General features: G+C 73.2%; 47 protein-coding genes, 3 pseudogenes and 1 riboswitch (2 of these 51 running past the window's edge). Of the genes and pseudogenes, 19 read left to right on the top strand and 31 right to left on the bottom strand.

Going from position 1 to position 57,671, the window contains the following annotated elements; translation table 11 throughout:
- From ACU616_RS18880 to uvrB, 9 genes are all read right to left on the bottom strand, one after another.
- Positions 1 to 495 carry the 5' portion of a hypothetical protein gene (locus tag ACU616_RS18880; RefSeq protein WP_446759952.1) on the bottom strand. It extends 318 nt beyond the left edge of the window, so 495 of the gene's 813 nt are visible here — the first part of the coding sequence; its start codon is at positions 493 to 495; its stop codon lies beyond the left edge, outside the window.
- The gene (locus tag ACU616_RS18875) at positions 492 to 1,616 is read right to left on the bottom strand and encodes a cysteine protease StiP family protein (protein ID WP_446759951.1); all 1,125 of its coding nucleotides are present in this window, start codon (positions 1,614 to 1,616) and stop codon (positions 492 to 494) included. The genes ACU616_RS18880 and ACU616_RS18875 overlap by 4 nt, the downstream gene beginning before the upstream one ends.
- Positions 1,613 to 2,890, bottom strand: a complete 1,278-nt coding sequence (locus tag ACU616_RS18870) for a phosphoribosyltransferase domain-containing protein (RefSeq protein WP_446759950.1) — start codon at positions 2,888 to 2,890, stop codon at positions 1,613 to 1,615. The genes ACU616_RS18875 and ACU616_RS18870 overlap by 4 nt, the downstream gene beginning before the upstream one ends.
- Complete coding sequence (locus tag ACU616_RS18865) at positions 2,887 to 4,086, bottom strand: HpcH/HpaI aldolase/citrate lyase family protein (protein ID WP_446759949.1); 1,200 nt, start codon at positions 4,084 to 4,086, stop codon at positions 2,887 to 2,889. Before ACU616_RS18865 ends, ACU616_RS18870 begins: the two co-directional genes overlap by 4 nt.
- A gap of 60 nt (positions 4,087 to 4,146) precedes the next feature.
- Entirely contained in the window at positions 4,147 to 5,493 is a 1,347-nt protein-coding gene (locus ACU616_RS18860; protein ID WP_446759948.1) for a VWA domain-containing protein, read from the bottom strand.
- Positions 5,494 to 5,523: 30 nt separating this feature from the next.
- Positions 5,524 to 6,138, bottom strand: coding sequence for a TerD family protein (locus ACU616_RS18855; RefSeq protein WP_446759947.1), 615 nt, complete (start codon positions 6,136 to 6,138; stop codon positions 5,524 to 5,526).
- 155 nt (positions 6,139 to 6,293) lie between these two features.
- The gene (locus ACU616_RS18850; protein WP_446759946.1) at positions 6,294 to 6,875 is read right to left on the bottom strand and encodes a TerD family protein; all 582 of its coding nucleotides are present in this window, start codon (positions 6,873 to 6,875) and stop codon (positions 6,294 to 6,296) included.
- Positions 6,876 to 7,136: 261 nt separating this feature from the next.
- Positions 7,137 to 8,267 (bottom strand): TerC family protein, encoded by a 1,131-nt coding sequence (locus ACU616_RS18845; RefSeq protein ID WP_446759945.1) that lies wholly within the window; start codon positions 8,265 to 8,267, stop codon positions 7,137 to 7,139.
- 319 nt (positions 8,268 to 8,586) lie between these two features.
- Positions 8,587 to 10,713: an excinuclease ABC subunit UvrB gene (uvrB, locus tag ACU616_RS18840; RefSeq protein WP_446759944.1), complete on the bottom strand. Its 2,127-nt coding sequence runs from the start codon at positions 10,711 to 10,713 to the stop codon at positions 8,587 to 8,589.
- A gap of 533 nt (positions 10,714 to 11,246) precedes the next feature.
- On the opposite strand from uvrB, the gene glgX reads away from it, so the two are divergent.
- From glgX to ACU616_RS18815, 5 genes are all read left to right on the top strand, one after another.
- A complete protein-coding gene (gene glgX, locus ACU616_RS18835) occupies positions 11,247 to 13,352 on the top strand; it encodes a glycogen debranching protein GlgX (RefSeq protein ID WP_446759943.1) in 2,106 nt (701 codons plus the stop codon).
- Positions 13,349 to 15,703: a malto-oligosyltrehalose synthase gene (gene treY, locus ACU616_RS18830; RefSeq protein ID WP_446759942.1), complete on the top strand. Its 2,355-nt coding sequence runs from the start codon at positions 13,349 to 13,351 to the stop codon at positions 15,701 to 15,703. Before glgX ends, treY begins: the two co-directional genes overlap by 4 nt.
- Positions 15,704 to 15,969: 266 nt before the next feature.
- Positions 15,970 to 16,135: riboswitch (cyclic di-AMP (ydaO/yuaA leader) on the top strand.
- A 5-nt stretch (positions 16,136 to 16,140) separates the two neighbouring features.
- Positions 16,141 to 16,743, top strand: a complete 603-nt coding sequence (locus tag ACU616_RS18825; protein WP_446759941.1) for a LysM peptidoglycan-binding domain-containing protein — start codon at positions 16,141 to 16,143, stop codon at positions 16,741 to 16,743.
- 112 nt (positions 16,744 to 16,855) lie between these two features.
- Positions 16,856 to 18,610 carry a malto-oligosyltrehalose trehalohydrolase gene (gene treZ, locus ACU616_RS18820; RefSeq protein WP_446759940.1) on the top strand — a complete coding sequence of 585 codons (1,755 nt, stop codon included), beginning with the start codon at positions 16,856 to 16,858 and terminating at the stop codon, positions 18,608 to 18,610.
- A 1-nt stretch (position 18,611) separates the two neighbouring features.
- Positions 18,612 to 19,334, top strand: a complete 723-nt coding sequence (locus ACU616_RS18815) for a dihydrofolate reductase family protein (protein ID WP_446759939.1) — start codon at positions 18,612 to 18,614, stop codon at positions 19,332 to 19,334.
- Positions 19,335 to 19,343: 9 nt separating this feature from the next.
- Here the strand turns inward: ACU616_RS18815 and ACU616_RS18810 are convergent, their stop codons facing one another.
- Together ACU616_RS18810 and ACU616_RS18805 are read right to left on the bottom strand one after the other, a co-directional pair.
- Positions 19,344 to 19,730 (bottom strand): type II toxin-antitoxin system VapC family toxin, encoded by a 387-nt coding sequence (locus tag ACU616_RS18810; RefSeq protein ID WP_446759938.1) that lies wholly within the window; start codon positions 19,728 to 19,730, stop codon positions 19,344 to 19,346.
- Complete coding sequence (locus ACU616_RS18805) at positions 19,727 to 19,960, bottom strand: type II toxin-antitoxin system Phd/YefM family antitoxin (RefSeq protein WP_446759937.1); 234 nt, start codon at positions 19,958 to 19,960, stop codon at positions 19,727 to 19,729. Before ACU616_RS18805 ends, ACU616_RS18810 begins: the two co-directional genes overlap by 4 nt.
- 137 nt (positions 19,961 to 20,097) lie before the next feature.
- Between ACU616_RS18805 and ACU616_RS18800 the strand changes: the two genes are divergently transcribed.
- The 3 genes from ACU616_RS18800 to ACU616_RS18790 all read left to right on the top strand — a co-directional run bounded on the left by ACU616_RS18800 (position 20,098) and on the right by ACU616_RS18790 (position 23,885).
- Positions 20,098 to 21,165: an ATP-dependent DNA ligase gene (locus ACU616_RS18800; RefSeq protein ID WP_446759936.1), complete on the top strand. Its 1,068-nt coding sequence runs from the start codon at positions 20,098 to 20,100 to the stop codon at positions 21,163 to 21,165.
- A gap of 67 nt (positions 21,166 to 21,232) precedes the next feature.
- On the top strand, positions 21,233 to 22,792 hold the full coding sequence (locus ACU616_RS18795; protein ID WP_446759935.1) for an alpha/beta hydrolase: 1,560 nt from the start codon (positions 21,233 to 21,235) through the stop codon (positions 22,790 to 22,792).
- 25 nt (positions 22,793 to 22,817) lie between these two features.
- The gene (locus tag ACU616_RS18790; protein ID WP_446759934.1) at positions 22,818 to 23,885 is read left to right on the top strand and encodes a DNA polymerase domain-containing protein; all 1,068 of its coding nucleotides are present in this window, start codon (positions 22,818 to 22,820) and stop codon (positions 23,883 to 23,885) included.
- Between the two features lie 325 nt (positions 23,886 to 24,210).
- On the opposite strand, the gene ACU616_RS18785 is transcribed toward ACU616_RS18790, so the two are convergent.
- The 3 genes from ACU616_RS18785 to ACU616_RS18775 are packed head-to-tail and all read right to left on the bottom strand — an operon-like array spanning position 24,211 to position 28,230.
- On the bottom strand, positions 24,211 to 27,048 hold the full coding sequence (locus ACU616_RS18785) for a CHAT domain-containing protein (protein ID WP_446759933.1): 2,838 nt from the start codon (positions 27,046 to 27,048) through the stop codon (positions 24,211 to 24,213).
- 44 nt (positions 27,049 to 27,092) lie between these two features.
- Positions 27,093 to 27,917: a hypothetical protein gene (locus ACU616_RS18780; RefSeq protein WP_446759932.1), complete on the bottom strand. Its 825-nt coding sequence runs from the start codon at positions 27,915 to 27,917 to the stop codon at positions 27,093 to 27,095.
- Positions 27,918 to 27,921: 4 nt separating this feature from the next.
- Positions 27,922 to 28,230 carry a hypothetical protein gene (locus ACU616_RS18775; protein ID WP_446759931.1) on the bottom strand — a complete coding sequence of 103 codons (309 nt, stop codon included), beginning with the start codon at positions 28,228 to 28,230 and terminating at the stop codon, positions 27,922 to 27,924.
- 265 nt (positions 28,231 to 28,495) lie between these two features.
- On the opposite strand from ACU616_RS18775, the pseudogene ACU616_RS18770 reads away from it, so the two are divergent.
- Positions 28,496 to 29,118, top strand: a pseudogene (locus ACU616_RS18770) (IS5 family transposase); the annotation flags it as partial.
- A gap of 277 nt (positions 29,119 to 29,395) precedes the next feature.
- On the opposite strand, the pseudogene ACU616_RS18765 reads toward ACU616_RS18770, so the two are convergent.
- Positions 29,396 to 29,680, bottom strand: a pseudogene (locus ACU616_RS18765) (DDE-type integrase/transposase/recombinase); the annotation flags it as partial.
- A gap of 1,283 nt (positions 29,681 to 30,963) precedes the next feature.
- Positions 30,964 to 31,350: an STAS domain-containing protein gene (locus ACU616_RS18760; RefSeq protein WP_446759930.1), complete on the bottom strand. Its 387-nt coding sequence runs from the start codon at positions 31,348 to 31,350 to the stop codon at positions 30,964 to 30,966.
- 721 nt (positions 31,351 to 32,071) lie between these two features.
- On the opposite strand from ACU616_RS18760, the gene ACU616_RS18755 reads away from it, so the two are divergent.
- The 8 genes from ACU616_RS18755 (at position 32,072) to ACU616_RS18720 (ending at position 37,504) form a co-directional block, all read left to right on the top strand.
- Positions 32,072 to 32,563 carry an ATP-binding protein gene (locus ACU616_RS18755; RefSeq protein ID WP_446759929.1) on the top strand — a complete coding sequence of 164 codons (492 nt, stop codon included), beginning with the start codon at positions 32,072 to 32,074 and terminating at the stop codon, positions 32,561 to 32,563.
- 263 nt (positions 32,564 to 32,826) lie between these two features.
- Positions 32,827 to 33,018 carry a hypothetical protein gene (locus tag ACU616_RS18750; protein ID WP_446759928.1) on the top strand — a complete coding sequence of 64 codons (192 nt, stop codon included), beginning with the start codon at positions 32,827 to 32,829 and terminating at the stop codon, positions 33,016 to 33,018.
- A 351-nt stretch (positions 33,019 to 33,369) separates the two neighbouring features.
- A complete protein-coding gene (locus ACU616_RS18745) occupies positions 33,370 to 34,134 on the top strand; it encodes a hypothetical protein (RefSeq protein ID WP_446759927.1) in 765 nt (254 codons plus the stop codon).
- Positions 34,135 to 34,302: 168 nt separating this feature from the next.
- Positions 34,303 to 34,578, top strand: a complete 276-nt coding sequence (locus ACU616_RS18740; protein ID WP_446759926.1) for a type II toxin-antitoxin system Phd/YefM family antitoxin — start codon at positions 34,303 to 34,305, stop codon at positions 34,576 to 34,578.
- Positions 34,575 to 34,850, top strand: coding sequence for a type II toxin-antitoxin system RelE family toxin (locus ACU616_RS18735; RefSeq protein WP_446759925.1), 276 nt, complete (start codon positions 34,575 to 34,577; stop codon positions 34,848 to 34,850). Before ACU616_RS18740 ends, ACU616_RS18735 begins: the two co-directional genes overlap by 4 nt.
- Positions 34,851 to 35,262: 412 nt before the next feature.
- Positions 35,263 to 35,751 carry a Gmad2 immunoglobulin-like domain-containing protein gene (locus ACU616_RS18730; RefSeq protein WP_446759924.1) on the top strand — a complete coding sequence of 163 codons (489 nt, stop codon included), beginning with the start codon at positions 35,263 to 35,265 and terminating at the stop codon, positions 35,749 to 35,751.
- Positions 35,752 to 36,179: 428 nt separating this feature from the next.
- On the top strand, positions 36,180 to 36,755 hold the full coding sequence (locus tag ACU616_RS18725) for a hypothetical protein (RefSeq protein ID WP_446759923.1): 576 nt from the start codon (positions 36,180 to 36,182) through the stop codon (positions 36,753 to 36,755).
- Positions 36,752 to 37,504 (top strand): methyltransferase domain-containing protein, encoded by a 753-nt coding sequence (locus tag ACU616_RS18720; RefSeq protein WP_446759922.1) that lies wholly within the window; start codon positions 36,752 to 36,754, stop codon positions 37,502 to 37,504. Before ACU616_RS18725 ends, ACU616_RS18720 begins: the two co-directional genes overlap by 4 nt.
- An 87-nt stretch (positions 37,505 to 37,591) precedes the next feature.
- Here the strand turns inward: ACU616_RS18720 and ACU616_RS18715 are convergent, their stop codons facing one another.
- From ACU616_RS18715 to ACU616_RS18700, 4 genes are all read right to left on the bottom strand, one after another.
- Positions 37,592 to 38,638: a S66 family peptidase gene (locus tag ACU616_RS18715; protein ID WP_446759921.1), complete on the bottom strand. Its 1,047-nt coding sequence runs from the start codon at positions 38,636 to 38,638 to the stop codon at positions 37,592 to 37,594.
- A gap of 82 nt (positions 38,639 to 38,720) precedes the next feature.
- Positions 38,721 to 39,422 carry a DUF4383 domain-containing protein gene (locus ACU616_RS18710; RefSeq protein WP_446759920.1) on the bottom strand — a complete coding sequence of 234 codons (702 nt, stop codon included), beginning with the start codon at positions 39,420 to 39,422 and terminating at the stop codon, positions 38,721 to 38,723.
- Positions 39,423 to 39,548: 126 nt separating this feature from the next.
- Positions 39,549 to 41,288, bottom strand: coding sequence for a S8 family peptidase (locus ACU616_RS18705; RefSeq protein ID WP_446759919.1), 1,740 nt, complete (start codon positions 41,286 to 41,288; stop codon positions 39,549 to 39,551).
- Positions 41,289 to 41,415: 127 nt separating this feature from the next.
- Entirely contained in the window at positions 41,416 to 41,829 is a 414-nt protein-coding gene (locus ACU616_RS18700) for a GlcG/HbpS family heme-binding protein (protein WP_446759918.1), read from the bottom strand.
- A gap of 150 nt (positions 41,830 to 41,979) precedes the next feature.
- Between ACU616_RS18700 and ACU616_RS18695 the strand changes: the two genes are divergently transcribed.
- Positions 41,980 to 42,456 (top strand): heavy metal-responsive transcriptional regulator, encoded by a 477-nt coding sequence (locus ACU616_RS18695; protein ID WP_446759917.1) that lies wholly within the window; start codon positions 41,980 to 41,982, stop codon positions 42,454 to 42,456.
- Between the two features lie 171 nt (positions 42,457 to 42,627).
- Here the strand turns inward: ACU616_RS18695 and ACU616_RS18690 are convergent.
- The 8 genes and pseudogenes from ACU616_RS18690 to ACU616_RS18655 form a co-directional block, all read right to left on the bottom strand.
- A pseudogene (locus ACU616_RS18690) lies at positions 42,628 to 42,903 on the bottom strand (hypothetical protein); the annotation flags it as partial.
- 218 nt (positions 42,904 to 43,121) lie between these two features.
- Entirely contained in the window at positions 43,122 to 43,448 is a 327-nt protein-coding gene (locus tag ACU616_RS18685; protein ID WP_446759916.1) for a DMT family transporter, read from the bottom strand.
- Positions 43,449 to 43,595: 147 nt separating this feature from the next.
- Positions 43,596 to 44,585, bottom strand: a complete 990-nt coding sequence (locus tag ACU616_RS18680; protein ID WP_446759915.1) for an ABC transporter substrate-binding protein — start codon at positions 44,583 to 44,585, stop codon at positions 43,596 to 43,598.
- Positions 44,586 to 44,590: 5 nt separating this feature from the next.
- Complete coding sequence (locus tag ACU616_RS18675; RefSeq protein WP_446759914.1) at positions 44,591 to 46,684, bottom strand: ABC transporter permease subunit; 2,094 nt, start codon at positions 46,682 to 46,684, stop codon at positions 44,591 to 44,593.
- Between the two features lie 11 nt (positions 46,685 to 46,695).
- Complete coding sequence (locus tag ACU616_RS18670; protein WP_446759913.1) at positions 46,696 to 47,787, bottom strand: quaternary amine ABC transporter ATP-binding protein; 1,092 nt, start codon at positions 47,785 to 47,787, stop codon at positions 46,696 to 46,698.
- Positions 47,788 to 48,408: 621 nt separating this feature from the next.
- The gene (locus ACU616_RS18665) at positions 48,409 to 49,878 is read right to left on the bottom strand and encodes an aldehyde dehydrogenase family protein (protein WP_446759912.1); all 1,470 of its coding nucleotides are present in this window, start codon (positions 49,876 to 49,878) and stop codon (positions 48,409 to 48,411) included.
- A gap of 168 nt (positions 49,879 to 50,046) precedes the next feature.
- Positions 50,047 to 50,895, bottom strand: coding sequence for a formyltetrahydrofolate deformylase (gene purU / locus ACU616_RS18660; protein WP_446759911.1), 849 nt, complete (start codon positions 50,893 to 50,895; stop codon positions 50,047 to 50,049).
- A 10-nt stretch (positions 50,896 to 50,905) separates the two neighbouring features.
- Complete coding sequence (locus ACU616_RS18655) at positions 50,906 to 52,279, bottom strand: L-serine ammonia-lyase (protein ID WP_446759910.1); 1,374 nt, start codon at positions 52,277 to 52,279, stop codon at positions 50,906 to 50,908.
- A 120-nt stretch (positions 52,280 to 52,399) separates the two neighbouring features.
- Between ACU616_RS18655 and ACU616_RS18650 the strand changes: the two genes are divergently transcribed.
- On the top strand, positions 52,400 to 53,065 hold the full coding sequence (locus tag ACU616_RS18650; protein ID WP_446759909.1) for a GntR family transcriptional regulator: 666 nt from the start codon (positions 52,400 to 52,402) through the stop codon (positions 53,063 to 53,065).
- A 144-nt stretch (positions 53,066 to 53,209) separates the two neighbouring features.
- Here the strand turns inward: ACU616_RS18650 and ACU616_RS18645 are convergent, their stop codons facing one another.
- The 3 genes in view from ACU616_RS18645 to ACU616_RS18635 are tightly spaced (at most 11 nt apart) and all read right to left on the bottom strand, a layout consistent with a single transcriptional unit that may run on beyond the window.
- Positions 53,210 to 55,672: a GcvT family protein gene (locus ACU616_RS18645; RefSeq protein ID WP_446759908.1), complete on the bottom strand. Its 2,463-nt coding sequence runs from the start codon at positions 55,670 to 55,672 to the stop codon at positions 53,210 to 53,212.
- A gap of 11 nt (positions 55,673 to 55,683) precedes the next feature.
- Entirely contained in the window at positions 55,684 to 56,268 is a 585-nt protein-coding gene (locus tag ACU616_RS18640; protein ID WP_446759907.1) for a sarcosine oxidase subunit gamma, read from the bottom strand.
- On the bottom strand, positions 56,258 to 57,671 hold the end of the coding sequence (locus ACU616_RS18635; RefSeq protein ID WP_446759906.1) for a glycine cleavage T C-terminal barrel domain-containing protein. The gene runs 1,448 nt beyond the window's last position; 1,414 of the gene's 2,862 nt are visible here — the last part of the coding sequence; its start codon lies beyond the right edge, outside the window; its stop codon occupies positions 56,258 to 56,260. The genes ACU616_RS18640 and ACU616_RS18635 overlap by 11 nt, the downstream gene beginning before the upstream one ends.

Genomic DNA, 57,671 nt, shown 5'->3' with positions numbered 1-57,671 from the left:
GGCGGTGTCGGCCAGCCAGCCGGCCGGGATCGCGTCGCGGGCGTGCGCCACCAGGTAGCAGAACAGGTCCTCGGCGGCCCGGACGGTCCGCACCCAGGGCTCCCCCGCCGCGGGCGCCAGCAGCGCGAGCAGCTCGGGCAGCGGCGCGGCGTCCGCGGCCACCCCGGCGGCCCAGGCGTCCCAGCCGGGGTCGCGGACGCCGTCGGCCAGCAGCACGCCGCCGTTGCCGCACAGCGCGTAGCGCGGCACCACCGGCAGCCGGACCCGGCCGTACTGCGCGGCGGTCCGGGTGGTGACCGGCACCAGCCGGGCGCGCCCGGCCAGCTCCGTCAGCAGCGCCCACGAGGCCGGCGTGGCGTAGGACAGCGGCGCGCCGTCGAGGTGCTCGACGACGCGCAGCCCGCCGGTGCCGCCGGCGGCGGCCGCGGAGTAGATGAGCGTGCGGTCGAGGTCGACGGCGGCCAGCGTCGTCGTCGCCGGGAGGACGGCGGTCACCGCCGCACCGGCGCGATCAGCCCGAGGCAGGAGTACGGCAGGTCGGGCACCTCCACCAGCGGCACCCCCCGGGCGGTGGCGAGTGCGGTGACGTGGCGCAGGTCCCCGGCCCGGTCGGGGCGGACGAGCACCCGCCACGGCACGCGGCGCAGCAGCACCCGGGTGGTCTCCCCCACCCCGGGCTTGACCAGGTTGACGTCGGCGATGCCGTGCGCGGCGGCGATGCGCTCGACCGCGGCCCACCCGGCCCAGGTCGGCCGGCGCTCGGCGGCGGGGACGTCGTCGGCCGGGGCCCGCGCGGGGAACGCGGCGGCGACGGTGTCGACGAAGCGCGCCGACACGTCGGACGGCGCGAGCTCGGCGTAGTACTTCGCGCCGTGGAACATGCCGGGGCCGATGAGGTCCTCGCGCAGCACGGTGCGCGACACCAGCCCGGAGACCGTGCTGTTGAGGCAGGCGCTGGGGATGAGGAAGTCGTCGCGGGTGCCGTACAGCTCCGTGCAGCCGCCGGGGTCGGCGAGGACGGCGAGCCGGTCGTCGAGGGCGGCGTCCTCCGGGTGGGCGGCTCGCCAGCTCGCGACGGCCTCGGTGAGCTGCCGCTGGATGGCGCCCTTGCCGGTCCAGCCGTCGACGAAGCGCACCGCCGCGGCCGGGTGCCGGGCCAGCACGGAGGCCAGCGCCACCTCGTCGATGCCGCGGCCGCGGATGATCGAGATCGTGTAGTGCGGCACGTCGACGCCGCGGGATCCGCGGTACCAGCGGCGCAGCAGCACCCCGATCGGCGTCCCGGCGCGGGCCAGCGACACCAGCACCGGCGTCCGGCCCCGCGCGGCCGCGGCGTCCCACACCAGCTCCCCGACCCGGGCGACGGCGTCGGCCAGCCGCCCGGCCGACTGCTCGAGCGCCGCGGTGAACAGCGCCAGGTAGGCCGCGTCGGGCTGGTACTCGACCGGCAGCATCTCCGAGTAGTGGGTGCCCGACTGGATGGCCTCCTCGCGGTCCTCGGTGCCGCGCTCGAGCGCCACCGACGACAGGTCGGTGAGCAGCCAGGTCACGTCCTCGACCGGGTAGGAGCCGAACCGGCCCGGGACGGCGGGGGCAAGGGCCTGCAGCGCGGTCACGGCGCGGGCTCGGCGAGCGGCACGGGGACCAGGTGCACCGCGCGGGCGGCGAAGGGCCGCAGCGCCTCGGCCATCGGCGCGCAGTCGGCGGCCGGCGCGTCGGCGAGCACGACGACGTCGTCGGCCCGCAGGTCCGACCACGGCCCGGCCGTCGCGACGGCCGCGGGGTCGGTGAGGTTGTGCACGCGCGAGACACGGGACGGGTCGTCGGGCGCGGGGAAGGTCAGGCTGCGGCGGACGGCGTAGCCGGGGTCGTCGGCGGCGTGCACCGGGCTGCGGGTGGTCGACTGCGTGGTGACGGGGACGCCCGGCAGCCGGCCGGCCAGGCGCGCGGCGACCAGGGTCGGCGCGTACATGAGCTCCTCGGTGCCGAGCACCAGCACGCCGCGGCTGCCGGCCAGGAGGGGCGCGAGGGCGGCGGCGACCGCGTCGGCCGCCTCGGCCAGGCCGGCGGTGCCGGCGGCGGTCAGCCCGTGCCGGGCGGTGGTGGGCACCCCGGCCGGCCAGAGGCCCGCGTGCGTCCGGACCGCGCCGGGCGGGCCGGCAGGGGCCGGCGCGGGCCCGGGCAGCGCGGCGCGGGCGGCCGCGGCGCGGTCGAGGACGTCGGCCGGCAGCGTCAGCCCGGTGGTCAGGACGGCGGCGACGTCGACCCGCACGCCCAGCGCGGCCGCGCGCTCGGCGAAGGCCCGCCGGGCGGCGCCGGTGCGGGCGTCGAGCAGCGCGGCGACGACGTAGCGCTGCCGCGGCCAGCGGGCGTGCAGCTCGGCGACGGTGTTGAGCGCCGTCCGGCCGCTGGTCAGCTCGTCGTCGACTAGCACCAGCGGGCCGGGTGCGGCGAGGTCGACGTCCCCGGCCGGCTGCAGGGCGTGCGCGACGGCGTGCGAGTGCTCCTCCTCGAACGCGGCGGCCACCGGCACGCCTGGGTGCACGCGGCGCGTGGTGTGCAGGTAGGCGGCGCCCAGGCGGGCCGCCGCGGCGTGGCCGAGGCCGGTGGCCGTCTCGCAGTAGCCGACGACCAGGCCGGGGACCTCCGGCCCGAGGACGGCGGCCACGGCGTCCCCCACCGCGGCTCCGGCGTCCAGCACCGCGGCCGGCGGGGCCGGCACGTGCTTGCCGAGCACCCGGGAGACGACGAGGTGCGCGCGGCGCGGGTTGTCCCGCAGCGCCAGGCCGCACAGGGTGGCGAACCCGGCGGGGTCGCCGGGGACGCCGACGCCGAGCAGGCGGGAGACGGTGCCGCCGAGGTCGAGGGCACCGGGCAGGGTCGTCGTCACGGGCGCCGGGCCTCCCCCGCGGTGAACACCTCAGCGAGCCGGCGCCGACCGGCCGCGAGCAGGTCGACGAGCGCGGCCTCGTCGGCGACGACGCCGTAGACCGCGGCGCGGCGGCTGACCAGCTCGGCCCAGAGCGCGTGCGGCCCGATCTCGTTCATCCGCCCGTTGCCGGAGACCGCGATGCCGCCGCGGCCGCGGGCCATGAGGACCTCGAGGGCGTCGTCGTACTCCGAGCGGGACACGGTGAGCAGGGCGTTGACCACCGAGACGTGCGCCGGGTGGATGACCGTCTTGCCCAGCACGCCGTTGGCCTTGTCGAGGGCGACCTCGCGCACCAGGCCGTCGAGGTCGTCGTCGATCATGCGCTGGCGCAGGCCGGTCTCGTGCTGCGCGGTGAACGGCGAGAGGCGCAGCTGCGGCTTGAACAGCCGGGGCCCGCCGGGGATGTGCTCCCACACCGCGCCGGTGACCACGTGCTCGCCGCCGCGGGTGAAGCGGTTGACGACGTCGGCCAGGCAGTCGCGGACGACGGCGACGTCCCAGATCGTGGTGTGCCGGTCGCGGCGCAGGCCGAACAGCCCCGACAGGTCGGTGCCGCCCACGCGCAGGCACAGCACCTGCTCGCGGTGCGCGGCCACGACCTCGGCCAGCGCGGCGAGCGCCTCGGCGCGGGTCTCCCGCCACGCCAGGTCCGGCGTCTCGAGGATCGGCATGCCGTACAGCGGGTGCCCGGCCACCGCGCCCACCTCGGCGATCGCCTCGAGCATCGGGCCGAGCGTGGTCCCGGTGGCCTTGGGCAGGCTGAAGCCGGTGAGCCGCGCCAGGGCGGGGCCGGCGGCCAGCGCGAGCGAGCGGATCTGCTCGGGCGTGCGCACCCGCACGAACAGCAGCGGCAGGTCCTCGCCGGTGGCGGCGCGGTGGTCCAGCCGCCGCAGCGCGGCGACCACGTTGGCCTCGGCGTCGGGGACGGCGGCGTGCGGGACGGCGTCCTCCAGGCACCACACCACGCTGGTGGCCCCGGCGGCGGCGGCCCGCTCGGCGTCGGCGTCGAGCGCCGTCCGGGTGCCGGGGCTGTAGAGCGTGGCCCCGAGGGCGAGGGCGAGGCTGCCGCGCGGGCTGGCCGGGCCGACCTCCCCCGGGGGGACGGCGAAGAGCCGCTCCCGCTCGTCGTCGGTCAGGTACGCGAAGTGGCGCACGGTCGATCCCTTCCACCCGCTGTTGGATGTGGGTTGGCGTCGGTACGAGAGGCGTCTGGGCTACGGCCGGAGCAGACCCTGGGCGCGCGCCCGGCGCAGCCAGTCGGGGTACTCGGTCATGAGCCGGTCGAACAGCGCGTCGTCGCTGATCGGCCGGCGGCCCAGCAGGTCGTCCTGCGAGACGGCGAAGAAGTCGGCGTTGTCGGTGTAGCGGCCCTCGAGGTCGTCGAGCCGCCGCAGGAAGGAGAACTCGCGCTCCGGGCCGATGCCCATGAACTGCCAGAACACCGGCTCGTACGACGCCGCCCGGATCTGCCTCGTCGCCACGGACTTGTCGCTGGGCGCGCCGTCGGTGAGGAACATGACGTACACGGGCACCTGCGCCGGCTGCGGCTCGACCCGCTCGCGGCTGTCGCCGAAGTAGGCCTGCCGGACGGCGGCCATCGCCGCGCCGTAGCGGGTGTCGTACTCCAGCGGGTACTGCCGGGACAGGTCGGCGATGTACTGCTGGTGCCCCTCCAGCCGCAGCCCCGGCTCGGGCCGGTGCACGCCCTTGCCGAAGAGGAAGACGTCGACCACGCCGTCGTCGTCGAAGCGCAACCCCAGCGCCAGCACCCGTTCGGCCAGCCGCTGGACGGCGCCGGCCCGGTAGAGGCCGGCCATCGACCCGGAGATGTCGAGCACCAGCGCGACCCGGGCGGTGTGCTCGCCCAGGCCGCGCTTCTCCAGGCTGACGCCGGCGGTCTTGACCAGGCTGAGCAGCTGCGGCGCCGACGTCGACAGCTTCTTCTCGAGGTCGACGAGCCGCTTCTTCTCCGTGCTGACCGGCGCGGCGGCCGGGGCGGGAGGCGCCGGCTGGGGCGCGGGCTCGTCGTCGACGCTGACGCCGACGTCGGTGGCCATCCCGGCCAGGCCGGTGGTGAAGCCCTGACCGACGGCGCGGACCTTCCACTCCGCCCCGCGGCGGTACACCTCGGCGAAGACCAGGGCGGTCTCCGGGCCGGCGGCGAGCTCGCAGCGGACGGCGGGCGGGCCGCCCTCGGCGGACACCTCGACGGCCAGCCCGGACAGCCCGCCGAAGGTGCCCGCGCCGTCGAGCGAGGCGCCGATGACGACCTTCTCGACGTCGGGCGGCAGCGCGGCCGGGTCGACGCGGACCTGGTCGACGGTGGCGGGGCCGCGGGTGGACTTGCCGAGGTGGCGCACCGCGCCGCCGGCGCCTGCGGGCTGGTTGTAGAAGACGAAGTCCTCGTCGCCGCGCACCCGGCCGGCGCCGGTAGTGAGGAAGGCCGAGAGGTCGGCGTCGACGCCGGGGGCGGGCGTCCAGGTGAGGGTGACGACGACGGGACCGGTCAGCCCGGCCTGCGCGAGGCCGACGTTGCCGCCGCGGGTGAGGACGTGGACCACGGGGCGCTCAGCCGCGGGGAGCCGGGCGGGTCACTTGCGCCCGCTCGTCCAGTCGAGGCCCCAGCCGTAGGCGCCGTCGAGGTCGCGCTGCACGGTGAGCGCGCCACCGGAGTTGGTCAGCAGCGCGATCGCGCAGGAGCGGGCGCCCTCGGCGTGCTCGTCGAGGCGCACCTCGATGGGCGCGGCGCCCTGCGGGTACAGCGTGACGACGCCGTTGGCCGCGGCCCAGTCGGGGGCACCCTCGTAGATGTAGGCGAACACCAGGACGCGGCGGATCGCGTCGAGGTGGTCGAGGTTCACGACGAGGTTCTCCCCGCCGCTCCTCGCGCCGGAGCGGTCGTCGCCGTCGAGCAGCACGTAGGGCGGCCGGTCGAGCGAGCCGAAGGCGTTGCCGAGGGCCTGGACGACGCCCTTGCGGCCGTCGCTGGTCTCCCACAGGCAGCCGAGGTCGAGGCCGACGGCCCGGCCCTTGGAGAACAGGCCGCGGCGGCCGGACTCCCAGTCGAGGTTGACCCGCATCTGCCCGCCGGCGCCGCGGCCCTTGGTGAGCGAGACCGAGGGGGCGCCCTTGGTGAGCGTCACCTTCGACAGGCTGACGCCGGGGGCCGCGGGCGGGGCGGACGGTCGGCGGGTGTAGTCGACCACGACGGGGGACCTCCGGGGCTCGGGGTGCGCCGGGCGCCGGGATGGCGTCGGGCAGGGGTGCCGGGCCCGGACGCGGTGCGGTCCGGGCCCGGCGACGGTCGGCCGATCGTGGTCGGCCGACCGTCGCTCAGGCGATCGTGGTCAACCGATCGCGGTCAGCCGACGTTGACGCCGAAGTCCTGCGCGATGCCGCGCAGGCCGGAGGCGTAGCCCTGACCCACGGCGCGGAACTTCCAGTCGGGGCCGTTGCGGTAGAGCTCACCGAAGACCATGGCGGTCTCCACCGAGGCGTCCTCGGTGAGGTCGTAGCGGGCGATCTCCTGGCCGTTGGCCTGGTTGACCACGCGGATGAAGGCGTTGCGGACGGCGCCGAAGTTCTGCTTGCGGCTGTCGGCGTCGTAGATCGAGACCGGGAAGACGATCTTCTGGCAGTTCGGGGGGACGGCGGAGAGGTCGACCTGGATGACCTCGTCGTCGCCCTCGCCCTGGCCGGTGAGGTTGTCACCGACGTGCACCACCGAGCCGTCGGGGCTGCGCAGGTTGTTGAAGAAGACGAAGCCCGAGTCGTCGGGGGTGACCTTGCCCTCGGCGCCGACCATGATCGCTGACGCGTCGAGGTCGAAGTCGCCGCCGGAGAACGTGTTGACGTCCCAGCCGAGACCCACGTTGACCGCGGTCAGACCCGGCGCCTCCTTGGTCAGCGAGACGTTCCCGCCCTTGGAGAGGCTGACACCCATCTTGTTGGACTCCCATGCGCTCTAGGAGCGGACCGGCGGTCGCCGTTCCGCGAGGCGCCGGCCGGGCCGGCGCCGCCGGACGGCGGCGCGGGCGCGGGCGCCCGCACGCCTCCGGCACCGCTCCGCCGGGCACCGCACCGGCACCCGGCGGAGCGGACGTGTCTCGGATACTGCCCCACGACCAGGGGCGGCAACAGGTTCCCGGACCCGACCGTCAGGGGGCGGCGGCCGGCGGTCGGCAGGGTCCCCGACGGCTCCGGGTCAGGACGTCCCGCGGCCGGCGCCGCCGGCCGGGACGCCGTCCTGACCCGCCGCGTCCGGCCCCGGGGTGCCCGGTGCGGTGGTGCCGGGTGCGGTGGTGCCGGGTGCGGTGTCGGCGGGTGCCGGCCGGTCCGTCGTCGCGGCGCGGGCCGCAGCCTCGCGCTCGTCGCGGCGGCTGCGGGCGAGGCTGGCGACCGTCGTGACCAGCAGCGTGACGACGATGACGGCCAGGGACAGCCAGGTCGGCACCTCGGGGACCACGGTGACGTGCTCGCCGCCGTTGATGAACGGCAGCTCGTTCTCGTGCAGGGCGTGGATGAGCAGCTTGATGCCGATGAAGCCGAGGATGACCGCCAGGCCGTAGTGCAGGTAGACCAGCCGGTCGAGCAGGCCGTCGATGAGGAAGAACAGCTGGCGCAGGCCGAGCAGCGAGAAGGCGTTGGCGGTGAAGACGAGGAAGGTCTCCTCGGTGAGGCCGAAGATCGCCGGGATGGAGTCGACGGCGAAGAGGATGTCGGCGCTGCCGATGGCCACCAGCGCGATGGCCAGCGGGGTGATGTACCGCTTGCCGTCGAGCTTCGTGGTCATGCGGTCGGAGTGGTACTCCTCCGTCGTCGGGACGACGCGGCGGACCAGCCGGAGGAAGCCGTTCTCCTGGAACTCCTCGTCCTCGTCGCTGTTGGCGCGGGCCTGCACGACCGCGGTGTAGATGAGGAACGCACCGAAGAGGTAGAAGACCCAGCTGAAGTTCTCGATGGCCGCGGCGCCGAGGAAGATGAAGATCGTCCGCAGCGCGAGAGCGAAGGCGATGCCGAACAGCAGCACCTTCTGCTGCAGCTCCCGGGGCACCGCGAAGCTCGCCATGATCAGGACGAAGACGAACAGGTTGTCCACCGAGAGGCTCTTCTCGGTGATGTAGCCGGCGAAGTACTCACCGCCGTACTGGCCGCCGGCGAAGATCCAGACGCCGACGCCGAACAGGATCGCGAGGGCCACGTAGACGGCGGACCAAGTCGCCGCCTCGCGCAGCGACGGTGCGTGCGGTGTGCGCACGTGACCGACGAAGTCGAAGACGATCATTCCCACGATCGCGGCGATGGTGATCGCCCACACCCAGAAGGGGACGTCCACGAGACCTCCGGTTACTCAGCGGTGCGCGGTGCACCGCAGCGGGCCGGAGGTCTCTCCCGTCGCCCGGCCAGCGGGCGACCGACGGTGCCGGGGGTCCACCGGGACCCCGTACTGACGACACCGCCGCGCGGGGATACTCCCCTCCACGGATGACCGCCGACGCCGGCCTCCGTCTCGGGCCGCGTCGGTCGCTCCCTACCCACGACGCCGGGCGGACGCACGGTGTTCCGCGGATGAGAGGACTCTCATCGGCGGGGCGGGGCGGGGCGGGGCCGGGCCGGACCGCGGGTGACCGGCGGCGGGCCGGCGCCGACGGGGCTCAGGCGTGAGCGGCGTCGAGCTGGCGCAGCTCCTTCTTCAGCTCGGTCAGCTCGTCGCGCAGCCGGGCGGCCACCTCGAACTGCAGCTCGCGGGCCGCGGCCAGCATCTGGTCGTTCATCTGGGTGATGAGGTCGGCCAGCTCCGCGCGCGGCAGGCCCTCGACGTCGATCGCGCCGGCCTTGCCCCGTCCCTTGGCCGTGGCCTTGGACGACAGCCCCGGCACCGGCGCCTTGCCGCGGGACTGTTGCCGGCCCGAGCCGCCGACCAGCTCGACGCTCTCGGTGTCCTCGGCCGCGCGGTAGATGCCGTCGAGGATGTCGACGATCTTCTTGCGCAGCGGCTGCGGGTCGATGCCGCGCTCGGTGTTGTAGGCGATCTGCTTCTCGCGGCGCCGGTTGGTCTCCTCGATCGCCTGAGCCATCGACGGGGTGATCGTGTCGGCGTACATGTGCACCTGGCCGGACACGTTGCGCGCCGCCCGCCCGATCGTCTGGATCAGCGACTTGCCCGAGCGCAGGAACCCCTCCTTGTCCGCGTCGAGGATGGCGACCAGCGACACCTCGGGCAGGTCGAGGCCCTCGCGCAGCAGGTTGATGCCGACCAGCACGTCGTACTCGCCCTGTCGCAGCTCGCGCAGCAGCTCGACGCGGCGCAGCGTGTCGACCTCGGAGTGCAGGTAGCGGACCTTGATGCCGAGCTCGAGCAGGTAGTCGGTGAGGTCCTCGGCCATCTTCTTGGTCAGCGTGGTGACCAGGACCCGCTCGTCCTTCTCCACCCGCAGCCGGATCTCGTGCACCAGGTCGTCGATCTGGCCCTTGGTCGGCTTGACCAGGACCTCCGGGTCGACCAGGCCGGTGGGGCGGATGACCTGCTCGACCACCTCACCGCCGGTGCGGCCCAGCTCGTAGTCGCCCGGCGTGGCGGACAGGTAGACGGTCTGGCCGATCCGGTCGGTGAACTCCTCCCACTTCAGCGGGCGGTTGTCCATGGCCGAGGGCAGCCGGAAGCCGTGCTCGACCAGGGTCCGCTTGCGGCTCATGTCGCCCTCGTACATGCCGCCGATCTGCGGGACGGTCACGTGCGACTCGTCGATGACCAGCAGGAAGTCGTCGGGGAAGTAGTCGATGAGGCAGGCGCCGGCGCTGCCCGGCGCCCGGCCGTCGATGTGCCGCGAGTAGTTCTCGATGCCGGAGCAGAAGCCGACCTGGCGCATCATCTCGATGTCGTAGGTGGTGCGCATGCGCAGCCGCTGGGCCTCCAGCAGCTTGCCCTGCCGCTCCAGCTCAGCCAGCCGCTGCTCGAGCTCGACCTCGATGGTGGCGATCGCCCGCTCCATGCGCTCGGGGCCGGCGACGTAGTGGGTGGCCGGGAAGACGAACAGCTCCTGGACCTCGCGGACCACCTCGCCGGTGAGCGGGTGCAGGTAGTACAACCGCTCCACCTCGTCGCCGAACATCTCGATCCGGACGGCGAGCTCCTCGTACACCGGGAAGACCTCGATCGTGTCGCCGCGCACGCGGAAGGTGCCGCGGCTGAAGGAGAGGTCGTTGCGGGTGTACTGCTCGGTGACCAGCGTGCGCAGCAGGTCGTCGCGGTCGCGCTCCTCCCCCACCGAGATCTTCAGTGCGCGGTCGACGTACTCCTGCGGCGTCCCCAGGCCGTAGATGCAGGAGACGGTGGCGACCACGACGACGTCGCGGCGGGTCAGCAGCGCCTGGGTGGCCGAGTGCCGCAGCCGCTCGACCTCGTCGTTGACCGAGGAGTCCTTCTCGATGTAGGTGTCGGTCTGCGGGACGTAGGCCTCGGGCTGGTAGTAGTCGTAGTACGAGACGAAGTACTCGACGGCGTTGTCCGGCAGCAGCTCGCGGAACTCGTTGGCCAGCTGCGCGGCGAGCGTCTTGTTCGGCGCCATCACCAGGGTGGGCCGCTGCACCCGCTCGATGAGCCAGGCGGTGGTGGCCGACTTCCCGGTGCCGGTGGCGCCCAGCAGCACGGTGTCCTTCTCGCCCGCGTGGACCTTCTCCGCCAGGGCCTCGATGGCGGCCGGCTGGTCGCCCGAGGGCTGGAACTCGCTGACGACGCGGAAGCGCCCCTGGGTGGGCCGGATGTCGGTGGTCGCGCGCACGAGGACGACGGTACGACCGGTGTGCGACGAAAACCGGGGGTGCGGCGGGACGGCGTCGGCGCGACGGGTGGGACGCCTGCCACCGGCGCAGCCGGTCACCCCGGGGGCGCCTGTGACGGGGGCGCACGACCGGGGCGCCCGGGACCCCGCGCGCCGACCGGCCGGGGCGGTCCTGTTCACCCCGCCGTGGGCCGCCCGCTAGCGTGCACTCCCGCAGGAGCGCCCCGGCGGGGACCAGTGCCACCCGGGACACTCCCGGGCGAGGTCGGACCCCGCCGCCCGCGCTCCCCGGCCTCCGCCGGACCTGCGCACGACGCCTCCCGCGGCCCTGCCGTGGGGGGCGTCGTCGTCTCCGGCGCAGCCGGCGCCGCCGCCCGCGGCCGGCCGGCGTGACCTCCGCCGCGTCAGGTGTGGGCCGGGCCGGATGGGGCACTGGGACCGCGGGCAGTCATGCCCCGACCCCCTGACGACGGCCGCGGCAGGGGGCCAACGCGCCCCGACGTCGGGGGCGCCCGTGCAGGAGGAAACACTCGATGACCCAGGTGTGGCCCGGAGCCGCTTATCCCCTCGGAGCCACGTACGACGGCACCGGGACGAACTTCGCCCTCTTCAGCGAGGTCGCCGAGAAGGTCGAGCTCTGCCTGTTCGACGAGCAGGGCAACGAGGAGCGCATCCGGCTGCCCGAGATGGACGGCTACGTCTGGCACGCGTTCCTGCCCGGCATCCAGCCCGGCCAGCGCTACGGGTACCGCGTGCACGGCCCGAACGACCCCGGGCAGGGGCACCGCTGCAACCCGAACAAGCTGCTGCTCGACCCCTACGCCAAGGCGATCCACGGCGCGATCGACTGGGACGAGGCCTGCTTCGGCTACCGGTTCGGCAGCGACGAGCGCAACGACGACGACTCGGCGCCGCACATGCCGAGGTCCGTCGTCGTCAACCCGTACTTCGACTGGGGCGTCGACCGCCCGCCGAGGACGCCGTACAACAAGACGGTCATCTACGAGGCACACGTCAAGGGCCTGACGATGACCCACCCGCGCATCCCCGAGGAGCTGCGCGGCACCTACGCCGGCATCGCGCACCCCGCGGTCGTCGAGCACCTGCAGTCGCTCGGCATCACCGCGATCGAGCTCATGCCGGTGCACCAGTTCGTGCAGGACGACACCCTGCTGCAGAAGGGACTGCGCAACTACTGGGGCTACAACACGATCGGCTTCTTCGCCCCGCACAACGAGTACGCCCTCCAGACCGACGGGCAGCAGGTGCAGGAGTTCAAGGGCATGGTCCGGACCCTGCACGAGGCGGGCATCGAGGTGATCCTCGACGTCGTCTACAACCACACCGCCGAGGGCAACCACATGGGCCCGACGCTGTCGTTCAAGGGCATCGACAACCGGGCCTACTACCGGCTGGTCGAGGGCGACGAGCAGTACTACATGGACACCACCGGCACCGGGAACTCGCTCAACGTCCGCAACCCGCAGTCGCTGCAGCTGATCATGGACTCGCTGCGCTACTGGGTCACCGAGATGCACGTCGACGGCTTCCGCTTCGACCTGGCCTCCACCCTGGCCCGCCAGTTCCACGAGGTCGACCGGCTCTCGGCGTTCTTCGACCTCGTGCACCAGGACCCGATCGTCAGCCAGGTGAAGCTCATCGCCGAGCCGTGGGACGTCGGCGACGGCGGCTACCAGGTGGGCAACTTCCCGGCCCTGTGGACCGAGTGGAACGGCAAGTACCGCGACACCGTCCGCGACTTCTGGCGCGGCGAGGACGCGACCATCGGCGAGTTCGCCAGCCGGATCTCCGGCTCGGCCGACCTCTACAAGCACTCCGGGCGCCGGCCGGTGGCGAGCATCAACTTCGTCACCGCCCACGACGGGTTCACCCTCACCGACCTCGTCTCCTACAACGAGAAGCACAACGAGGCCAACGGCGAGGGCAACAACGACGGCGAGAGCCACAACCGCAGCTGGAACTGCGGTGTGGAGGGACCGACCGACGACCCCGAGGTGCTCGCGCTGCGGGCGCGGCAGCGGCGCAACTTCATCGCCTCGCTGATGCTCTCCCAGGGCGTGCCGATGCTGCTGCACGGCGACGAGCTGGGCCGCACGCAGAACGGCAACAACAACGGCTACTGCCAGGACTCCGAGCTCACCTGGATCGACTGGAGCGACGTCGACGAGGGGCTGCTGGAGTTCACCAAGCTGGTGACCCGGCTGCGCACCGAGCACCCGACGTTCCGCCGTCGCCGGTTCTTCCACGGCCGGCCGGTGCGCCGGGAGGAGGGCGACCCGGTGCAGGACGTCGCCTGGTTCACCCCTGGCGGCGAGCTGATGAGCGACGAGGACTGGGACGCCGGCTACGCCAAGTCGCTGGCCATGTACCTCAACGGCCACGGCATCCGGGAGACCGACGAGCGCGGCGAGGACGTCGTCGACGACTGCTTCTACCTGGCCTTCAACGCCTCCCACGAGCCGATCGAGTACACGTTGCCCTCCGGCGACTACGCCGAGGGCTGGACCGTCGTGGTCGACACCGCCGAGTTCGGCGAGGTGGAGGCGGTGCAGGTCAAGGCCGGGGACACCGTGACCGTCGGGGCCCGCGCCACCGTCGTGCTGATGGCGGCGCCGTGAGCGAGGCCCCGCAGGGGACGGACGCCGCTCTCGAGCGCCGGCGGGCCGTCCCGACGGCGACCTACCGGCTGCAGGTGACCGCCGCCTCCACCCTGGACGACGCGGCGGCCGTGGCCGGCTACCTCGCCGATCTCGGTGTCAGCCACGCGTACTCCTCGCCGCTGCTGCGGTCGGCGGCGGGCAGCACGCACGGCTACGACACCGTCGACCACGCGCACGTCGACGAGTCGCGCGGCGGGCAGGCCGGCTTCGACCGGCTCGTCGCCGCGCTGCACGAGCACGGCCTGGGCCTGGTGCTCGACCTGGTGCCCAACCACATGGGCGTGGCCGACCCGGCCGAGGCGCCGTGGTGGTGGGACGTGCTGCAGCACGGGCGCGACAGCGCCCACGCCTCGGCGTTCGACGTCGACTGGGACTTCGGGAACGGCCGGGTCCGCATCCCGGTCCTGGGGTCGGCCGACGACGTGGAGAAGCTGGAGGTGGTGGACGGGGAGCTGCGGTACTACGACAACCGCTTCCCCCTCGCCCCCGGCACGGGCGAGGGGACGCCGCAGGAGGTGCACGACCGGCAGCACTACGAGCTGGTCGACTGGCGGCGCGCGGACTCCGACCTGAACTACCGCCGGTTCTTCGCCATCAACACCCTCGCCGGGCTGCGGGTGGAGGACCCCGAGGTCTTCGACGCCACCCACGAGCTGGTGCTGCGGATGGTCGCCGAGGGCGCCGTCGACGGGCTGCGGATCGACCACCCCGACGGCCTCGCCGACCCCAAGGGCTACCTCGACCGGCTGGCCGAGGGCTCCGGCGGCCGGTGGACCGTGGTCGAGAAGATCCTCGAGCCCGGTGAGGACCTGCCGGAGAGCTGGGCGACGGCGGGCACCACCGGCTACGACGCGCTCGCCGAGGTCGACGACGTGCTGGTCGACCCGGCCGGCGAGGCGGCGCTGACCGCGCTGGACACCGAGCTGTCGGGCCGCGAGGTCGACTACGCGCAGCTGGTGCACGACTGCAAGCGCGAGGTGACCGACGGGATCCTCGGCTCGGAGGTGGCCCGGCTGGTGCGGGTGATCGGCGAGCTGCCCGGCGTCGACCGGGAGCGGCAGACCGAGGCGCTGGCCGAGCTGCTGGCCGGCTTCGGCGTCTACCGCTCCTACCTGCCCGACGGCCGCGAGCACCTCGACGCGGCGGTGGCCGCCGTCCGCGACCGCCGGCCCGACCTGGTCGCCGCCGTGGACGCCCTCTACCCGGTGCTGTCCCAGGCCGGCACCGAGGCGGCCACCCGCTTCGAGCAGACCAGCGGCCCGGTGATGGCCAAGGGCGTCGAGGACAGCGCCTACTACCGCTGGGCGCGGTTCGTGGTGCTCAACGAGGTCGGCGGGGACCCGGCGCGGTTCGGCTCCACGGTCGAGGAGTTCCACGCGGCGCAGGCCCGGCGGGCCGAACGCCGGCCGGAGTCGATGACCACGCTGACCACCCACGACACCAAGCGCAGCGAGGACACCCGCGCCCGGCTCGCCGTCCTCGCCGAGGTGCCCACCGAGTGGGCCGACCTCGTGCGCGGCTGGCTGTCGCGGCACCCGCTGCCCGACCGGCCGCTGGCGCACCTGGTCTGGCAGAACCTGGTGGGCGCGTGGCCGCTGTCGCGCGAGCGGGCGCACGCCTACGCCGAGAAGGCCGCCCGCGAGGCCGGCCTGTCGACGACGTGGACCGACGTCGACGAGGCGTTCGAGGCACAGCTGCACGCCCTGGTGGACGCCGCCTACGACGACCCGGCGACCACCGGCGAGATCGAGGCGTTCGTCGACCGCGTCGGCGCGGCCGGGCGGTCCAACGCGCTGGCGCAGAAGCTGCTGCAGCTGACGATGCCCGGCGTCCCCGACGTCTACCAGGGCACCGAGCTCGAGGACCGCTCGCTGGTCGACCCGGACAACCGCCGTCCGGTCGACTACGACCTGCGCCGGCAGCTGCTGGCCCGGCTCGACGAGGGCTGGGTCCCCGAGGTGGACGACACCGGCGCGGCCAAGCTGCTCGTCGTCTCCCGGGTGCTGCGGCTGCGCCGCGACTCCCCGGAGCTGTTCGCCGGCTACCGCCCGGTGGAGGTCACCGGGTCGGCCGCCGGCCACGTGGTCGCCTTCGACCGGGGCGCCGACGGGGGCGACGGCGCGGTGACCGCGGCGACCCGGCTGCCCGTGGGCCTGGCGGCCACCGGCTGGGGCGGCACGGCGCTGGCCCTCCCGACCGGCGCCTGGCGCGACGTCCTCACCGGCACGCGGGTGGTCTCCGACGCCGACGGCGTCCCGGTCGGCGAGCTGCTCGCCCGGCTGCCGGTGGCCCTGCTGGTCCGCGACTGACGAAGGACCTCACTGCCCCCCACTGCTCGCACGCTCGCGGCGGGCCCTTGCAGTGAGGCCAAGTGCGACACAGCTCACGTCCCCGTCGTCGACGGGGGCGTGAGCTGCGCGGACGTCCGGCGCCGGCCCGGCCGGCGGGCGTGACACGCCTGGGACCCGTGGGGCGCGACGTGCCGCGCCGTGATGTGGCCGTTACCTTTGCCCACGCACCCGGCCGACAGAGAGCCGCGTGCCGGAGCCGGTCCGCCGAACCCCGTCCGCCGGCCTCCGTTCCACTGCACATCCAGGACGGGGGTGGGGGACCCATTCCGGCGCCTGCCACCACGGTCACGGGGACCGGGCAGCGCCTTGGGGTGAGGCCGCACGACGTGTGGCCGGGGCACCGATCGCTCCGAACCCGACAGCTCACCTCGCAGGCGGCGGATCGGAGTCCCCCCATGCGCACGTCCACCTCCCTGCTCCGCCGTGCCGTCCTCACGACCGGCGTGGCCGCTGCCGCGCTCGGCGTGGCCGCCGGTCCCGCCTCGGCCGCCGCCCCCAACGACTGGGACGCCGTCGCCCAGTGCGAGTCCGGCGGCAACTGGAGCATCAACACCGGCAACGGCTACTACGGCGGCCTGCAGTTCAGCCAGAGCACCTGGGCCGCCTTCGGCGGCACGGCCTACGCCGCGCGCGCCGACCTGGCGACCAAGGCGCAGCAGATCGCCGTCGGTGAGAAGACCCTCGACGCCCAGGGCCCGGGCGCCTGGCCCACCTGTGGCAAGGGCCTGAACCCGTCCGCGCCCGAGGCCGGCGCGGCCCCGGCCGCGGCTCCCGCTCCGGCGCCGGCCGCCGCTCCCGCTCCGGCGGAGCGGGAGCCCGTGGCCGCCTCGCGCGCCGACCGGCCGTCGGGTGGCAGCTACACGGTCGCCGCCGGCGACACGCTGTCGACGATCGCCGCGGCCCACGGCACGACCTGGGAGGCCCTGTTCGACCTGAACCAGGGCACGGTCAGCGACGCCGACCAGATCTTCGTCGGCCAGGTCCTGCAGCTCCCCTGACGCCGCGCGGCAGCCGGGGGACGCGCTCCCCCGGCTGCCGCCGCAGCGGTTGGCCCGCCGGTGGGCGGGCACCAACCTCCGGTCACCCCGCACGACCCCTGGAGGCCCCCGCATGTCCGCACCCGTCGAGTTCGCCGTCTGGGCGCCGGTCCCCGAGCGGGTCCGGCTGCAGGTCGACGGAACGGTGCACGAGATGCGCCGGGACGACACCGGCTGGTGGCGCGCCGAGGTCGAGGCCGCACCCGAGGCCGACTACGGCTACCTGCTCGGCGACGACGACACGCCCCGTCCCGACCCGCGCTCGCGCCGCCAGCCCGAGGGCGTGCACGGGCTGTCCCGCCGCTACGACCCGGCCACGTACGCGTGGGGTGACCGCGCCTGGACCGGCCGCCCGCTGGCCGGGGGGGTCGTCTACGAGCTGCACGTCGGCACTTTCACGCCCGAGGGCACCCTCGACGCCGCGATCGGCCGGCTCGACCACCTCGTCGACCTCGGGATCGACTTCGTCGAGCTGCTGCCGGTCAACGGCTTCGACGGCACGCACAACTGGGGCTACGACGGCGTCCTCTGGTACGCGGTGCAGGAGAGCTACGGCGGCCCTGCGGCCTACCAGCGCTTCGTCGACGCCTGCCACCAGCGTGGCCTCGGCGTCGTCCAGGACGTCGTCTACAACCACCTCGGCCCGTCCGGGAACTACCTGCCGCTGTTCATGCCCGTCTTCAGCGAGGGCGGGGCGAACACCTGGGGCAGCTCGGTCAACCTCTCCGGCCCGGACTCCGACGAGGTGCGGCGCTACATCCTGGACAACGCGCTGATGTGGCTGCGCGACATGCACGTCGACGGGCTGCGGCTGGACGCCGTCCACGCGCTGGTCGACGAGCGCGCCACCCACGTGCTCGAGGAGATGGCGCAGGAGGTCGACCGGCTGTCGGTCGCCGTCGGCCGGCCGCTGACCCTCATCGCCGAGAGCGACCTCAACGACCCGCGCACGGTCACGCCCCGCATCGCCGGCGGCCTCGGCATCTCCGCGCAGTGGAGCGACGACTTCCACCACGCGCTGCACTCGACCCTGACCGGCGAGGGGCAGGGCTACTACGGCGACTTCGCCGCGGCCGGGCTGTCCGGGCTGGCCAAGACGCTCACCGGCGCCTTCTTCCACGACGGCGCGTGGTCGAGCTTCCGGCGCCGGCACCACGGCCGCCCGGTGGACACCGCGGCGCTGCCGGGCTGGAAGTTCCTCGGCTACCTGCAGGACCACGACCAGATCGGCAACCGCGCGATCGGCGACCGCGTCTCGGCGTCCCTCTCCCCCGGCCTGCTCGCCGTCGGCGCCACGCTGGTGCTGACCAGCCCGTTCACCCCGATGCTGTTCATGGGCGAGGAGTGGGGCGCCTCGACGCCGTGGCAGTTCTTCACCAGCCACACCGACCCGGAGATCGGCCGGGCGACGGCCGAGGGGCGCAAGGGCGAGTTCGCCGGGCACGGGTGGGACGCCGACGAGGTGCCCGACCCGCAGGACCCCGAGACCTTCCGGCGCTCGAAGCTGGACTGGGCGGAGGTGCAGCGCGAGCCGCACGCGCACCTGCTCGGCGTGCACCGCGCGCTGATCGCCCTGCGGCGCGCCCACCCCGACCTCGTCGACCCCGACCTGTCGTCGGTGGCGGTCAGCTGGGACGACGCCGACCGGTGGCTGGTGGTGCACCGCGGGTCGCTGCGCATCGTGGCCAACCTCTCCGGCGAGCCCCGCGAGGTCGACCTCGACGTGCCGGCGCACGACGTGCTGTTCGCCAGCGGTGAGCTGCCCGCGCTCGACGGGACGACGGTGACCGTGCCGCCGGAGAGCGCGGCCGTGCTCACCACCGCCTGAGGTGCGCCGGCTGCTGCCACCCCCGGGCGCCGAGCTGTCCGACGAGGACCTGGTGGCGGCCTACGCGCTGCCGGCCGGCCGGTCGGTGCGGGTGGACTTCGTGGCCTCCCTCGACGGGGCGATCACCGTCGGGGGCAGGAGCGCGGGCCTGGGGTCACCGGGTGACAAGCGGGTGTTCCGGGTGCTGCGGGCGCTCGCCGACGCCGTGCTCGTCGGCCACGGGACCGCGGCGGCCGAGGGCTACCGGCCCGTGGCCGCCGACTCCGCGGTCGGGCGGCTGCGGACCGGCCTGGGGCGGCCGGTGTCGGCGCCGGTCGTCGTCGTCTCGCGGCGGGCCTCGCTGGCCCCCGGTGACCGGCTGGCCGTCGCGCCGACGGTCCTCGTCACCTGCGCGGCGGCCGACCCGGACCGGCGGGCCGAGCTGGCCGAGGCCGGCGTCGACGTCCTCGTCTGCGGCGAGGACGACGTCGACCTGCTGCTGGCGCTCGACCGGCTGGCCGACCGCGGGCTGGAGCAGCTGGTGTGCGAGGGCGGCCCGGCGCTGCTCACCTCGGCCCTGGCCGCCGGGGTGGTCGACGAGCTGGACCTGACGATCGCGCCGGCCCTCGTCGGCGGGGAGGCGCGCCTGCTCGACCGGGCCCTCGGCGCCGTCGTCCGGCCGCGGCTGGTGCAGGTGCTCGAGGAGGACGGCGTCCTGTTCACCCGCTACGCCGTCGACCGGTAGCCCCCTCGCTCAGCCGACCAGCCGGACCGCGTCGCCGTAGCCGAGCAGCCGCCGGTCCGCGGTCACCAGGACGGCGTCCTCCGCCACCGCCTGGGCGACGAGCAGCCGGTCGAACGGGTCGCGGTGCACGTCGGGCAGCTGCTCGACCGCGGCGGCGTGCTCCGCGGTGACCGGCAGGTGGTCGAGCACGAGCTCGCGGGTCACCCGCCGGGTCCACGTCCGGACGTCGGTGCCGACGGAGAGCTTTCCGAGGCGCTGCTTGATCGCGAGCTCCCAGACGCACACCGCGGAGAGCAACCGCTGGTCAGCGTCGAGGACCAGGTCTCTGGCCGCACCCAGCCGGGCCGACTGGTGGGTGGCCCAGACGAGCACGTGGGTGTCGAGGAGGACCCTCACTCCTCGCCCTCGAACGCCCGCTGCAGGTCCTGGGGGAGGTCGTCGAAGTCGTCCGCGATCCACACGTTGCCGCGGTCGAAGTCGAAGTTGGGCGTCCGCCGGGTGGGACCGACCAGCCGGGCGACCACTCGGCCCCGGTTGGTGATCTCGACCTCCTCGCCCGCGGCGACCCTCTCGAGGAGGCGCGACAGGTGTGTCTTCGCCTCGTGCACGCCGACCGACGTAGTCATGTGAGTTAGTCTACTCAGCCGCTGCACCTCCCTCCGGACCACGATGAGGTGCGGCCGGGGACGAGGGCGGGCCGGCGCCACCCGTTCGGACGACGGCGCGGTGTGCGCCGTCGGGGCCCGCTGCTTGACTGACCGGCATGGACCTGCCCCTGCTGCCGCCGGTGAAGCCGATGCTGGCCAAGGCCACGACGAAGCTCCCCACCGGGGAGGGCCTGTTCTACGAGCCGAAGTGGGACGGCTTCCGCTGCATCGTCTTCCGCGACGGCGACGAGGTGGAGCTCGGCAGCCGCAACGAGCGCCCGCTGACCCGCTACTTCCCCGAGGTCGTGGCCGCGGTCAAGGAGGCGCTGCCCGAGCGGTGCGTGGTCGACGGCGAGATCGTCGTGCCGCAGGGCGACCGGCTGCACTTCGAGTCGCTGCTGCAGCGCATCCACCCCGCGCAGTCGCGGGTCGACCTCCTCGCCGAGCAGACGCCGGCCCACTTCGTCGCCTTCGACCTGCTGGCGCTGGGTGAGGAGTCGCTGCTGGAGACGCCCTTCGCCGAGCGGCAGGCCCGGCTGCACGATGCGGTGCGGTCCACCGAGCGGGTGCACGTCACCGCCGTCACCCGGGACGTCGCGACCGCGCAGCGCTGGTTCGAGGAGTTCGAGGGCGCCGGGCTCGACGGCGTCGTCGCCAAGGCACCCGACCTGCCCTACGGCCCCGACCAGCGGCTGATGACCAAGGTCAAGCACGTGCGCACGGCCGACTGCGTGGTGGCCGGCTTCCGCTGGCACAAGAGCGGGCCGATCGTGGGCTCGCTGCTGCTGGGGCTCTACGACGAGGGCGGCCTGCAGCACATCGGCGTCGCGGCGTCGTTCCCGATGGCCCGGCGGGCCGAGCTGGTCGAGGAACTGGCCCCCTACCGTGCCGAGGCGCTCGACGGCCACCCCTGGCAGCACTGGGCGAACGCCGAGGTGCAGGCCGACGGCGAGCACCGGATGCCGGGCGCGCAGAGCCGGTGGAACGCCAAGAAGGACCTCTCCTGGGTGCCGCTGCGGCCCGAGCTCGTGGTGGAGGTCAGGTACGACCAGCTGGAGGGACGGCGGCTGCGGCACACCGGCCAGTTCCTGCGGTGGCGGCCCGACCGCGAGCCGCGCAGCTGCACCTACGACCAGCTCGAGGTCCCGGTGCGCTACGACCTGGCCGAGGTGTTCGACGGATGACCGCCCCCGAGCCCGCCGCCGGTCCCTGGACCGGGGCCGGTCCGGCGCGCCTCCTACCCTCGTGACCGTGCGTCTGCGCCGCGGCCTGCTGGCCGCCTCGACCGGACTGCTCCTGGCGGTCACCGGCTGCACCTCCTCCGAGTCGGGACAGCCCCCGGACTCGTCGGCCACGACGACGGCGGACGCCGAGCCCGAGGCCGCGCCGATCACCTGGACCGACTGCGACGCGCGGATCAGCGAGATCATCGCCGGCACGCCCGGCAGCGAGCGCGACCTGGCCTTCGAGTGCGGCCGCACCGAGGTGCCGATCGACCACGACGAGCCCGACGGCGCGACGCTGCCGCTGTTCCTCGTCCGAGCCACGCTGGCCGGCCAGACCGACCGGATCGGCTCGTTGCTGGTCAACCCGGGCGGCCCCGGCGCCTCCGGTGCCGATGCCGCGCTGAGCATGGCGCTGACGCTGCCCGAGGACGTGCTGCGCCGCTTCGACCTGGTCGGGTTCGACCCGCGTGGCGTCGGCCTGTCGACGCCGGTCGAGTGCATCCCCGCCGAGCTCAAGGACCGGTCGATCGCCGCCGAGCCGCGCCCGACGACCCGCGAGCAGATGGACCAGGTCGTCGCGCTCTACGACGAGGCCGCCGACGCCTGCACTGAGGAGTACGGGGAGGCGCTGGGCACGTTCGACACGGTCGACACCGCCCGCGACGTGGACCTGCTGCGCCAGGCGCTCGGCGACGAGCAGCTGACCTACCTCGGCTACTCCTACGGAACCACACTCGGCTCCACCTACGCCGAGCTCTACCCGGACCGGGTGCGCGCCATGGTGCTCGACGGGGCCGTCGACCCCGACACCGACCAGCAGCAGCAGGCCGAGGCCTCCTCCACCGCGCTGGAGGCCAGCTTCGACGCGTTCGCAGCCAACTGCACCGGCCTGGTCTCGGGCTGCCCGCTCGGCGACGACCCCCGCCGCTTCCTCGACGACCTGCTCGCCGCGGCCGCGGCGACCCCCGTGGCCAGCAGCGCCCCCGGTGAGACCCGCACGGCGACGCCGGGCGTGATCACGACCGCCGTCCTCGCCGGCATGTACGACCCCGCGACGTGGCCGCAGCTGTCGCAGGCGCTGGCGGCCGCCCGCAACGGCGACGCGGCCGGCGTCTTCTCCCTGGCCGACAGCTCCTCGGGCCGGCTCGACGACGGCAGCTACACCAACCTCCTCGACGCCAACACGGCGATCAGCTGCGCCGACACCCCCGAGGACGAGACCTACGACGAGGACCGGGTGCTGCAGCTGGCCCAGGAGTGGTCGCAGCGCAGCCCGCTGTTCGGCGCCGGCGCGGCCGCGGGCCTCTACACCTGCTCGACCTGGGACGCACCGCGCACGCCGCTGCCCGAGCGGGACGCGGGGGGCAGCGCGCCGATCGTCGTCGTCGGCAACTCCGGGGACCCGGTGACCCCGCTGCCCGGTGCGGTCCACCTGGCCGAGGACCTCGAGTCCGGCGTGCTGCTCACCTGGCAGGGGCAGGGGCACACCTCCTACCCGAAGACGCCCTGCGTCACCGACGCGGTGAACGCCTACCTCGTCGACCTCGTCGCGCCCCAGGACGGACTCACGTGCCCGGCCGCCTGAGCCGCCGTCCCGGACGGAGCCGCTGATGGCCAGCAGCAAGGACGCCGTCGTCCTGTCGGTCGACGGGCGCGAGGTGCGGGTCTCCTCACCGGAGAAGCCGTACTTCGGCGAACGCGGGATCCGCAAGATCGACGTCGTCGAGTACTTCGTCGCCGTCGGCGAGGGGATCCTGTTCGCGCTGCGGGACCGGCCGACGACGCTCGAGCGGTGGCCCGGCGGGGTGTTCGAGGGCGCCCGGCTCTCGACCCGCACGGACAACACCGGCGACGCCTTCTACCAGAAGCGGGTCCCGAAGAACGCCCCCGAGTGGGTGCCGACCGCGCACATCACCTTCCCCAGCGGGCGGACGGCGGACGAGATCGCGCCGGACTCGGTCGCGGTCGTCGCCTGGTGCGCCAACCTGGGGACCCTGACCTTCCACCCGTGGCCGGTGTCGAAGACCGACGTCGAGCAGCCCGACCAGATCCGCATCGACCTCGACCCGCAGCCGGGCACCGACTTCTCCGACGCCGTCTGGGTCGCCCCGCACGTGCGCGAGCTGCTGCACGAGCTCGGCATGGAGGGCTGGCCCAAGACCTCCGGCGGGCGGGGCGTGCACGTGTACGTCCCGATCCAGCCGCGGTGGACGTTCCCCGAGGTGCGCCGGGCGGTGATCGCCTTCGGCCGCGAGCTGGAACGGCGGCTGCCCGACCGCGTGACGATGTCGTGGTGGAAGGAGGAGCGCGGCGAGAAGATCTTCATCGACTACAACCAGATGGCCCGGGACCGCACGATCGCCTCGGCGTACTCGATCCGGCCCAGGCCGCACGCCCCGGTCAGCGCGCCGCTGGACTGGGACGAGCTGCCCGACGTCGTCCCCACCGACTTCGACGTGCTGACCATGCCGGCCCGCTTCGCGGCGGTCGGTGACAAGCACGCCGGGATGGCCGGGCACGCCTTCTCCATCGAGCCGCTGCTGGAGCTCGCCGAGCGCCAGGCGAAGGACGACGGGCTGGGCGACCTCCCCTACCCGCCGGACTACCCCAAGATGCCGGGCGAGCCGATGCGGGTCCAGCCGAGCAGGGCTAGGCGTGCTACCAGCGAAAACGGTTGATCCTTGTGCTTCCCAGGCCTGGCGCAGCGTCTGGCACCGGTCGCGTTCGGCACCGCTCGACCGCCGCTAGGGCCTGCGTCTGCCGGGCATGGACGGCGCCGCGTCCGACCGGCGTCCGCGGTCCTTCCGCCGAGCGGCGCTCGCCAAGCCGAGGCCACGCCGACATCGGCAACGAGTCACCGCTCCTGAACGCGCGGGACGATGCCTGGCGCCTCTGCTCTCCCGTTGCGCTCACGAGCCGTAACCGTCCGCCTCGGCGAGATGGACTGCCTCCCGGAGGCAGGTCGCGCTTCCGGCCGCACCGTACCGGGCGGTCTGGCGCGAGTTAACGAGCGAGGATTCGACCTGTCTCCTGGTGGATGCGCGCGAGAAACGGTGAGGCGGGAACTGCCTCCAACAGCTTCTCGAGCGCTTCCTCCAGAGAACGCTCGGCGGACCTCACCTCCCCCAGCGCACGCACGCGCAGCCGCCCGAGGAGAGCATGAGCGAGGCCGTTGAGCCGGGTGTCAAAAAGAGCCGATCCGATGAGCGTCACGTCGACCAGCTGGCTGTAGAGATCCAGGATCTCGGCGCGGGACGACGGGATGCCGATCGCCTGCGTGTCCAATCCGCACGCATGCGCACGCTGCAGCACGATCACGGCGTGTAGCGACAGGAGGCCATCAGCGGTCACGTGGTCCTGCTGATCGAGCCCGTCGGAGTCGAGTCGGATGAGCCGCTCGGCGGTCAGACCGCCCGGCGCACGGTATGCCGAGTAGAGCAGCTCGCGAACGATCAGGCGAACGGGGAGGGGTGCGTCGGGGACAGCCGCTTCGGCCTCGCGGAGGGCCTCGTCCGTTCGGAGGACGGCGTATGAGCGCAGCGCCGCGTGCCACGTGCGGGCCTTGGCGGACGAGGGCGATTTCGCGCCTGACTGCGTCAAGGACGCCAGCTGCAACTCCGGATCCCCGAACGCCGAGAGGGAAAGCCACGTGTAGGCGGGCATCTCGTGACTCATGGACTCCTGAGCCCCGCGCACGGCCTCACCGAACGGTAGCAGCCGCAGTCGCGGATAGACGCAACGGACCGCCTGGCTGGCGCGCTCCTCCGGCACGGCGTGGTTGAAGGCGAGCAGACCAGGCGCTCCGCGTTCGGCGAGCCGGCTCGCCATCCCGGTCTGGTAGCCACCTGGTCCGTGCCGGACGCTGGCTCCGTCGCAGGCACAGAGGAAGACGAAGCCCGTGGTGAAACCGGGCAGGCGGTCGAGGTGATACGGCCGAAGCACCTCCCCGGACGTGAGGGGGAGTCCCTCGTACACCTCCGACGCGAGTCCGTGGCCGACGTAGTGAACGATGCCGGCTGCGCCGTCCAGAAGATCCACCACGTCGTCCGCTCCGGCCTCCGTTTCCACGGCGGCGTCGAAGCCGAGCACGGTCAAGATGTGCGCTGCCCGCGCCGACTCCGCGTGCAACAGCTTCAAGGACGACGGCCCGGCATCGGGGTCACCCGTCACCACTCGGGCCGCTCGACTTCCGGGGAGCGGAGGGCGCGTGGCTGACAACAGTTCCCGGAGGTGGTTGGGCCCGGGGGTCCGGAGGATGCTCGTCGTGCTCGCCAGCCATCGCCCGTCCAGGCGCAGTGCGCCGAGCGGGAACCTGTCGACCGCGCCATACGGGTGGGGCATGTAGTAGAGGACCTCCGCTGACCTGAGCAACGCTCGGGCCCCGACGGTTAGGCGCTTACCGAGGTGCTCACCGATCCCGGCTAGTTCTGCGTCGATCTGGCGTAGCTGGCGGGAGTCCCGGCGCAGGTCCGCGGCGAGTTGCTCGTCCATCAAGGTCAGGAAGCGCTCGATGTCAGCGGCACCCGCCTCTCCCAACGGCACCGCCTCGAAGGAGAACGCTCCGTCGAGGAAGCCATATACCACGAGCACGACCTCGTCCGTGGCGGAGCAGAGATGGACGACTCTGCTCGTGGCAAAGGGTTCGAGCATTGATCGAGTGATCTCGAGCGGTCTCGACCTGGCAGCGAGGAGACGATCCCAACCGCGCCCCTCCGGCAGTTCTCGGTCCAGACCTGCCGTCTGCTCGGGCCGCTGCAGGGCCCACAACACCGACAGGAAGTCGTTGATCCGTTCGTCGGATCGGTCTTCGGAGGCGGCGAGAACGGTGATCATGAGACTGAGCGCAGGTTCCAGGAATCGCTTGATTGTGTAAAGCGTCCTTCGGTCAGCGCTGTCGGGAATGTGGTCCTCGAACATGCTGATCGCGCCGGCGAGACTGTGCCTGACCGTCGGGTCAGGACGCTCCTTCCATGCCGCGATGCATTCACCGGCCCAAACCCGGGAAGCTCCGAGATGGTCCCCGATCAGCTCGAAGTACGACTCGAGACGTGCGTAGCGTGCACGAGCCTCGCGGAAGCGCCCGAGCCTGAGCAGGCAATTCGCCAGGTTGGCTGCCGCCGAAGGTTTCCTGACGTCTTCGCCCCCAGCAGCCGTGAAGTGAGCAGCGGCCACCTCAGGGTCGAGGGCGGTCCAGACGTTGCCGAGGCACATTTCGACCGCCTCGAGATCCTCTGGGCCGAACGCGAGTCCGAACAGGTCGTGATACCGGTCGATGTCAGTCTCACAGCGACGGCCGGCCGCAGCCGCGTCCTCGCTGTGCCGGGAGTCGACCAACAGCTCCACGGCGCGTGCGGACAGGCGGAGGAGCAGCGGGAGCCCTCGCCCGATCGCCCACGAACCGACCAGGTCACGGGCCGGGATGCGCATGCCCTCGGCACCCACGATCTCCCGCAAGCAGGTCATGAGCTGATCGGCAGCCGGGTGGGCGTCCGCTGCCGCCCCACCTGCGAACCGGAACAGATCCGATCGGAGTTGCTCGTGGAGATCCAACGCCACCACCGGCTGGTAGCCCTGCGCAGCGCACTCGGCCAGCACTGCTGTCTGCTCGAGGCTGACCAGGCTCCCGGGCGGTGTTCCACCGATCCCCGTCGATCGCTTGATTCGCGATACCGCTGCCCACGGGCGGCCCTGCGCCAGCGCCTCCTTTGCCTCGAGCCATGCCCTCCACGCATTCACCGTCGGGTCACGGCTGATGATGCCGAGTCTGGGATCCCGGTCCCGTAGCGTCGAGTAGGCGTATCTCGCTGCATCGTCCGAGAACAGCGTCGTGAAGATCTCCACTTGGGCGGGAGGAGGACGTCCATGCGCGAGGTGCGAGCTGCCACTCATCGGACGTACGCCCACCTCGGCCCGAGACGCCCTCGCCCGTCGAGGGGTCGGTATCCCTGGAACAGGTAGCCCGCGGGGAAGTCATACGTGACAGAGAAGGTGCCCTGGCCGGCCAGCCGCGCGTTGACCGAGATGTCCAGTCCCAGCTTCGGCAGGGTGAGACCCGCGTCGACGGAGGATTCGGTGGTCCAGTCGAGCTTCTCGACCTTTCTTCGACCGACGGAGTCCCTGCGGAGGTCCAACACGATGTCGTCGAACTCGTTGTCGAACGGGTCAACCTGTTCCGGCGCCACCGAGCAGTACGGACAGGGATCGACATCCACGGAACGGTCGGCCACGGGTTCGAGCACCTCTGCGACGACGGACTCCCTGTCGTCCGTCACATAGAGGTGTGGCAGGACTCGAAGGTCCACTAAGTACGAGACGCAGAGTCGTCGCGGAGCGGCTGCCTCGGTGGACGCCGTGACCGCGATCTTGCGTCCCCTTCCCAAGCCGGTCCCAAAGGCCTTAATGACGACGCCTGCCTGCCCGCTTTGTGTGCTCTCCAGCCGCTCCTGAGCTGCGCCTCCCCGCGGGACGTGACACTCGAACCAGGTCATCGTGACGGTCTCGGGTGGCATGGACCGCACGAAACGGCGCCCGCGCAGCCATGACATGAGCGACGAGACGCTCTCCCGCACCCCCATGGTGGCCTGCAGCGGTAGATCGGAGGCGTCGATGGCCTCGGTCACGGTCGACAGATCACGCTCGTTGCCGCCCGCCGAATCGACCACCTCCTCGAGACCGGGAAGCGCCCCCAGGTCCAGCACCTCGGTCTTCACGTGACTAGACCGAAGCCATCTGAGCGAGTAGTTGTTGCCCGAGGCGATCGGTGTCCAGTACCAGATCGGCCTCAAAGGCGCCGCGGCTCATGAGCTCGCCGAGCAGAGCCTCGGGCGAGTCCGCCGAGAGGGCGATCCAGCCGATCTTCCCGCCCTGACTCCCCATCACATCCGAAGCGAGGGCGGCAGCCTGCTGGAGCAGCGCATCCTGGGTGAACGCCACGACGATCTCCCCCACCGTGGTGCGGAAGGAGAAGAAGCCCATGGGCTCCCCCGCGGCGTCCAGGTTCAGCAACAGGCGATACGTCGTCATGACACATCACCGCTCGGGAACTCAGCCAACATCGTGACACCGCCTCCAGTGGTACGCCTAGTGGTCGGGCCTCGGTCGAGCCCGTGAAACCGCTGACTACTCCGTCCGCGTCACAGGAGCGTCACCGCGCCGCTCGGGTGGCGGTGCGAGGGGATGCACGAGGGCGACACCGGCGTGGTTGCGCGACTTCAGCGCTAAGAAGACGTTGCGGGCGTAGGTCCCCAGGCCCTGGCAGTCAGTACGCCATCCGTTCAGGGTGCCGGGCATGTCGTCGCCGGCGTGTTCCCCGCTGCCGCGGCTGATCAGTGACGAGCTGTGGGCGCTGGTCGAGCCGCTGATCCCACCGCGCAAGCCGGCCGTGCACGGTCGCACCGGCCGGCCCCGCACGTACGACCGGGACGTGCTGTAGGGCATCGCCTTCGTGCTCTCCACCGGCATCGGCCGGCCTAAGCTCCCCATCAAGCTCGGCTACGGCTCGGGCTGGACCTGCTGGCGCCGGATGCACGACTGGGCCGAAGCAGGCGTGTTCGACCGGCTGCACCAGGTCGTCTTGGACCGGCTCGGCGAGCACGGCCGGCTGGACTGGTCGCGCGCCAATCTCGACTCGGTCAGCGTCCGGGCGAAAGGGGGGAGCTGACCGGCCCGAACCCCACCGACCGAGGCAAGGCCGGCAGCAAATACCACCTGCTCGTCGACGTGCACGGGTTGCCGCTGGACGTGCTGGTCTCGGCCGCGAACCGGCACGACAGCCTCTTCGTCGAGCCGATCCTGGACTCGTTTCCGGCGATCAAACGGGGTGGTCGCGGCCATCCGCGGCGCCGGCCGATCAAGCTGCACGGGGACAAGGGCTATGACAACCCGCGAGTCCGCGACTCTGCGCGGCAACGAGCCCGCTACCGTGAACGGCGTCGTGGTGGCATGGGCACGGGCGATTTCCTGCGCCGCTTGAGGCACGGCAACTCGCCCGATAATCCGCCCACTTCCGTTCAGGCGCGACCTGGGCTCTTACCGCTCTGAACAGCGCTTTCGGGTTTCGCTTCCCGAAGATGCCGGGCGAGCCGATGCGGGTCCAACCGAGCCGCGCCAGGCGTCCCAGCAGCGAAGATGCGCCATCATGAGACTCGCGGTGGTCCAGCTGTGCTGCTCGGACAGTTGGTCAAGCGGGTGATCGGTGGGCCGAGCCGTTGTCGCTGAGCACCCGCTCGATGGTGATCCCGCGGGCGGCGAACCAGGCCACCGCGCGGCGCAGCACGCCGATGGCGGTGGCGGCGGTCTCGTCGTCGTGGATCTCGGCGTAGGCCACCCGGCTGTGGTCATCGAGCACGGTGTGCACGAACGCGGTGCCCATCTTCGGATCTCGCCAGGCGGTGCGCGGCGTGCCCCGGGTGGCGGCGCGATGGCGTCTGCCCCGGGCCCGGCCGACGTAGCGGCAGCCGCCGCCGTCGGGGATGCCAGCCGGCCGGCATCGGGGACCTCCGGTTGGGAACGGCGACGTCGAGCACCGCCACTCCTTCCGGTGCGGTCGCCAGGCAGCCGAGGGCGGTCGACGACCGGCGTCGTTCGAGGGTGGGACTCGGGGCAGTCCGGATCGCCGCGGTGATCGACTCGCTGCCGGAGGTGGCGCGAACGACGATCAGGTCGTGAGGTCCCAGCGGGAGTGGCCGGAGGTCCCCACAGGCTCGGCCGAGCTGGACCGACTCCGTGAGGCTGTGTTGCACCAGGAGACCGCGCAACTGCTGGAGCTGCGCGCCACCCGGGCCGCCGCCGACCTCCTCCACCGCGCTCACCAGCGACGCGCTTGAGCCGATCGGCTGGTCGCGTCGCTGCACCGGCTCGCCGCAAAACGGCGGCATCCGAGTGCCGGGCGCTGACCGGCCGCTGGGCGACGCACCAGGAGACCAGCGCCTCGCTCACGGACATCGACGGCTCGGGGAACACCTGCACCAGATCGAAGACCAGCTGCTCGACATCGCCGACCACGGTCTCGAGCCCAGTCGCGACGCTGACGCAGCCCGCGAGCGGGCTCGCCGTCTCTCTACTGACGCCGACTGTGAGCTGGCGCGTGCCGACGAACTCGACGGGTCTGCTCCGCGCGACCGGTAGCAGGTGACCGCGACAGCGCTCGCTCTGGCACGCAGGGCTCACTGGTTCGCCGACGGGCGAGCGTCACGCCGATGCCCCACGGCCACCGGCCGCGACGAGACACCACGGTCCGAGCTGCACGAGAAGGGCTGCGCTGCGGACGTGGTGCGGATCCCTGCGGCCTGGCGGCACGGTCACCGGACCGGCGCTGACCGGCCCGTTGGCTCGTTGGGGAGCAGCTCCTGCGACAGAGGGCCCCACCGTCACTGGAACTCGACGAACCGCCCCATGCCAGCTGGGCACCTGGCGACGACGACGGTAGCGCCACGGCGACGGCTCCCCTCGCGCGAAGCCCGTGCGGACACCGCGCTCCAGCACGTGGTCGTGTGCGGTGGTCGCAACGGCGAGCCGCGGTGTGGCCGGCGTCCGCTCAGGTGTCGACTCGAACGGTCTGACTGCGGGATGGGCAGGCGCCGATGCCCCCGTCGCAGAAGAACAGCGGCGTGGGCCGAGGAGGTCCTGGAGCGGGCAGCTCAACGGTGCTCATCTCATGGGAGAAGCGCACCACCGTGTCGCGGGAGCGGGCGTGCGCAGCCTCGGCGCTCCGGTCCGGATCGGGGTCCGCGATCGCTGCCGCGCGCGACACGCCCATCACGCGCGGTCGTCGCCAGGCACGCCCGCACTCGCCAGCTCACTCGGCTCGGGTGCGTCGACGAGATGGGATCCGAGTCCGACGAGATCGAGGAGATCGCGCAGGGCTGGCGTGGCCCCCACGAGCAGTAGGTCAGCACTGCGCCGCCGTGCCGCACCCTGGAGCGCCACGAACACCCGCAGGCTCGGGACATCGCAGAAGGTGACACCCCGGAGATCGACGAGCCACACCCGGGGTCGTGCCGCTGTCAGGGCGGTGACGCACGCCGCCAGCTGCGGCTGTAGACGGTCATCGAGGTCGCCGCGCAGCGTGAGCTGGCCGGTTGCCAGATCGATCCTGCAACGAGCAGGAGTCGAGGGGGATGGAAGGCAGAGGAGGCTTTGCACGGACACCCACTCGACGCCGGTTCAGAAGGGCGAACAGGCCATCGCCGCGATGGTCTGCGCTGGCCCGCTGTTGGACCTGACGCAAGTCTGGCCTCCCGCAGTGTGCGTCGCAAGCCATCGGGTTGTGGGCCACCGACCCATGGGCTCGGTCGCCGACGTCTGGTCGCCGACGTCTGGTCGCCGCCGCCTGGTCGCCGCCGCCTGGTCGTCGCAGCCGAGCGCGGTCACTGCGCCGCGACCGGAGGTCGCAGACGAGTGACTGGACCCGGCATCCGGGTCGCTGCTCTCACGCCCTCGTCGCGCGCTCACCCGTCGACCCAGCCATGCAGGCCGGCGGCGTGGGACAGGTGCGACGAGTCGACGTGCGCGACCGCGGTCGTCCGCGGGGAGTATCGCCTCGGTGGCGCTGCAGAGGCTGTCGCACGACAGGGCGGAGGGCACGACTGCCGGTGCGCTGACCTGCTGCGCGTGGTCCGTACTGCCGTCGGTACAGGAGCAGGTGGGTGGCGGGAGGCGACCGGCTCCGGTCCCACGATCACTGCCGTGACGGGTCCACCACCATCTTGCGACCGAGGACGGCGTCGCAAGATCTGGGCGCTGTGCCGCCGAGCGCCACACCGGGCAGGTCGACTGCGAGCACAGTGCCGGCAGACCGCGCTGCCGGCGTCCTCCTGAGCGGCGTTGCTGCGGAGGAGCGGTCGGTGACCGAGGACGTCGATGAGTGGTTGCCAGTGTCGATGACAGGGCATCCCTTACGGACGACGCCGACCGAAACGAGCCGATGTTCCAGGGAAACTGGCTGAAGCGGCCTTGTCCCGTGACCGTGGGACCGCGCTACGAGACCGAGATCACCGCCGCGCACCAGCTCCGAGAGGTGCGGGCCGGCTTGCGGTCCTGGCTGCCGTCCGCCGCCTCCGACGGCGGCATGAGCACCACGGTCCTCGACGGGTTGTTGCTCGCCATGGACGAGTTGGCCGCCAACGGGCTGCGGCACGGTGGCGTACCCGTGCGGGTGCGTGCCGTGCTCGCCGCGCAGTGCCTCCTGCTGGAGGTGAGCGATGCCGATCCTCACAACGGACCGGAGCCGGCCACGGGACGGGATCCCGCACTCGGAGGCATGGGGCTGCACGTGGTCGCGCACCTGAGCTTCGCACGTGGATGGGAGGTACGAGGCGACCGAAAGCACGTCTGGGCGTGCCTGCCGGTCGACTGAGTCGTCCTGTTGCGCGGTCCGGATCCAGGACACCGAACCCTCTCCACCTCTCCGGCGTCACCAGACGACCGGAGCTCGCTCATCCGCGAGCGGCCAGCATGATGCTCACCCGCGGCGTCCCGCTCACGGTGGCCTCGGAGATCCTCGGCCGCTCGAGGACAACTGCAGAGGAACCGGAGCCGTCCGCTCCCCCACCGGGCGGGCCCGGACGGCTCCCGCGTCGCCCGGGGACGGACCGGAGAAGCAGCCGCAGCCTCAGTCCCATGACGGCCGACCACTCCCTCATCGCGCGGCTCGCCGCGCAGGGGTCGTGGGCGAGGACCGCCGACCCCAGCGCGCGGACGGAGCCGGCACGTCGCGCGATGCTCGACCGGTTCGAGCGCCAGGTGGACCCCGACGGCGTCCTGCCCCAGAACGGACGCCGGGACCGGCCGGACGAGGACCAGCCTCAGTAGCCAGGGACTGCGCGAGCGGATCCGGCCGGGTTCCGTCAGGACGCGCCGCAGCCGGTTCGGATGCGACTCATCCGCCGCCTACCGAGCCAGCGTGCCTGCTGCCCCTCCTCGCGTACGCGGATGGTGGCCGGTCGGGCGTCGTGCCCTGCGTGACTGCACGTTCCCCGTCGCACAGGACTCCTCGAGGGTCACGCCGTCGGAGCCACCACGGGCAGGTGGAGTCCTCGAGCGGCAACTCCCCCGACGACGACGACAGGCCACGCGCCCAGCCGTGCAGCGGGACCGTCCGGGCCTGCGTCACGGGTGGCCAACTGCCATCCTGCACGAGTCACCCACAGACAGGAGACCCACGTGACCGGCGGTTTCAACCTCCCGAAGCCGGAGTTCGACCTCGAAGCGACCGTCGACCGTGCGATGGCGTTGATCAACCGGACCCTGCAGCCCTCGCTGGAGGATGCACAGAAGGTCGTCGACAAGGTCCGTGCGGGCAAGCCGCTGGTCGCGCCGGCGAACCTGGTCGACCAGGTGACGCGTGGAAACCGGATGAGGGCCGCTCGAGCCGTCTCCTTCTCGCTGCCGTCGATCCTCCCGGGCGTGGGCACGGCCATCTCCGCTGCCGCGGTGCCGGTCGCCCTGAGGGAGGTCCTGAAGGAGGCGGTGAGCGCGGCGGTCAAGGTCGGACTGCTGTTCGACAGAGACCTCACCGACCCCGAACTGACCCGCACTGCCGTCCTGGTGGTCCTCACGGAGGGAGCGGTCAAGCTCGACAGGACCGGGAGGATCCGTCCCGACGCCATCCTGGGACGCCACGCTTCGCTGGTGGGCACCACCGCCGCCTATGACGCCCTGGCGGCCCTGACGAAGACGGAGCGACAGGAGATCGCCGCCTCGCAGTCGGAGATCCTCCGGGCATGGGCGCTGGCCGTCGGTCCGCCACTCCTGGCCGGACTGCTGCCCTTCGGCCTGGGGCCCATGGCCGCTGCGAACTACGTGCAGTACGTCCTCAAGGGCACGATCACGGCCGCCACCAGGGTCTTCGGGCCCGCTGGGAGCGTGCCGGTGGCCGTCGACGAGATCCCCGAACGCGAGGTCCAGCAGGGCGAACCCGAGTCCTGAGTCGGCACGTCAGCCGTTCGGCGGGTCCAGCCGTCTCGCGCCCGCGAGCCCGCGCGCCACCCGCGACTGACGGGACCGTCGCAGCGGCCGTCCTCCTGACGAACAGTACGAGGGACGGTCCGATCGGGCTGCTTGACCACAGTGGGGTCGTTGACCAGAATTGAGGTCATGACGACGCAGTCCCTGGCGGCGGTCAAGGCGCACTTCAGTCAGGTGATCGACGAGGTCGCCGGCACGCACGAGCGCGTCACCGTCACCAGGAACGGCAGTCCGGTCGCGGTCATCCTCGCCGTCGAGGACTACGAGTCCCTGATGGAGACCCTGGAGATCCTCTCCGATCCCCGAGCGCGCTCGGAGATCGGGCAGGCCGAGGAAGCCATGGCCGCCGGTGAGGTCTACGGCGAGGCCGAGGTGCGGGCCGCACTCGCGGCCCGCCGGCGGTGACCGGCCCTCCTCGGTACACCGTCGTCCTCTCGGCAGCGGCCAAGCGGGCCATCGAGCGGGACCTCCCCGAGCGGGTGGCCGTCGCGGTCGTCGACTTCCTCTACGGGCCGCTGGCTGCGGACCCCTACCGCGTCGGGAAGCCGCTCCGCTTCGAACTCGAGGGCTATTGGTCCGCGCGACGGGGCCAGTACCGCGTCGTCTACTCGATCCACGACGACGAGGTCCTCGTCAGGGTCGTGCGCATCTCGCACCGCGCCGACGTCTACGGCTGACCGGTACCTCCGTGCCGGTCCGGACGCCGGAACGCGCTTGAAGACCCAACCACTGGTGCTCGACGCCGACCTGCGGAATCACCGCCCTGGACAGTGCTTCCGTGGTCCGCTCCCCGAAGATGCCGGGCGAGCCGATGCGGGTCCAGCCGAGCCGCGCCAGGCGTCCCACCAGCGCTGAGGGGTGATCCGACCGCTCCCGGAGGGCTGGCACGGCGCTCACTCGCCCGAGGACCTCCCTGGACGGCGATCCGGCTCGAGGACCTGGCGACGTCCTCCCGGCACCCGAGGTGTCCGCCTGATGACGGTCGCTCCACCACCGACCCGGCCGGACCCACGGTCGGGCGGCCCGTGACGCTCGGGTGACGCCACCGGCGGGACCATGCCGCCGTCGGCAGGTCACAGGAGGTGTGGGGTGGTCCGTCTCATCGAGGTCCGACAACCGGCCGAGCACGACGTGATCGGTCGGACCTTCACCATCGCCGGGTTCGGTACCGGCTTCGAGGCGACGGTGCTGTGGCGACTGGTCGGGCAGGACGTGCTCGGCGAGGGGAGGATCGACGGCGCCGGCTCGATGGGCGTTCTGGACGACTTCGGGCACGACGTCTCGCTGGACCCGGCCGTGTCGGCCCGTGGGACGCACGTAACCCTGCAGGTCTTCGGGGACGACCCGTCGGGGCAGCACCCGCCCGGTCCGGACCTGAACGAGATCAGCGTGACTCTCTTCTCCGGACTGCAGGGCTGGAAGCTCTACGAGGTCCAGCGAGGTGACACCCTCAGCGCCATCGCACGGAACGAGGGGCACGACACCCGGGCCGGCGACGTCTTCGAGGCCAACAGGGACGTCCTCACCGACCCGGACCTCATCCGCCCGGGCCAGATCCTGCGCGTCCCGCTGCTCTGACGGCGAGACCGCCGAGCCCTCCACCGCCGACGGTCGGCTGCGGGGCGTGCGCCGGTTGCGCTGCGGCTGGTCACTGGAGGAGGACTGGAGGAAGGCTCCCACCGACGGCATCGAGATCCCCGGCCACCCGATGGCCTGGCCGTCGCCGGTCCGCACGGCCCGGGACGTCACCTCCACTCGGGGATCTCGTCCGAGGACCTCTGCAGGTATCTCCTCGGCCGACGCGCGCTCATACGGGAGCGGCACGAACCCGTGACCGTTCACGTCCTGGTGCGAGGTGGCCGATGAGTGCGGTGAGCGCGCCGCTCCGCGATGAGTGGCCGGGGAAGGGCACCTCCCCTCCCGCTCGATCCGCCCGTCCGAGTGCTGCCCCTGCCCGCGCGGGCAGGCTGGTCCGGCGCCTCGGTCGGCCGCCGCACGTCACGGCGTTGCACGGGGAGGACGCCCTGCAGACGTTCGCCGAGGAGTACGAGCGGGCTTCGGGATACCGGGTACCCGAGCGGCACCTGCGCCGCTCCCAGGTCCTGGGCATGGTCATGCAGGGGCGGCTGGTGGGCGGGGGCGTTCTGTCAGACGCGGCGCCCCTGCGCACCCTGCAGCGACTGCCGAGGCCGGAGCGGGAGGAACTCGCCGGCCGGCTGGCGGGGCGCAGCCTCGTGGACGTCACCTGCGTGTGGCTCGGGGCCGGACACCGGGGTGGCGCGCTGTCCGCGTTGTTCTGGGGCACCCTCCTCCGGCGGATCCGGGCCACCGGCGCCGAGCTGGTGCTCTTCGGCACCGAGCAGCCCGGCCTGCACCGGCTCTACCGCACGGTGCACGCCGACCTGCTCTACCGCGGTCCGGTCACCGTCGACGGGCAGGAGCGCGATGGCTGGGTCTTCCTCAAGCGGAACGGGTCACCGTGGCCGGTGCTGGTCCGGATGACGCTGCACCGTGCGCGCCGCCGGGCCGGACGCCGGATCGGGGGCCCGTCACACCGGCCGGAGGGAGGGGAACGGGCATGACCGACACCCGGGTCGGTGCTGAGTACCTGCGCCAGGCCGCGGTCGCGGCCGCGGAGCTGAAGGCCACCAGCTACGAGGCACTCGACCTCAGCCCGGCGGCACGCGTGCTCGACCTGGGGTGCGGGCCCGGCCTGGATGTGCGAGCACTGGCCGGGAGGAGCCGCCAGGTGATCGGGGTCGACCACGACGCCGACCTGCTCGCCGCAGCACGGGGCGGCGACGATCCACGTCCGTGCCTCGTCCGGGCCGACGCGCACGCCCTGCCGTTCTGCTCTGGCAGCTTCGACGCCGTGCGCGCGGAGCGCCTGCTGCAGCACGTGGCCGATCCGGCCGGCGCCATCCGCGAGATGACCAGGGTGACCCGGGTCGGTGGACGCCTGGTGCTCATCGACACCGACTGGGCCTCGCTGTCGATCGGCTGCGGGCCCGTCGAGATCGAGCGCCGCATCGTCGCGGCCCTGCTGGGTCAGGTGGCGCGCCATCCCACGGCAGGCCGGGACCTGCTCCGCCACGCCGCCGATCTGCCGCTGGAGATCCTGTCCGTCACGGTCCACCCACTCACCAGTGGTGACCCGACGGTGGTCCGTCAGATCGCGCACCTGGACCTCGCCGAGCGACTCGCCGTCGACGACGGATCACTCAGCTCCGAGGACGTGCAGCACTGGCACCGGAGCCTCCGGACAGCCGGCCGGCGGGCGACGCTGCTGGCCGCCATCGACCTGGTCGTGCTCATCGCGCGGCGCCGGTGACGCAGGCACGGTGCGCCCGGGGCGGCCTCGTCGTCCTCGGTCTCGACAGGCGGTGCCGACGCCAGCGGTCCGGTGCGTGCCGGAGCGTCAGTACCGGACGGTGATCGTCCGGGCCCGGCCGTCGACGGTGATCTCGCCGCCGTGCGGGAGGACGAGCTGGGGGTCCGTGTGGCCGAAGTCCACGTCGAGGACCGCGACCGCGTCCGGCGCGTACTCCGACAGCGCCGCCAGCACGGCCTGGTGCTGTTCCTCCCGATAGGCCTGCCGCTGCTCGGGAGAGTGCGGCGTCCCGAGGAAGCGGGCCTTCGCCCGGCCGACCAGCACGGCGGCGAACCGGCCGAGCAGCCCCCGTTCGCCCAGGCACATCAGCAGCCGGGCCACGAAGGTCGCCGGGGGCAGCTCCTCGGAGGTCTCCAGCAGCAGCACCGCGCCGGCGTACTCCTCGTCCGGTCGCATCCAGCGGCCGGTGCGCAGCTGGACGTCGACGATTTCCAGGGAGCCTCCCCAGCCGGGGCCGCTGACCCGCCGTGGCGGGCCGTGCCAGGACCAGGCCGGGGCGGGCTCCAGCACGGGCGCGGTCGCCAGTGCGGCCGGCTCCGCCCAATCCTGGTCCGCGTCCGTGAAGGCGTCCGGCTGCGGCAGCACCCACTCCCCTGGCTCGAACAGCGCCCGGCGCAGCGACTCCCGGGTCAGCGGGTGCATCGCCCCCGGCCGGCCCCACTGGACCATGACCGCGCCACCGTGGTAGCCGACGATCCCCAGCCGCCAGAGGTGGTGCAGCAGGTTGGTGGCGTCGCTGTAGCCGAACACCGGCTTGGGGTGCGCGGCCACCAGCTGCGGATCGAGGTGGCGCAACACCTTCAGCTGGTCGTCCCCACCGATGCTGACCAGCACCGCGGTGATCCCCGGATCGGCGAAGGCGGCGTGCAGGTCCTCCGCCCGCTGCCGCGGGGACGCGCCCATCATGCGGGTGGTCGGGAACTCCACCGGTTCCAGGCCGAACTCCGCCCGCAGCCGGCGCAGGCCGAGCTCGAACGGCAGCGGGAAGACCGCGGGTAGCGCCGTCGACGGCGACAGCACCGCCACCCGATCCCCCGGCCGGGGCTTGGGCGGGTAGGTCAGGCAGCCGGCCACGGTCCTCTCCACGTCCGGGAGCCCGAGCAGGGCCGCTGCGGTCGCCGGCCGTCCCGGCCGCCCGGCGGTGCGACCCAGGCCGTCAGCGCCGCGCGTCCTCGTCGAAGGACATCCACACCCGCCGGCGGTCGGCCCTGCTGGTCACCTGGGCCATCGCGGCCACCCGGCGGCGCTGGTCGAAGGACGCCACGTGCTGCACGACGGCGACCTCGGCCTCGCGCATCGCCCGCTCGGCGGCGAACTCCGCCGGCGTCGACGGGAACCCGTCGTCCCCGTCCGTCTCCGCGAGCGCGTGCGGGTGGGCGTAGGGACTGTCCTCGGGCAGGTGCCCGCTGATCCGGCCGTAGGCGCCGAGCATGAGCAGCAGCAGGCCGACGACGACGGAGAACGCGACGTTGCTGAACTCGAAGGCCAGGATGTTCAGGCTCGTGCGCAGGACGGCCATGTTGCCCAGCGCGGAGAGCAGGAACAGCGAGCCGACGACGATCATCACGGTGGAGGCCACGCGGGGTCCGCGCGCGGCGGCGCCGAGCAGCACCAGCGCGACGACCACCGAGATGAGGGACAGCAGGCCGTTGGAGGACATGCCGAGGATGCGCTCACCCTCGGTGGAGAAGAAGTCCAGGCCGCCGGCGAAGCCGAGCAGGCCGAAGACGAGCAGGAACAGTGCCACGAGGACGGCACCGGAGCGCTGCACGACGAACACGCGGGCGCCGAGGCTGCGCCGTTCCCGCGCAGGAGCGGAGCGCGTCGTCGGGTGAGGGAGGTGGAGTCGCAGTGCCATGGTCAGCTCCCGGGGGAGGAGGTGGCCCCATTCTGCGCGCCCCTCGGCCAACCGGATGCGGTTCGCGGCGGCCTTTCTGGACGGCTCGACCGGCCGGCCGGGGCGGCGGGCCTCACCGGCGGGTGGTCACCGGACCAGCACGGCCGCCTCCGCGTCGACGATCCCCTCGCCGTAGAGACCGTTGACGTCGGTCGTGCCCTCGCAGGCGGCGTTCCACTCCGGCGGCCGCTCCTCGTCGGTGTAGACCTCGACACCGCCGGCAGGACAGGCGTGGTCCTGCGCCGACTGGGCGAGCACGCGGGCGACCGTCTCCGGTTCCAGGGCGCGTCCCCCGTGGGGAGTGGGGCGGCCCAGCTCCTCCATGACCAGCGCCGCGACGCCCACGACGTGCGGGGAGGCCATCGAGGTGCCCTGCAGGTAGGTGTAGAAGCCGCAGACGCCCTGCGCGTCGCAGTACTCCACGGAGAACTCGTCGACCGGGTGGCCGTTCTCGTCGGCCAGACCCTCGGCGACGGCGACGTCCAGCGGGTACGACGACAGGACCAGGTTGCCCGGCACCTGGTACTGCGGCGTCCCGACGAAGTCGCGGGACCAGCCGCCAGGGGCGGCGATCTCGACGTCCCCGAGCCCGTAGTTCGAGTAGTCCGCCTTGGTGGTCGACGGGCCGACCGCCGACACGGTGATCACCTGTGGCGCCTCGGCGGGCAGGACCAGGCAGGTGTTCGCGACCGTCCGCGGCCGGGCCGTGTCCGGCGGGTAGTCCGGGCTCGTCTCGTCGACGCGCGTCGTGGCCGCCAGGTCCTGGTGCTCGTTGCCCGCCGAGCCGACGAGCGTGACCCCCCGGTCGTGGGCGTAGGCGACCGCGTCCAGCACCAGCTCGCGGACGAGCCGCTGCTGGGCGAGCTCCTCGTCGGTCACGGTGCCCTCGAGGTACTCCTCCCGGGAGGAGCAGTTGTACAGCCACGGGTCGGTGTAGAAGCTCGTGTTGACGACGTCGAGCCCGGCGTCCCCCGCGTACACGAGCGCCGCGACCGTCTCGTACAGGAAGAAGAAGCCGGAGTCCTGGCCGGCGCGCAGGTTGACCAGGGTGGCCTCCGGTGCCACGCCCCCGATCCCGAAGCCGTTGTCGGCCGCGGCGACGGTGCCGGCCACGTGCGTGCCGTGCCCGTTGTCGTCCACGTCCGCCGGGTCGACGCAGCCCGCCATCTCGCACGGGCCGTCGATCTCCGGGATGTCGGTCGTGAAGTTCCGCGACCGGGCGACGTCGACGTTCGGGGCGATGTCGGGGTGACCGGCGTCGATCCCGGTGTCGATGATCCCGACGTCGACGCCCTTCCCCGTCGCGACGCGGTGCGCGCCGTCGGGGGTCGCGCCGATCATCTCCATGTCCCACTGGAGACCGGCCAGCGGCTCGGCGTCGGGGCCTCCCGGGTGGTCCGGGCGGGCGGGCCCGCCGGCCCCGCGTTGCGCGGCCGGCGGCCGTTCCTCGGCGAAGCGGTGCGGCATGCCCGGACGCACGGTGCCGACGGCGTGGTTCCGCGCCGCCCCGCCGATCCCGTCCTGGGCCCGCACCTCCTCGAGGAAGGCGGCGTCACCGGAGGAGACCAGGGCCATGCCGACCTGCGCGGTGACGCTCTCGACGGTGCCGCCGGCGGCCTGGATCGCGGCCGTCGCCGCCTCGGGTGTGCCGGTGAAGGAGACGACGTACTCCGCGTCGGCGGTGCCCGTCCCCTGCTGGGCGACGTCGACGCCGACGTCCGCGGCCCCGGCGGCGGTCGTCGCCGTCGCGACCACTGTCGTGGCCGCGACGGCGAGGACCCCGAGAGTCCCGAGCACACCGCGCCGACCGGACCGCTGCGACCACATGACGCGTCCTTCCCGGGGCGAGCCCTGGGTGGCACCGGCGGCCTGGACACGGCCGCGACCCGCACCAGGAGTACACCGGGTCGGTACCCACGGTGTCGAGAGGCGCCGGCCCAGCGCCTCCCGCCGGTCAGCCGGTGAACGCCGCGCGCCCCGCCTCGGCGACCTGGTGGTCCTCGTCGACGGACCCCGCGCTGACCCCGACGCCGCCGGCCACCTGACCGTCGGACGTGCGCAGCAGCACCCCGCCACCGAAGACGACGAGCCTGCCCTCGCTGGTGGACTCGATGCCGTAGAGCGGCCCGCCCGGTTGGACGAGCGGCACGAGGTCGCGGGTGTCCATCTGGAACAGGACCGCGGTCAGCGCCTTGCGCTGCGAGATGCTCTCCCCGATCAGCTTGGTGTCGTCCATGGCGGCGAACGCGACCAGGTTGCCGCCGTCGTCGACCACGGCGATGTTCATCGGCTGCCCGACCGAGGTCGCCTCGGCCTTGCAGGCCCCGATGATCGCCTCGGCCTGCGCCAGGGTGATGTTCCGAGCCACGACGCCTCCTCACTCGAGCCAACGCGGCAGGCAGGAACGGTATGACACGGGCCACACCAGCGCATCCGTGACCGCGGGACCGCGTCGGGCGGGAGCCGCCTCGGAGGCGTCCGGTGCGGGAGCGGCGGGGACGGCGCCCTTGACCTCGGAGTGCACTCCAGGGCCTACGGTCGCCGCCATGACGGCCGTCACCACACCGGCCCCCGAGGGCTCCGGGTCTCCGAGCTGGCCGAGGCCGCGGGCGTGAGCGCGGACACCGTCCGCTGGTACGAGCGCGCGGGGCTGCTGCCGCCGCCGGCCAGGACGTCCTCCGGCTACCGCAGCTACGGCGCCGAGGCCCTCGACCGGCTGCGCTTCATCCGCGGAGCCCAGCGGCTGGGCCTGCGCCTGGCCGACGTCCGTGACCTGCTCGCGGTCCGCGACACGGGTCGGTGCCCGTGCGAGCCGGCCGGGCAGGTGCTCCGGCGCCGCCTGGCCGAGGTCGACGTCGAGATCCGACGGCTCACCACCCTGAGGGCCCAGATGGCCGCGATGGCCGACGCCCTCCCGGCGGCCGACTGCCCTCCCCCGAGCCCCGGCACGTGGTGCCCACCGGAGGAGGGAGGTGACCCGACGTGCTCCGTGTGAACGGCGACTGCGACTGCGGCTGCGACTGCGACTGCTGCTGCTGACGTCTCGGCGCGTCCTCCCGGGCCCGGGACCGGGAGGACGCACTCGGCTCGGCGCCCCTGCGTCGACCGAGGCGAGGAGCGCGCGGATGGTCGCCGCGTCCAGGGGACGCTCGGCGGCCAGCTGGCGCAGGAGGAGACCGTCGACCGCGGCGACGAGCACGGCCCGCCGGTGCGGGTCGGGCACCTGGCGGGCGACCGCACCGTCGACGGCGTCCCACCACGCCTGCAGCTCGCCGCGCAGCTCGGGGTCCCGGATCACGCGCAGGTACAGCTCGAACTCGGCGACGGCGAACTCCCGCGAGGTGCTCGTGCTCTCCGCCACGAGCCCGACGAGCACGGCGAGGACGTCGGCGCCCGGTGAGCAGGCCTCCCGCAGGCGGTCCAGGTGGCCGGCGTCGACCATCCGCAACGTGGCCGCGAGCGGCTGGTCGACGGACGTGAAGTGGTACAGGACGACGCGGCGGAGACGCCGGCCGCAGCCGCGACGGCCCGCTGGCTCACCCCGCCGATCCCGTTCCGGGCGATGACCGCCAGCGCGCCGTCGAGGACCCGGCGGCACTGCACCTGCCCCGACGCCGGCGGCCGTCCGGCTCCTCCGGCGGCTGGGCCCGGTCGGCGGGGTCAGGCATGCCGGGCGCCGCCCAGCTCGATCGCCACGACGCCGACCACGACGAGCACGAGGCCACCGAGCTGGACGGGCGTGAGGCGGTCGCCGAACAGCACCGTGCCGAGCGCGGCGATCAGCGCCACGCCGAGGCCGGCCCACACCGCGTAGGCGTGGCCGACCGACATCCCCGCGACCAGGGCCCGGGACAGGGCGAAGAAGGCGACCGCGTAGCCCAGCACCATCACCAGCGAGGGGACCAGCCGGGTCAGCCCCTCGGAGGCCCGCAGGCACAGTGTCGCGGTCACCTCGCTGAGGATGGCGACGGCGAGCCAGAGCCACATGGCGCCTCCCGACGGGGAACGAGAAACCTGAACGATCGCTCGAGAACGACCCCGGACGTCCGTCCTCCACCGGAGGCCGGGACGCCGCGTCCCCCGGCCGCCGTGGCGGCCGGGGGACGCGGCGTGCTCACCCGTGCGGGGCGGGGGTCAGGGCAGCCACTCCTGCACGGTGTCCTGGTTCTCCGAGACCCACTTCTTCGCGGCCTCCTCCGAGGACATGCCGTCCTCGGTGATGTAGCGCGCCACGGTGTTCTGGTCGTCGTTGGTCCAGGTGAAGTTCTCGATCAGCTGGTAGGCGGGGCCGTTCTCGTCGGCGAAGTCCGCCCGCACGATCTTGTCGAGCTGGTACTCCGGGTAGTCACAGGCCACGGCCTCGGGGTCGGCGTCGCACCCCTCGGTGTACTCGGGCAGGTTCACCTTCTGCAGGTCGACCTCGGAGAGGAACCACTGCGGCGAGTAGAAGTAGCCCAGCAGCGGCGTCCGGTTCTGCTCGGCCTGCCGGAAGGCGGTGATCAGCGCGGCCTCCGACCCGGCGTACACCACCTGGTAGTCCAGCCCCAGGTTCTCCACCAGGGCGGCGTCGTTGGTGACGAACGAGGGGTCGCCGTCGAGCAGCTGGCCCTTGCCGCCGGACTCCGACGTCTCGAACAGGTCGGCGTACTTGTTCAGGTTCTGCCAGTCGAGGATGTCGGGGTACTCCTCGACCATCCACGGCGGCACCCACCAGCCGATCTGCCCGACGTTGCCGGTGGGCCCGGCCTCCGCGGCCACCTGCTGGTCGTCGATGAACCGCGCCTTGAGGTCCTCGTGACCCCAGTTCTCCACGATGGCGTCCACCTCGCCGGTGGCGAAGCCCTGCCAGGCCACCTCCTCCTTGAGGTCCTTCAGCTCCACCGTGCACCCGAGCTCGGACTCGGCGACCTCGGCGATCACCGCCGCGTTGGCCTCGTACCCGACCCAGGGGTTGACGGCGATGTTCACGGTGCCGCAGTCGCCGCCCGACCCGCCGGAGGCCGCGTCGCTGGACTCGTCCTCGATCGTCGCGCCGCCGCAGCCGGCGAGCCCGAGGGACAGGACGGAGGCGATCGCGGCGACGCGGAGGGCTCCGCCGCGTTCGGGACGTGCAGACAGGAACACGCTGGTCACCTTTCGGTTGCGACCGCCAGCGGGCGGTCGGAGGTGTCCTCGTCCGCCGGGGACGGGGTCGAGGGCGTCCGCTTCTGGACGGGTCGGGAGGAGCGGCGCCCGGGGGCGCGCGGGCTGCGGGTCCGTGCGCCGCCGGTGCGCGCCGCGGCGGCCTGGGTGACCCGGTCGAGCATGATGCCGAGCAGGACGATCGCCATGCCGGCCGCCAGCCCCTTGCCGTAGAGCTGCGCCTGGCTGAAGCCGGCGACCACGTCGTAGCCGAGGGCACCGGCACCGACCAGTCCGCCGACGACGACCATGGCCAGCACGTAGATCAGGCCCTGGTTGGTGGCCAGTGCGATGGCGTGCCGGCTCATCGGCAGCTGCACGTTGCGGATGATCTGCCAGCGGGTCGAGCCGGCCGCGGTGGCCGCCTCCACGGTCTCGGCGGGCACGGCACGGACGCCGTCGGCGATGATCTTCGTCGCCACGGGGACGGCGTAGACGACCGCGGCGACGATGGCGGTGAACCGGCTCGCGGCGAACAGGGCCAGGAACGGCACGAGGTAGACGAACGACGGCATGGTCTGGGCGGCGTCGAGGACCGGCCGGACCGCGGCGTCCGCCCGGCGGCTGCGGCCCATGGCGACCCCGAGCACGACCGCGATCACCATGGTCAGCACCGTGGCGATCAGCGTCGCGGCCAGGGTCGTCATCGCATCGCCCCACAGGCCCAGGCCGATGACCAGCCCGAGGCAGACCACCACGGCGGCCACCGCCCGCAGGCCGCCGACGACCGCGGCGAGGGCGGCGAGCGCGGCGAACACGACCCACCACGGGCTGTCGGTGAGCAGCGACTGCAGGGGGTTGATCAGTCCGCCGGTCAGGGCGTCCTTGAGCCCGAGGGTCAGCACCGACAGGTTGGTCTGCAGCCAGTCGCTGACGTCGGTGGCGGTGCGGACGATCCACGGGCCGACCGGGGACCCACCGGGGAACTCCGCCGCCCACAGGTAGGTGCGCGAGAGCCAGATCGCGAAGAGCGTCGCGAGCAGCCCGCCGGCCACGGCGGCGCGCCGCACGGTGCGGTTGCCGGCGCGGCGCGCGGCCTGCGTGGCGTCGGTGCGCACGCTCACCGCGGTGGTGGCGCGGTCGAGCAGGATGGCGAGGACGACGATCGCCAGCCCGGCGTTGAACGCGACGCCCACGTCGAGGGTCTCGAGGGCCTGCAGGACGGTCTGGCCGAGACCGGGCGCGTTGATGAGCGCGGCGACCGTGGCCATCGAGAGCGCGGCCATGATCGTCTGGTTGACGCCGGTGACGATCAGCCGCCGGGCCAGGGGCAGCCGCACGGTGCGCAGCGTCTGCCAGCGGTCGGCCCCGAGGGAGGTGGCGGCCTCCACGACCCCGGCCGGCGCGTTGCGGACGGCGTGCGCGGTGAGCCGGATCACCGGCGGCGCCGCGTAGATCGTGGTGGCGATGGTCGCCGAGGCCGGCCCGATGAGGAAGAACAGGGTGAGCGGGACCAGGTAGACGAAGGAGGGCATCGTCTGCATGAAGTCCAGCACCGGGGTGACGACCCGGCCGACGCGCGTCGACATCCCCGCCCAGACGCCGAGCGGGATGCCGAAGAGCAGCGAGATGACGACCGAGGCGATGGTGAGGGCCAGCGTGTCCATGGCCTCGGTCCACAGGCCCTGGGTGCCGATGAAGACCAGGCCGGCCGCCACGAGCACGGCGGCCCGCAGCGAGCCGGCGACCGCGGCGAGGAACGTCCCCAGGGCCACGACGCCGAGCCAGCCGAGGACCGGCACGGGCCGGCCGAACGAGGGCTGGACGATCACGTCGCGGATGAGCGTGACGAAGGCGTCGATCGCCTCCCGGATCTGGTCGAACCCGTACAGGAAGAGCGGGTTGCTGTCGCGGCCGGCGCTCACCGAGTCGGAGAACTCGGTGATGTCCCGGTGCAGCGGGGTGAGGTCGGCCGGCGCGAGGGCGAGCGTCTGCTGCCCGCGCAGCAGCAGGTGCAGTCCCACCCAGGCCACGAGGATGCCGACGACGACCCAGATCCGCCCCGGCCGCCGGACGGTGGGCAGCGTCGGGGTCGACGCCACGGCGGCCACGGTCAGCGCTCCTCTGCCGGGCCGGCGATGACGGCGAGGACCGCCGCGTCGTCGACCACGCCGAGCAGCTCGCCGCCGCGGACCACCTTCACCGGCCGGCCGGCCGACAGCACCGTCCGGACCGCCTCGCGCACGACCACGTCGGGACCGAGCTCCGGGCCGTCGAGCCGGTCCTCGGGCCGGGCGGCGCGCATGATCCAGCGCAGCGTGAGCACGTGGGAGCGCGGGACCTCGCGCACGAAGTCGCGGACGTAGTCGTCGACCGGCGCGCCGACCAGCTCGTCGCCGGTGCCGCACTGGACGGGCCGGCCGTCGCGCATGATCAGGATGCGGTCACCCAGCTTGAGCGCCTCGGAGAGGTCGTGGGTGATGAAGACCATCGTCTTCCCGACCTCGTGGTGCAGGCGGACGATCTCCTCCTGCATGTCGCGGCGGATGAGCGGGTCGAGCGCGGAGAACGGCTCGTCGAAGAACAGGACGTCGGGGTCGCCGGCCAGCGCCCGGGCCAGCCCGACGCGCTGCTGCATGCCGCCCGAGAGCTGGTCGGGGTGGTGGTGCTCGTAGCCGGACAGACCCACCAGGTCGGTGACCTCACCGGCCCGCCGCCGGCGCTCGGCCTTGGACACGCCGGCGATCTCCAGCCCGTAGGCGACGTTGTCGAGCACGGAGCGGTGCGGCAGCAGACCGAAGTGCTGGAAGACCATGGAGAACTTGCGCCGGCGCAGCTCGCGCAGCCGCTTCTCGTCGCAGGCCAGGATGTCCTCGCCCTCGAACAGGACCTGGCCGGCGGTCGGGTCGACCAGGCGGGTGAGGCACCGCACCAGGGTCGACTTGCCCGACCCCGACAGCCCCATGACCACGAAGACCTCGCCGGGGGCCACGTCGAAGTCGACGTCGCGGACCGCCGCCGTGCACCCGGTCCGCTCGACCAGCTCGCGGCGGGACAGCGCGGCCAGTTCGGGGGTGGCCGGGATGGTCGCGGCCCTGGGGCCGAAGACCTTCCACAGGTCCCGGACCGAGACGACCGCCTGGGCCGGATCCGGCCCCGCCGGAGGCGCCGACGTCGCGGGCCCGGGAGCCACCACGGCGCTCACGCCCGCACCCCGTCGGCGCACCACGGCGCCGGTGTCGGGAGCGAGGACCGGCCACTGCCGGCGGCCGGCCGGGAGGTGGGAGCTGCGGGGCGGGCCATGGCCTCTCCTTGCTGGTGCTCGGCGGGCCGCCGGCGGCCCGCCTCCATCGGATGAGTACTGCCGTGCCGTTGCGTCATGCGCACGAGTTGCGCGTCAAGGTACGGCCGGCCGGGATGCTTCGGAAGACCTTCGCCCGAGGTCGTGGCCGGGCACCCGGGACCTCCGTGCCGACGGGCCCACCGCCGCGACCGGCGGGGAGGGCGACCCGACGGCCGGTCACCGCTGGGTGCCGAGGGGTCGCGAGGTGCGTGGTGGGCATCAACGCGCCCCTCCTCCCCGTCCCTGGCCCTCATGCTGGTATATCAACTGGTCCGGGACGATATGGTGCAGACCTGCACAGGGCAAGGAATCCGCCCGTCCGAGCTGTGGACCCCGGCCTGCGGCCGCGCGGCCGGCGTCGGCACGGGGAGCGGGGGACGGGCCGGCGCACTGCCCGCGCGCACCCGCTCAGCGGGGACAGGAGCCCCGTCACGACGGCGGCCCGTCCACCCGGGGTGGCGGGCCGCCGTCGGGTGCGGGTGCTCAGGCGGTGAACCAGCCGGCCGGCCGCGGGGCGGTGTTGTTCCAGATGTGCTTGGCCTCGCGGTACTCGGCCAGGCCGGAGGGTCCCAGCTCCCGGCCGTTGCCCGACCGGCCGAACCCGCCCCACTCGGCCTGCGGCAGGTAGGGGTGGTAGTCGTTGATCCAGATGGTCCCGTGGCGCAGCGCCCGGGCCACCCGCTCCGCACGGGCCGGATCGGCGGTCCACACCGCGCCGGCGAGCCCGTAGTCGGTGTCGTTGCCCAGCGCGATCGCCTCCTCCTCGGTGCCGAAGCGCTCCACGGTCAGCACCGGGCCGAAGGACTCCTCCTGCACGACCCGCATGTCGCGGCGGCAGTCGGCGAGGACCGTGGGCCGGTAGAAGAAGCCCCCGGCCAGCTCCGGCTCCTCGGGGCGGCGGCCACCGGCGACCAGCCGGGCGCCCTCCTCGAGCCCGGTGGCGACGTACCGCTCGATCGCGTCCCGGTGCTGCGCCGACACCAGCGGGCCGCTCTCGGTCCCCTCGTCCATGCCGTTGCCCAGCCGGATGCGCTCGGCCCGCTCGGCCAGCGCCGCGACGAAGCGGTCGTGGATCTCGTCCTGCACGATCAGCCGGGCCCCGGCGGAGCAGACCTGCCCGGAGTGCACGAAGACGGCGGTCAGCGCGTGGTCGACCGCGGTGTCGAAGTCGACGTCGGCGAAGACGATGTTCGGGTTCTTCCCGCCCAGCTCGACGGTCACCTTCTTCACCGTCTCCGCGGCGGCCCGCAGGATCCACTGCCCGGTGGCCACGCCGCCGGTGAAGGACACCATGTCGACCCGGGGGTCCTCGACCATGGCCGCGCCGACCACCCGGCCGTCGCCGAGCACCAGGTTCACCACGCCGGCCGGCGCACCGGCCTCCTCCAGCAGCTCGACCAGCTTGACGGTGGTCAGCGGCGTCACCTCGCTCGGCTTGACCACGATCGTGTTGCCGGCGGCCAGCGCCGGGGCGACCTTCCAGCACACCTGCAGCAGCGGGTAGTTCCACGGCGTGATCAGCGAGCAGACGCCCACCGGCTCGTAGACGACCCGGCTGACGACGTCGGCGCGCCCGGCGTCGACCAGCCGGCCGGGGTCCTTGTCGGCGAGGTCGGCGTAGTAGCGGAAGACCGCGACGACGTCGTCGACGTCCTGCCGGCTCTCGCCCAGCGTCTTGCCCGTGTCACGGGTCTCCAGCCGGGCGATCTCCTCCCGGTCCCGCAGCAGCAGGTCGGCCACCCGGTCGAGCAGGGCGCCGCGCTCCCCCGCCGGGGTGCGCGGCCACGGGCCGGCGTCGAACGCCTCGCGGGCGGCGGCCACGGCCGCGGCGACGTCCTCGGCCGTGGCCTCGTCGACCTTGGCGACGACGCTCTGGTCGAAGGGGTTGACGACCTCCCGCTCGGCGCCGGACGAGCCGGCCCGCCAGGTGCCGCCGATGAACAGGTTGGCCATGTCGCTCCTCGGGTCGTGGGGTCGGTGGTCGCGCCGACGGCGTCCGGCCGGGTGCGGTGACCGGGCCGGGCTGCGCGCGGCCGCGCCGGTCCGGCGGACGGGCCGGCCGGGCCCGCGGCAGGCGCCCCGGCCGCCACGGGCGTCACCGGAGGGGCAGCGCGCCGCCGCTCAGCGGAAGACCACCGTACTGGAGCCGTTGAGCAGGACCCGCCGCTCGGAGTGCCAGCGCACCGCCCGGGACAGCGCGAGCGCCTCGGCGTCCCGGCCGACGGTGGCCAGGGCGCGGGGGTCGTGCGTGTGGTCGATCCGGATCACCTCCTGCTCGATGATCGGGCCCTCGTCGAGGTCGGGGGTGACGTAGTGCGCCGTCGCCCCGACGAGCTTGACGCCGCGGTCGAAGGCCTGGTGGTAGGGCTTGGCGCCCTTGAACCCCGGCAGGAACGAGTGGTGGATGTTGATCGCGCGGCCGTACAGGGCGCGGCAGGCCTCGTCGGAGAGCACCTGCATGTAGCGGGCGAGGACGACCAGGTCGGCGCGCGTCTCCCCCACCAGCTCCAGCAGCCGCGCCTCGGCGGCGGGCTTCGTGCCCGGGGTGACCGGCACGTGGTGGAAGGGCAGGCCGGCCGCCTCGGCCATCGGCCGCAGGTCCTCGTGGTTGGAGACGACCCCGACCAGCTCGCCGCCCAGGCTGCCCGCGCGCCACCGGAAGACGAGGTCGTTGAGGCAGTGGCCGAGCTTGGAGACCATGACCAGCACCCGCTGCGGCCGGTCCCCGGTCACGGTGAACGTCATCCCGAAGTCCTCGGCCACCGGCCGGAACGCCGCGGTGAGCTCCTCGACCCCGGTGTCCTCCGCGCAGACGAAGGCGGTGCGCAGGAACAGCTGCCCGCGCACCGCGTCGTCGAACTGCTGGTGCTCGACGATGTCGCAGGCGTGCTCGAACAGGAACCGGGTGACCGCGTGCACGATGCCGGGGCGCTCGGGGCAGCTCAGCGTGAGGGTGTACGGGTGGGGCACGGGTGCCTCCTCAGCACTCGACGATGTTGAGCGCCAGCCCGCCGCGGGCGGTCTCCTTGTACTTGTCCTTCATGTCCGCGCCCGTCTCGCGCATGGTCTTGATGGCCTTGTCGAGCGGGACGAAGTGGGTGCCGTCGCCGCGGACGGCCATGCGGGCGGCGGTGATGGCCTTGAGCGAGCCCACGGCGTTGCGCTCGATGCAGGGGATCTGCACCAGCCCGCCCACCGGGTCGCAGGTGAGCCCGAGGTTGTGCTCGATGCCGATCTCGGCGGCGTTCTCCACCTGCTCCGGCGTCCCGCCGAGCACCTCGGCCAGTCCGGCCGCGGCCATGGAGCAGGCCGAGCCGACCTCGCCCTGGCAGCCGACCTCCGCTCCGGAGATCGAGGCGTTCTCCTTGAACAGCAGGCCGATGGCCGCGGCGGTCAGCAGGAAGCGGACGACGGCCTCGTCGTCGTGTCCGGGCACGAAGTCGCGGTGGTAGTGCAGGACGGCCGGGACGATGCCGGCCGCGCCGTTGGTCGGCGCGGTGACCACGCGGCCGCCCGCGGCGTTCTCCTCGTTGACCGCCAGCGCGTAGAGGGTCACCCACTCCATCGCCCGCAGCGGGTCGGCCTCGTCCGGGTGCTCCTCCAGCTGGGCGCGCAGCGCCGCTGCACGCCGGCGGACCTTGAGCCCCCCGGGCAGGACACCGGTGGTGCGCGTGCCGCGCTCGACGCACTCCTGCATGACCGCCCAGACGTGCAGCAGGCCGGACCGCACCTCGGCCTCGCTGCGCCAGGACAGCTCGTTGGCCAACATGACGTCGCTGATCCGCAGGCCGGTCGCGCGGGTGTGGGCGAGCAGCTCCTCGGCGGTGCGGAACGGGTGACGCACCGGGGTCGGGTCCTCGACGAGCACCGGCGCGCCGGCGTCGTCCTCGTCGAGCACGAACCCGCCGCCGACCGAGTAGTACTCGCGCCGGGTGAGCTCGCGGCCGTGCGCGTCGAGCGCGGTGAAGAGCATGCCGTTGCTGTGGAAGGGCAGCCGCCGCCTGCGGTGCAGGACGACGTCGTCGTCCACGGCGAAGGCGATGGAGTGCTCGCCTGCCAGCCGCAGCTCCCCCTCCGCGCGCACGGCGGCCACCCGGGGGTCGGCCGCGACCGGGTCGACCACGTCGGGCTGCTCCCCCTCCAGCCCGAGCACGACGGCCTTGACGCTGCCGTGCCCGTGCCCGGTGGCGCCGAGCGAGCCGAACAGCTCGCACCGGACGCCGGCGGTGCGGGTCAGCAGCCGCTCCTCGCGCAGGCGCGCCGCGAACGTGGCCGCGGCGCGCATGGGACCGACGGTGTGCGAGCTCGAGGGGCCGATGCCGACCCTGAAGAGGTCGAACGCACTGATCGTCACCCGCCGAGCTCCCCTCCACCAGGCTGGCCTCATGACTGGTATATCAAGTAGTGGCACGACCGTATGTCTTTGACCCTCATGAGGCAAGGACGTTGGCCCCGCAGGGTCTAGGATGCTCGCGTGACGACCGCCGCTCCCGACGTCGAGGGCGTCTCGGCGTCGTTGGCCGACCGGGCCTACATCGCCATCCGCGACCAGCTGATCATGCTGGAGATCCGGCCCAACGAGCCGATCGACGACGACGCGCTGGCCCGCTCGCTCGGGGTCGGCCGCACGCCGGTGCGCGAGGCGCTCAAGCGGCTCGAGGTCGACCGGCTCGTCGTCAGCTACCCGCGCCGCGGCACGTTCGCGACCGGCATGGACATCACCGACCTCGCCCACATCTCCGAGATCCGCGTGCAGCTCGAGCCGCTGGCGGCGCGGCGGGCCGCCGAGCGCGCCCCGCGCGAGCTGCGCGGCGAGCTGGCCGGACTGGCCGACCGGCTCGTCGACCTCGAGGTCGACGCCGTCGACCGCAGCGAGCTCATGCGCTGGGACCTCACCGTGCACCGGGCGATCTACCGGGCGGCGGGCAACCCGCACCTCGACGACGTGCTGGTGCGCTACGACAACCTGGCCACCCGCATCTTCTGCCTCTTCCTCGACCGGCTGCCCACGGTCGACGCGCACGTCGGCGAGCACGTCGGCCTGCTGCGCGCCATCGCCGAGGGCCAGGCCGACCGCGCCGAGGAGCTGGCCCGCGAGCACGTGATCGGCTTCGAGAGGGCGATCCGCGCGGTCATCTGAGGGAGGCCCCCCCGCCCCCCGCGGCCCCTGGCGGCGGCCCTCCTGCAGGGGCCCGCGGCGAGCCCGCGAGTGGTGGGGGGCAGGAGTGGCCCCGTCCCGGGCCCCGCCCCGAGCCTGCCAGGGGTGGGGAGACGGGGTCCTCCCTCAGCCGCGGATGCGGGTCATCTCCGGGTCGACCAGCGGCTCGGCGGTGACCGTGGCCGCGACCCGCCGGTCGAAGTACCGGATCTCCACCGCCGTGCCGACCCCGGCCGAGGCCGGCAGCCAGGCGTAGGCGATCGGCCGGCCGATCGTGTGGCCGAAGGCCGCGCTGGTGACGTAGCCCGCCGGCCGCCCGTCCACGAACACCGGCTCGTGGCCGAGGACGACGGTGCGGCCGTCGTCGATCGTCAGGCAGGACAGCCGCCGGCGGGCGGTCTCCTCGCTCCTGTCGGCCACCGCGTCGCTGCCGACGAAGGCGCCCTTCTGCTTGCGGACGGCGAAACCGAGACCGGCCTCGTAGGGGTCGTGCTCGGTGGTCATGTCGTGGCCCCAGGAGCGGTAGCCCTTCTCCAGCCGCAGGCTGTTGAAGGCCGCGCGGCCCGCGGCGATCACGCCGAGGTCCTGGCCGGCCGCCCACAGCACGTCCCACAGCTTCTGCCCGAGCTCGGCGCTGGTGTAGATCTCCCAGCCGAGCTCGCCGACGTAGGACAGCCGCATCGCGGTGACCGGGACGCCGCCGAGGGTGGCCCGCTTGGCGCGGAAGTACTTCAGCCCCTCGTTGGTCAGGTCGTCGTCAGAGACCCTCCGCACCAGGTCGCGGGCGCGGGGGCCCCACAGGCCGATGCAGCAGGTGCCCCCGGTGACGTCGCGGACCTGCACGCTGCCGTCGGACGGCGCCTGGCGGCGCAGGTGGTCGAGGTCGAGGTTGCCGTTGGCGCCGACCTGGAACAGCTGCTCCCCCAGCCGGGCGACGGTGAGGTCGCTGCGCACGCCGCCGGCCTCGTCCAGGGCCAGGGTGTAGGTGACCGAGCCGACCGACTTGTCCATCTGGCCGGTGGTCAGCCGCTGCAGCAGGTCGAGTGCACCCGGGCCGCTGACCTCCAGCCGCTTGAGCGGGGTCATGTCGTACATCGCGACCGCGGTGCGGGTCCTCCACGCCTCGGCGGCCGCGATCGGCGACCAGAACCGCGCCGCCCAGTCGTCGCGCGCCGGCGGCACCCACTCGGCGGGCAGCTCGTCGAGCAGGTGCGCGTTGGCCTCGTACCAGTGCGGACGCTCCCAGCCGGCGGCCTCGAGGAAGAACGCACCGAGCTCCCGCTGGCGGGCGGAGAACGGGCTGACCCGCAGGTCGCGCGGGGACTGCTTGGGCTCCAGCGGGTGCAGGATGTCGTAGACCTCGACGAAGTTCTGCTGCGCGGTCTCCCGCACGTAGGCGTCGGTGAGCTGCACCTCCTCGAACCGGGCCACGTCGCAACCGTGCAGGTCGACCTCGCTGCGCCCCTCGACCAGCAGCTGCGCCACCGAGCGGGCGACGCCCGCGGAGTGGGTGACCCAGACCGCCTCGGCGATCCAGAAGCCGGCGACGTCGGGCGACTCCCCGATCAGCGGCCCGCCGTCCGGGGTGAAGGAGAAGATGCCGTTGAACCCGGTGTCGACCTTGCTGCCGCGCAGCGAGGGCAGCAGCTCCTGGCTCTGCTCCCACTGCTCGGCGAAGTCCTCCTCGGTGAAGGGCAGCATCGACGGCATCGCCGCGTCGGTGACCTCCCCCTCGGGCAGGTCGGTCAGCTCCACCGGCATCGGCCGGTGGGCGTAGGAGCCGATGCCCAGGCGGTCGCCGCGCTCGCGGTAGTACAGGTCGCGGTCCTGGTGGCGCAGGATCGGCATGCCGGCCTCGGTGAGCTCGTCGTTGCGGCCCACGAGCTCGGGCACCTGGCCGGTCCAGACGAACTGGTGGGCCAGCGGCAGCAGCGGCACCCGCATGCCGACCATGGCGCCGACCGCGGGGCCCCAGAACCCGGCGCAGGAGACGACGACGTCGGCGGGGATGACGCCGTCCGCCGTCCGGACGCCGGTGACCCGGCCGCCGGCCTGCTCGATGCCGGTGACCCGGGTGTCGCCCTGGAACACCGCGCCGCGGGCCTCGGCCCGGCGGGCCAGGGCCACCACGGCGCGGGACGCCTTGGCCAGCCCGTCGCTGGGCACGTACAGCCCGCCCAGGATCCGGTCGCGGTCGATCAGCGGGTGCAGCTCGACGCACTGCTGCGGGTCGAGCACCTCCCCCTGCACGCCCCAGGACGTGGCCCAGCCCTGGCGCCGGTGCAGCTCGGCCAGCCGCTCGGGCGTGGTGGCCACCTCCAGGCCGCCGACCTGGTTGAAGCACCACGCCCCGTCGACGTCGAGGCCGAGGAACTTCTCCACGGTGTAGGACGCGAACTCCGTCATCGTCTTCGACCCGTTGGTCTGGAACACCAGGCCGGGCGCGTGCGAGCTGGAGCCCCCGGTCAGCGGCAGCGGGCCCTGGTCGACCACGGTGACCCGGTCCCACCCGCGGGCGGTGAGCTCGTCGGCCAGGTTGGCCCCGACGATGCCGGCTCCGATGATCACCACGCGAGGGGTGCGGGACATGGCGGTTCCTCTCAGAGGGTCGAGGCGGGGTCGGCGTACTCGAGGCTCGCGTCGAGCAGCCAGGTGGCGAGGTAGCCGGCGAAGGACGAGCGGACGACGACGGCGAACCCCTCGCCGTCGTCACCGGGCGCCAGCAGGACGACGCCGGCCTGACCGAGCGTCGTCTGCGCGCTGCGGCCCGGGCCGAAGACGCGGGGGTGCAGGTCGATCGAGCAGCCCTTGGCCAGCACCTCGCGTGCGCGGGGACCGCCGAGGCGCAGGACGACCCGCTGAGCGGAGACGTCGACGGCCACGCCGCCCGCGGGCCGCAGTGCCGACGCCAGCTCGGCCTCCAGGGCCTCGGGCGCGGTGCCGGGGCTGGTGAGCAGCCACTCGTCGGGGCCCAGCCAGACCAGCCGGCCGTCACCGGCCGGGACCCAGGTGCCCGCGGGGGGCAGCGCGGCGCCGCGCACCCGCACGCCGGACGCCGGGTCGACGCGGACGTCGGCCATCGCGACGAAGGGCTCTGCGGTGACCCGGACGGCGTCCGGCAGCGCGGCGAAGGCGGCCGCGTAGGGGTCGAGCGGGGAGGTGCGGGCGAGCAGGTCAGCCGTCACGGCGGGCTCCTTCCGGGTCGACCAGGACCGACCCGGTGATCTCGACGGGGACGAGCGTGCCGCCGACCGGCACGGAGACGGTCTCGCCGATCCGGTCGCGGCCGCCCTTGACCAGGGCCAGGGCGAAGGGCCGGCCGAGCTCGGCGCTGCGGTAGCTGGAGGTCACGTGCCCGAGCATCGGCACCGGCGGCGGCGGGAGCTGCCCGTCGGCGGTCGGCTCGACGATCTGCGACCCCTCGGGCAGCACCGTCTCGCGGTCCACGGGCAGCAGGCCGACCAGGTGCTTGCGCAGCGGGTCCTGGTTGGCCGGCCGGGCGAAGGAGCGCTTGCCGACGAAGTCGGGCTTCTTCTTCGACACCGCCCAGGCCATGCCCAGGTCGTGCGGGGTCACCGTGCCGTCGGTGTCCTGCCCGATGATCGGGTAGCCCTTCTCGGCGCGCAGCACGTGCATGGCCTCGGTGCCGTAGGGGGTGATCCCGTACGGCCGGCCGGCCTCGATGAGCCGCTCCCACACCGCGCGGGCGTACCAGGAGTTCACGTACACCTCGTAGGCCAGCTCGCCGGAGAAGCTGATCCGCGCCAGCCGCACCGGCACCCCGCCGAGGGTGGTGTCCCGCCAGGTCATGAACGGGAACGCCTCGGTGGAGACGTCGACGTCGGGGAAGACGGCGCCGATCACGTCCCGCGACCGGGGGCCCACGACCGGGAACGTCGACCACTGCTCGGTGACCGAGGTGAGCCGGACCCGCAGGTGCGGCCACTCCGTCTGCAGCCACTCCTCCATCCAGTCGAGCACCTTCGCGGCGCCGCCGGTGGTGGTGAGGACCAGGAAGCGCTCGTCGGCCAGCCGCAGCACCGTGCCGTCGTCGATCACCATGCCGTCGACGCCGCACATCACGCCGTAGCGCACCGAGCCCACCTTGAGACTGCTCATCAGGTTGGTGTAGAGCCGGTCGAGCAGCTCGGCCGCGTCCGGACCCTGGACGTCGATCTTGCCCAGCGTCGAGCCGTCGAGGATGCCCACGCCGCCGCGGGTGGCCGCGCACTCGCGCAGGACGGCGGCGGCCATGTCCTCGCCGGGGCGCGGGTAGTAGCGCGGCCGCTTCCACTGGCCGACGTCCTCGAAGACCGCGCCCTCGGCGACGTGCCAGTCGTGCACCGCGGTGGTGCGCTCCGGGTCGAACAGCCGGCCCCGGTCGCGGCCGGCCAGCGCGGCGAAGGCGACCGGCGTGTACGGCGGGCGGGAGGTCGTCGTCCCGGTGGCCTGGATCGGCACGCCCAGCAGCTCGGCGGTGATGCCGGAGGCGAGGACGCCGGAGGTCTTGCCCTGGTCGTGCGCGGTGCCGATGGTCGTGTACCGCTTGACGTGCTCCATCGACCGCAGGCCGGCGCCGGCGGCCCGG

It is taken from the genome of Geodermatophilus sp. URMC 62 (genome assembly GCF_052931475.1).
This window is presented reverse-complemented; position numbering and strand designations above follow the sequence as displayed.

Excerpts from the sequence above, each read along its gene's own strand:
- treZ (WP_446759940.1), top strand. The coding sequence starts at position 16,856 with ATGTCCGCACCCGTCGAGTTCGCCGTCTGGGCGCCGGTCCCCGAGCGG.
- ACU616_RS18705 (WP_446759919.1), bottom strand. The coding sequence starts at position 41,288 with ATGTGGTCGCAGCGGTCCGGTCGGCGCGGTGTGCTCGGGACTCTCGGG.
- ACU616_RS18645 (WP_446759908.1), bottom strand. The coding sequence starts at position 55,672 with ATGTCCCGCACCCCTCGCGTGGTGATCATCGGAGCCGGCATCGTCGGG.
- ACU616_RS18740 (WP_446759926.1), top strand. The coding sequence starts at position 34,303 with ATGACGACGCAGTCCCTGGCGGCGGTCAAGGCGCACTTCAGTCAGGTG.
- ACU616_RS18665 (WP_446759912.1), bottom strand. The coding sequence starts at position 49,878 with ATGGCCAACCTGTTCATCGGCGGCACCTGGCGGGCCGGCTCGTCCGGC.
- ACU616_RS18685 (WP_446759916.1), bottom strand. The coding sequence starts at position 43,448 with ATGTGGCTCTGGCTCGCCGTCGCCATCCTCAGCGAGGTGACCGCGACA.
- ACU616_RS18825 (WP_446759941.1), top strand. The coding sequence starts at position 16,141 with ATGCGCACGTCCACCTCCCTGCTCCGCCGTGCCGTCCTCACGACCGGC.
- ACU616_RS18720 (WP_446759922.1), top strand. The coding sequence starts at position 36,752 with ATGACCGACACCCGGGTCGGTGCTGAGTACCTGCGCCAGGCCGCGGTC.
- ACU616_RS18800 (WP_446759936.1), top strand. The coding sequence starts at position 20,098 with ATGGACCTGCCCCTGCTGCCGCCGGTGAAGCCGATGCTGGCCAAGGCC.
- ACU616_RS18850 (WP_446759946.1), bottom strand. The coding sequence starts at position 6,875 with ATGGGTGTCAGCCTCTCCAAGGGCGGGAACGTCTCGCTGACCAAGGAG.
- ACU616_RS18805 (WP_446759937.1), bottom strand. The coding sequence starts at position 19,960 with ATGACTACGTCGGTCGGCGTGCACGAGGCGAAGACACACCTGTCGCGC.
- ACU616_RS18710 (WP_446759920.1), bottom strand. The coding sequence starts at position 39,422 with ATGGCACTGCGACTCCACCTCCCTCACCCGACGACGCGCTCCGCTCCT.
- ACU616_RS18790 (WP_446759934.1), top strand. The coding sequence starts at position 22,818 with ATGGCCAGCAGCAAGGACGCCGTCGTCCTGTCGGTCGACGGGCGCGAG.
- glgX (WP_446759943.1), top strand. The coding sequence starts at position 11,247 with ATGACCCAGGTGTGGCCCGGAGCCGCTTATCCCCTCGGAGCCACGTAC.
- ACU616_RS18775 (WP_446759931.1), bottom strand. The coding sequence starts at position 28,230 with ATGACGACGTATCGCCTGTTGCTGAACCTGGACGCCGCGGGGGAGCCC.
- ACU616_RS18750 (WP_446759928.1), top strand. The coding sequence starts at position 32,827 with ATGACGGCCGACCACTCCCTCATCGCGCGGCTCGCCGCGCAGGGGTCG.